General features: G+C 58.5%; 40 protein-coding genes and 1 tRNA gene. 25 read left to right on the forward strand and 16 right to left on the reverse strand.

The annotated features are described in order from the left end of the window. Positions 1-186 precede the first annotated feature (186 nt). The 12 genes from recR (at position 187) to EGI20_RS03500 (ending at position 13,196) form a co-directional block, all read left to right on the forward strand. Positions 187-783, forward strand: coding sequence for a recombination mediator RecR (recR, locus tag EGI20_RS03445; RefSeq protein ID WP_498629647.1), 597 nt, complete (start codon positions 187-189; stop codon positions 781-783). A 209-nt stretch (positions 784-992) separates the two neighbouring features. Next, positions 993-1,172 (forward strand): hypothetical protein, encoded by a 180-nt coding sequence (locus EGI20_RS03450; RefSeq protein ID WP_498629649.1) that lies wholly within the window; start codon positions 993-995, stop codon positions 1,170-1,172. Positions 1,173-1,328: 156 nt separating this feature from the next. Then, a complete protein-coding gene (locus EGI20_RS03455) occupies positions 1,329-4,286 on the forward strand; it encodes a bifunctional diguanylate cyclase/phosphodiesterase (protein ID WP_498629651.1) in 2,958 nt (985 codons plus the stop codon). A gap of 79 nt (positions 4,287-4,365) precedes the next feature. After that, entirely contained in the window at positions 4,366-5,580 is a 1,215-nt protein-coding gene (locus tag EGI20_RS03460; protein WP_498629654.1) for an MFS transporter, read from the forward strand. A gap of 267 nt (positions 5,581-5,847) precedes the next feature. Beyond that, complete coding sequence (gene pheA, locus EGI20_RS03465; RefSeq protein ID WP_124734523.1) at positions 5,848-6,921, forward strand: prephenate dehydratase; 1,074 nt, start codon at positions 5,848-5,850, stop codon at positions 6,919-6,921. Between the two features lie 70 nt (positions 6,922-6,991). Then, positions 6,992-7,582, forward strand: coding sequence for an LOG family protein (locus EGI20_RS03470; RefSeq protein ID WP_498629656.1), 591 nt, complete (start codon positions 6,992-6,994; stop codon positions 7,580-7,582). Positions 7,583-7,631: 49 nt separating this feature from the next. Then, positions 7,632-8,732: a histidinol-phosphate transaminase gene (gene hisC, locus EGI20_RS03475; RefSeq protein WP_498629658.1), complete on the forward strand. Its 1,101-nt coding sequence runs from the start codon at positions 7,632-7,634 to the stop codon at positions 8,730-8,732. Positions 8,733-8,772: 40 nt separating this feature from the next. Then, positions 8,773-9,789, forward strand: a complete 1,017-nt coding sequence (gene aroF / locus EGI20_RS03480; protein ID WP_498629660.1) for a 3-deoxy-7-phosphoheptulonate synthase — start codon at positions 8,773-8,775, stop codon at positions 9,787-9,789. Between the two features lie 12 nt (positions 9,790-9,801). Beyond that, positions 9,802-10,245 carry an OsmC family protein gene (locus EGI20_RS03485; protein ID WP_124734520.1) on the forward strand — a complete coding sequence of 148 codons (444 nt, stop codon included), beginning with the start codon at positions 9,802-9,804 and terminating at the stop codon, positions 10,243-10,245. Positions 10,246-10,442: 197 nt separating this feature from the next. Continuing rightward, complete coding sequence (locus tag EGI20_RS03490) at positions 10,443-11,390, forward strand: DMT family transporter (RefSeq protein WP_498629662.1); 948 nt, start codon at positions 10,443-10,445, stop codon at positions 11,388-11,390. 65 nt (positions 11,391-11,455) lie between these two features. Then, a complete protein-coding gene (locus EGI20_RS03495; protein ID WP_124734518.1) occupies positions 11,456-12,184 on the forward strand; it encodes a pseudouridine synthase in 729 nt (242 codons plus the stop codon). A gap of 19 nt (positions 12,185-12,203) precedes the next feature. Continuing rightward, positions 12,204-13,196, forward strand: a complete 993-nt coding sequence (locus EGI20_RS03500) for a hypothetical protein (RefSeq protein ID WP_498629664.1) — start codon at positions 12,204-12,206, stop codon at positions 13,194-13,196. Here the strand turns inward: EGI20_RS03500 and EGI20_RS03505 are convergent. The 5 genes from EGI20_RS03505 to EGI20_RS03525 form a co-directional block, all read right to left on the reverse strand. Next, positions 13,193-14,380 (reverse strand): alkaline phosphatase family protein, encoded by a 1,188-nt coding sequence (locus EGI20_RS03505; RefSeq protein ID WP_498629666.1) that lies wholly within the window; start codon positions 14,378-14,380, stop codon positions 13,193-13,195. The genes EGI20_RS03500 and EGI20_RS03505 overlap by 4 nt on opposite strands. Positions 14,381-14,471: 91 nt before the next feature. Further along, positions 14,472-15,791 (reverse strand): DEAD/DEAH box helicase, encoded by a 1,320-nt coding sequence (locus EGI20_RS03510; RefSeq protein WP_498629668.1) that lies wholly within the window; start codon positions 15,789-15,791, stop codon positions 14,472-14,474. A gap of 435 nt (positions 15,792-16,226) precedes the next feature. Beyond that, on the reverse strand, positions 16,227-17,387 hold the full coding sequence (locus EGI20_RS03515) for a pyridoxal phosphate-dependent aminotransferase (protein WP_498629669.1): 1,161 nt from the start codon (positions 17,385-17,387) through the stop codon (positions 16,227-16,229). Positions 17,388-17,461: 74 nt separating this feature from the next. Continuing rightward, on the reverse strand, positions 17,462-18,235 hold the full coding sequence (locus EGI20_RS03520) for a hydroxypyruvate isomerase family protein (RefSeq protein ID WP_498629671.1): 774 nt from the start codon (positions 18,233-18,235) through the stop codon (positions 17,462-17,464). Beyond that, entirely contained in the window at positions 18,229-19,101 is an 873-nt protein-coding gene (locus EGI20_RS03525; RefSeq protein ID WP_498629673.1) for an NAD(P)-dependent oxidoreductase, read from the reverse strand. The genes EGI20_RS03520 and EGI20_RS03525 overlap by 7 nt, the downstream gene beginning before the upstream one ends. A 132-nt stretch (positions 19,102-19,233) precedes the next feature. Here EGI20_RS03525 and EGI20_RS03530 point away from each other — a divergent pair, with 132 nt between their 5' ends. Both EGI20_RS03530 and EGI20_RS03535 read left to right on the forward strand, forming a co-directional pair. Continuing rightward, the gene (locus EGI20_RS03530) at positions 19,234-20,067 is read left to right on the forward strand and encodes an AcrVA2 family anti-CRISPR protein (RefSeq protein WP_498629675.1); all 834 of its coding nucleotides are present in this window, start codon (positions 19,234-19,236) and stop codon (positions 20,065-20,067) included. Positions 20,068-20,144: 77 nt separating this feature from the next. Beyond that, a complete protein-coding gene (locus EGI20_RS03535) occupies positions 20,145-22,946 on the forward strand; it encodes a DNA translocase FtsK (protein ID WP_498629677.1) in 2,802 nt (933 codons plus the stop codon). Between the two features lie 41 nt (positions 22,947-22,987). On the opposite strand, the gene EGI20_RS03540 is transcribed toward EGI20_RS03535, so the two are convergent. From EGI20_RS03540 to EGI20_RS03590, 11 genes are all read right to left on the reverse strand, one after another. After that, the gene (locus tag EGI20_RS03540) at positions 22,988-23,113 is read right to left on the reverse strand and encodes a hypothetical protein (protein ID WP_498629679.1); all 126 of its coding nucleotides are present in this window, start codon (positions 23,111-23,113) and stop codon (positions 22,988-22,990) included. 129 nt (positions 23,114-23,242) lie between these two features. After that, positions 23,243-23,383 carry a hypothetical protein gene (locus EGI20_RS03545; protein WP_498629680.1) on the reverse strand — a complete coding sequence of 47 codons (141 nt, stop codon included), beginning with the start codon at positions 23,381-23,383 and terminating at the stop codon, positions 23,243-23,245. Positions 23,384-23,474: 91 nt separating this feature from the next. Then, positions 23,475-24,083: a trimeric intracellular cation channel family protein gene (locus tag EGI20_RS03550; protein WP_124734509.1), complete on the reverse strand. Its 609-nt coding sequence runs from the start codon at positions 24,081-24,083 to the stop codon at positions 23,475-23,477. A gap of 342 nt (positions 24,084-24,425) precedes the next feature. Then, a tRNA-Ser gene (locus tag EGI20_RS03555) sits at positions 24,426-24,513 on the reverse strand. 70 nt (positions 24,514-24,583) lie between these two features. Then, positions 24,584-26,245, reverse strand: coding sequence for a DNA repair protein RecN (gene recN / locus EGI20_RS03560; protein ID WP_498629682.1), 1,662 nt, complete (start codon positions 26,243-26,245; stop codon positions 24,584-24,586). 18 nt (positions 26,246-26,263) lie between these two features. Next, complete coding sequence (locus EGI20_RS03565) at positions 26,264-27,139, reverse strand: NAD kinase (protein ID WP_124734507.1); 876 nt, start codon at positions 27,137-27,139, stop codon at positions 26,264-26,266. A gap of 40 nt (positions 27,140-27,179) precedes the next feature. Further along, positions 27,180-27,815: a response regulator transcription factor gene (locus EGI20_RS03570; RefSeq protein ID WP_498629684.1), complete on the reverse strand. Its 636-nt coding sequence runs from the start codon at positions 27,813-27,815 to the stop codon at positions 27,180-27,182. Then, the gene (locus EGI20_RS03575; RefSeq protein ID WP_498629686.1) at positions 27,781-30,087 is read right to left on the reverse strand and encodes an ATP-binding protein; all 2,307 of its coding nucleotides are present in this window, start codon (positions 30,085-30,087) and stop codon (positions 27,781-27,783) included. Before EGI20_RS03575 ends, EGI20_RS03570 begins: the two co-directional genes overlap by 35 nt. A 118-nt stretch (positions 30,088-30,205) precedes the next feature. Beyond that, positions 30,206-30,739 carry a peptide-methionine (S)-S-oxide reductase MsrA gene (gene msrA, locus EGI20_RS03580; protein ID WP_498629688.1) on the reverse strand — a complete coding sequence of 178 codons (534 nt, stop codon included), beginning with the start codon at positions 30,737-30,739 and terminating at the stop codon, positions 30,206-30,208. A gap of 36 nt (positions 30,740-30,775) precedes the next feature. After that, a complete protein-coding gene (locus EGI20_RS03585; protein WP_498629690.1) occupies positions 30,776-30,997 on the reverse strand; it encodes a DUF1653 domain-containing protein in 222 nt (73 codons plus the stop codon). 5 nt (positions 30,998-31,002) lie between these two features. Further along, entirely contained in the window at positions 31,003-32,040 is a 1,038-nt protein-coding gene (locus EGI20_RS03590; protein ID WP_498629692.1) for an HD-GYP domain-containing protein, read from the reverse strand. Positions 32,041-32,189: 149 nt separating this feature from the next. Here EGI20_RS03590 and EGI20_RS03595 point away from each other — a divergent pair, with 149 nt between their 5' ends. The 11 genes from EGI20_RS03595 to EGI20_RS03645 form a co-directional block, all read left to right on the forward strand. Beyond that, entirely contained in the window at positions 32,190-33,149 is a 960-nt protein-coding gene (locus tag EGI20_RS03595; protein ID WP_498629694.1) for a tRNA dihydrouridine synthase, read from the forward strand. Between the two features lie 285 nt (positions 33,150-33,434). Continuing rightward, a complete protein-coding gene (locus EGI20_RS03600) occupies positions 33,435-34,892 on the forward strand; it encodes an aminoacyl-histidine dipeptidase (RefSeq protein ID WP_498629696.1) in 1,458 nt (485 codons plus the stop codon). A 277-nt stretch (positions 34,893-35,169) separates the two neighbouring features. Then, a complete protein-coding gene (locus tag EGI20_RS03605; protein ID WP_498629698.1) occupies positions 35,170-36,378 on the forward strand; it encodes an aspartate aminotransferase family protein in 1,209 nt (402 codons plus the stop codon). Positions 36,379-36,498: 120 nt separating this feature from the next. Continuing rightward, positions 36,499-37,524: an arginine N-succinyltransferase gene (locus tag EGI20_RS03610; protein WP_498629700.1), complete on the forward strand. Its 1,026-nt coding sequence runs from the start codon at positions 36,499-36,501 to the stop codon at positions 37,522-37,524. A gap of 11 nt (positions 37,525-37,535) precedes the next feature. Beyond that, on the forward strand, positions 37,536-38,573 hold the full coding sequence (gene astA / locus EGI20_RS03615) for an arginine N-succinyltransferase (RefSeq protein ID WP_498629702.1): 1,038 nt from the start codon (positions 37,536-37,538) through the stop codon (positions 38,571-38,573). Then, the gene (astD, locus tag EGI20_RS03620) at positions 38,570-40,033 is read left to right on the forward strand and encodes a succinylglutamate-semialdehyde dehydrogenase (protein ID WP_498629704.1); all 1,464 of its coding nucleotides are present in this window, start codon (positions 38,570-38,572) and stop codon (positions 40,031-40,033) included. Before astA ends, astD begins: the two co-directional genes overlap by 4 nt. A 443-nt stretch (positions 40,034-40,476) precedes the next feature. Then, positions 40,477-41,406, forward strand: coding sequence for a branched-chain amino acid ABC transporter permease (locus tag EGI20_RS03625; protein WP_124734495.1), 930 nt, complete (start codon positions 40,477-40,479; stop codon positions 41,404-41,406). A 16-nt stretch (positions 41,407-41,422) separates the two neighbouring features. Beyond that, positions 41,423-42,511 (forward strand): ABC transporter permease subunit, encoded by a 1,089-nt coding sequence (locus EGI20_RS03630; RefSeq protein WP_498629706.1) that lies wholly within the window; start codon positions 41,423-41,425, stop codon positions 42,509-42,511. A gap of 3 nt (positions 42,512-42,514) precedes the next feature. Continuing rightward, a complete protein-coding gene (locus tag EGI20_RS03635) occupies positions 42,515-43,285 on the forward strand; it encodes an ABC transporter ATP-binding protein (RefSeq protein ID WP_124734493.1) in 771 nt (256 codons plus the stop codon). Continuing rightward, on the forward strand, positions 43,282-43,992 hold the full coding sequence (locus tag EGI20_RS03640) for an ABC transporter ATP-binding protein (RefSeq protein WP_160796589.1): 711 nt from the start codon (positions 43,282-43,284) through the stop codon (positions 43,990-43,992). The genes EGI20_RS03635 and EGI20_RS03640 overlap by 4 nt, the downstream gene beginning before the upstream one ends. A 106-nt stretch (positions 43,993-44,098) precedes the next feature. Further along, a partial coding sequence (locus EGI20_RS03645; RefSeq protein ID WP_498629707.1) for a YdcF family protein occupies positions 44,099-44,648 on the forward strand: 550 nt, incomplete at its 3' end.

Genomic DNA, 44,648 nt, shown 5'->3' on the forward strand with positions numbered 1-44,648 from the left:
CCGGTTTCTCGCAGGGCCTGAACCTGCCTGCCGGCATGAAGCTGCCGTTCTGATCTGAGTAAGGGCGGGCGACGGAGTCGGGGATTCTGTCGCTTGTCCTTTGTTGCCTTGGGCGTCAGCGCAGCATAGCGCGCTGCTTGCCACCGCTTGTACGGATCCCCGAACCCTTATCCCGGATCCTTTCCCATGAAAAACCCGCCCGCCCTCGATCATCTGATTGCCGCCCTTAAAGTTTTGCCCGGCGTCGGCCCCAAATCGGCGCAGCGTATGGCCTACCATTTGCTGCAACGCGATCAGGAGGGAGCCGGAAAGCTTGCGCGCGCCATCGACCGTGCGTTGACCCATCTGACCCACTGCGAGCGCTGCAATACCTTCAGCGAAACCCCTTTGTGCAATCTGTGCAGCGACGAGACGCGGCGTCAGGATTTGCTGTGTGTGGTGGAAATGCCCACCGACCAGTTGATGCTGGAGCAGGCGCAATGCTTTGACGGCCTGTATTTTGTGCTGATGGGGCGGGTGTCGCCGATGGAGGGCTTGGGGCCGCGCGAGGCCAATCTGGACCGACTGCTGGTGCGGGCGCAGGATGGCGTGGTCGAGGAGGTGGTGATTGCCACCAACTTTACCGCTGAAGGCGAGGTCACCGCACATATGATCAGCGAGCTGTTGAAGGCGCGTGGCATCAGGGTCAGCCGTATTGCCCGCGGCATGCCGGTGGGGGGGGAGCTGGAGCATATCGACCTGGGTACGCTGGCGCAGGCGGTGTATGAGCGGCGTAGTGTCTGATTTGCCACACAAGGTAATACCTTTGCAGTTTGCTTGCTTATGGCCTGTTGTTTTGCCCTCACGTATTAATTTTGGGTGACAACAGGCTTTTTCTGTTTTTACACCCTTGTGTCTATGTCTGTTTGTGCGATGATGATGCAACGCCACAAGCGTTATGCATCACTGGAAAGCTGCAGCAATTCATCTTGAATCAGCGTACAGGAGCCAGCATGAACCGAAGCATGTTTCTGATGGAAAGGGATCGTATCAATGCGATGCGGGCCATTCGTAACCGCGCGGTAGGTGGGCCGGTACGCTGCACCGAGCAGGACAGGCTACGCAATGATGCCAGAAAAGAGATCGAGTCCCGGCGCTGGGACAATGAAATGGGCCTCAAACATGACCGCTGATAAAGCGGTCTTTTTTTATGCCGGCATTCAGTGGAAAAGGAAGCATACGTCAGAGGGCACCGAGGCACAGTAATGCTTATTGGTTGCTTATTGTCTAGTATTTAATGATAATTGCATTATTGTAAAACGCCTTGATTGCTCTTGCAGGAGCACCCTATGAGTCATCCTGTCCCGCCCCGGCAGGGTACTGCCTTCCATCACGCGCTGTGGAACTCGCCTTTGCCCGCTTATGGCTGGCCTGCCGGTGCGAAGCTCGCGCTGGCGTTAACGGTTTTGCTGGCCTGTGGTCAGGCTTTGCCGGCGTTAAAATTTTTCCCTCTGCCTCTACATTATTTGCCGCTGCACAGCGGGCTCGAGTTTTTCTCCATGGCGGTTTCCGTTATGGTGTTCTCTCTGGCCTGGAACTTGCGGCACGAGGGAAACAACAGCAACCGGATGCTATTGGGGGTGGGCTTTCTTGCCGTTTGCCTGATCGACTTCGTCCATATGCTTTCTTATGCCGGCATGCCGGAGCTGGTTACACCTGGTGGGGCGGAGAAAGCCATCAATTTCTGGCTGGCCGGGCGCTATGTGGCTGCCATTGTCTTGTTATATGTTGCACTGCGACCAGACAAGCACTGGTCTGAACCCGCTTGTTATGCTGCGCTCGCAGCGGCATGTGCACTGGCGCTTGGTGTCTGGTTTGTCGGCTTGCTGCGTAGCGAATGGTTGCCACGCACTTTTATTGCCGGGCAAGGGCTGACTGATTTCAAGATCGGCAGTGAATATGTGTTGGCGCTGCTATATGGTGGCGCGGCTGCGCTGCTGTTGCGCCGGGGATTGCACACGCGTAAAAAAGGGCCGCAGTTGCTGGCCGCCGCTGCCTGGATACAGGCGTTGGCTGAGTTGTTTTTTACCTTGTATGGCGATGTGACCGATCTGTTCAATCTGTTGGGTCATATCTACAAAGTGCTGGCTTATCTGATGGTGTATCGCGCGATCTACGCCTCGGGCGTAAGTGCGCCTTACCGCCAGCTGGATGTTGAGCGTGCACGCCTGCGTGCATTACTGGCAACCATTCCCGAGCCTGTCTGGCTGAAGGATGCCGACGGCTATTACCTCGCTTGCAATAGCGCATTTGAACGCCTGTTTGGCGCGCGTGAAGCCAATATTGTCGGCAAGACGGATTACGATTTTGTCAGCGCTGAACAGGCCGATTTTTTTCGGCAGCAAGACAGGATTGCGATAGCGGCGGCGGGCTTGAGCCGGAACGAAGAGAGGCTGACGTTTGCCGCTGATGGTTATCAGGGAATGTTTGAAACCAGCAAGACACCGATGTATGCATCCGATGGTGTACTGATAGGCGTGCTTGGCGTGGCACATGACATTACCGAGCGCAAACAGGCAGAAATCCGTTTGCATGATAGTGAAAAACATTTCCGCACCCTGGCCAATGGCGGCAGTGCTCTGATCTGGACGTCGGATCAAACGCAATTACTGAACTATTTCAACGAGCCCTGGTTGCGCTTTACCGGGCGTGGGCTTGAGCAGGAGCTGGGTTTGGGCTGGCTGGCTGGGGTGCACCCCGATGATGTAGCCGCCTGTTCGGAGGCCGGGCGTTCAGCCTTTGTCCAGCGCAGAGACTTTAGCCGGGACTATCGTCTGCGCCATGCCGATGGCAGCTATCGCTGGGTGCGTGACGAGGGCAGCCCGCGTTACGATAGCCAGGATAATTTTCTGGGCTATCTCGGGTTTTGCTGGGATATGACAGAGCATAAGCTGGCGGCGGAGAAAATCGAGCAACTGGCTTTTTACGATGCCCTGACCCAGTTGCCCAATCGGCGTCTGATGCTTGATCGCTTGGCGCAGGTGCTCGCCGCCAGCGCCCGTTATCAGCGTCAAAGCGCTTTACTGGTGATAGACCTGGATAATTTCAAGGCAGTCAATGACAGCATGGGTCATGCTGCCGGCGATCAGTTACTGCTTGAATTCTCCAGTCGCGTGCGTAGCAGCCTGCGGGAGTGCGATACCGTCGCCCGCTTGGGCGGGGACGAGTTTGTCGTGATTTTGCCTGACCTGGAGGGAAGTTTGCCTGCGCGTCAGGCAGCAGAGGCCGTGGCACAGAAATTACTGGATTGTGTGAATAAGCCTTATGTCTTGGCATTGGATGAAGCCGGCAGTACGCGGGTGTACCAGTGTTCAGCCAGCATGGGTATTGTGCTTTTTGCTGATGCTACATTGTCGGTCGACGAGCTTTTAAAGCGCGGTGATGCTGCGCTTTATCATGCCAAATCTTGCGGGCGCAATGCCCTGAGTTTTTTCGATGCCAAGATGCAGCAGGTGATTGCCAGACAGACCCAGCTTGAGCAAGACCTGCGCCGGGCGCTGGAAGAAGGGCAGTTCGAGCTTTTCTACCAGCCGCAGGTGGATATGCAAGACCGTATGCAAGGGGCCGAGGCATTGATCCGTTGGCGGCATCCCGAGCGAGGGCTGGTGTCGCCGGATGACTTTATCCCGTTGGCGGAGCAAAGTGGGCTGATTATTCCCATCGGCTTATGGGTGCTGGAAAGCGCGTGCCTGCAATTGGCACGCTGGGCTGACAATCCGCAACTGTCAGGTTTGTCGTTGTCGGTCAATGTCAGCTCCTGCCAGTTCAGTCACCCCGCTTTTGTCGAACAAGTGCTGGCGCTGATGGACAGATATGAAGTGTGTCCGCAGCGCTTGAAACTTGAGTTGACCGAAAGTCTGGTGTTGGACAATGCCGAAGAGGTGGTCAGCCGCATGCATGTGCTGAAAGAGTACGGCATAGGCCTGTCGCTGGATGACTTCGGTACCGGCTATTCCTCATTGTCTTACTTGAAACATCTACCGCTTGACCAACTCAAGATAGACCGCTCATTTGTGAGCGATCTGTTTACCGATCCGACCGATCTTGTGATTGTGCGCGCCATGCTGGCGCTGGGCCGTAGTCTGGGGATTTGTGTGATTGCGGAAGGCGTGGAAACGGTAGATCAGCGCAACTTGCTGGCCTCTTCTGGCTGCCTGAGCTATCAGGGCTACTTATTCAGCCAGCCGTTGCCCCTGATGCAGTTTGAACAATTGGCGTGCCGGCCGGCCTGTCTTGTTGTGGATTGAAGCGTGTTTCTGAATGTCCGGCCTGACCCTAAGAGAAAGTGTGCGATGCAAGGTAGTGTGAATGTAAGCAGGAGGCAGCATGGGTAGACCCATCGTCCGTTTGCTGCTGGCGTGTGGCGTGATTGTGTCGCTGAGCATGGGTATACGTCACGGTTTCGGTTTTTTTCTGCCGCCATTGACGCAGGAGTTCGGTTGGGGACGTGAGGCTTTTGCGTTTGCCATCGGCTTGCAAAACCTGGTGTGGGGTATGGCGCAGCCTTTTGCCGGGGCACTGGCAGACCGTCATGGCCCGGGCCGGGTGTTGACAGCCGGTGCGCTGCTCTATGCCTTGGGTCTGTCGCTGATGACGCTTTCCGCTACCCCTGGCTTGTTTGCCGGCTCAGCCGGTCTGGTGCTGGGGCTGGCATTGTCCTGCACCACCTATAGCGTGGTATTTGGCGTGGTTGGCCGTATCGTGCCGGCGGCCTACCGTTCACGCGCCATGGGGCTGACGGCGGCGGCCGGCTCTTTCGGCCAGTTTGCCATGGTGCCGGCCACACTCGGCTTGATAGACGGCTTGGGCTGGTTGCCGGCGCTGCTGATTCTGGCGGCCATGAGTTTGCTGATTCTGCCTTTTGTGCGCATACCGGCGGCGATGGATGCCAAACGTCCGCTCAGGGCGAACGGTTCGATACTGGCCGGTATGGTGCGGGTGTTTACGCTGGCATGGCAGGAGAAGGGCTTTCGCCTCTTGATGGTCGGCTACTTTGTCTGTGGTTTTCAGGTGGTGTTTATCGGCGTTCATTTGCCGGCCTATCTTAAAGATCACGGCATGTCCGGTGCCACCGCCAGTCTGGCCTTGGCTTTAATTGGCCTGTTTAATATTTTTGGTACCTTTACCGCCGGCGAACTGGGTTCGCGGCGGAGCAAACCGCATTTGCTGGCCGGCATTTATTTCACCCGCGCCATCGTGATCGGGCTGTTTTTGCTGTTTCCGTTGTCGACCCTGTCGGTCTCGCTATTTGCGGCTGCGATCGGGTTTTTATGGCTGTCCACCGTGCCTTTGACCAATGGCGTGATTGCCACCCAGTTTGGCGTACAGCATCTGGGCATGCTGTCTGGCGCGGTGTTTTTATCACACCAGATCGGCAGTTTTCTCGGTGTATGGCTGGGCGGGCTGGTTTACGACACGAGCGGCAGCTATCTGCCGGTCTGGCTGATTGCCATGGCGCTGGGCGTGGTTGCCGGTCTGGCCAGCCTGCCGATACGTGAACAGCCATCGCATGTGATGCAGCAGGCAGAGGCAGCAGGGTGAAGCCTGTCTTGTGGTTGACGGTGTTTGTGTGGGTGCTTGTCTTGGTATTTCTCGCCTATTTGCAGCCGGTATTTATCATCGATGCCGCCAATGTGATTGCCGCGTGTAGCTGATATCGCCCGGGCGAGGGCTGAGCTTGTCCGGGGATGGCGCAAGGAAATGACGGTCAGGGCCGCGCTTTTATTGCCGTGGCGCTTGCGACAGCCGCCCATCTCGCACACACTTATGCCATCGGTAAACAATAGTTTGTGATTGCGAAAGAGTCATGTGTCAGACCATCTACTAAAACAGCATCGCGACGCGATCGATGCGATCGATGTCGATATCCTTCATTTGCTCAACCAGCGTGCACTGCATGCGCGCGAGATCGGCGAAATCAAGGGCGGGGGCGTGATCTACCGGCCCGAACGCGAAGCGCAGGTATTGCGGCGCATTCAGGACCTGAACCCGGGGCCGCTGCCGGACGAAGCCGTGGCGCGCCTGTTTCGTGAGGTCATGTCCGAGTGTCTGGCGCTGGAAAAGCCTTTGTCCATTGCCTTTCTCGGGCCGGAAGGCACATTCAGTCAACTGGCGGCGACCAAGCATTTCGGTCATGGCGCCCATGTGGTGGCCTGCTCCTCGATAGACGAGGCGTTCCGCATGGTTGAAGCGCGCACGCTCGACTATGTGGTCGCGCCGGTGGAAAACTCGACCGAAGGTGCGGTCGGGCGCACGCTGGACCTGATGGTGACGACGCCGCTAAAGATTTGCGGCGAGGTGGTGCTGCGCATCCACCATCATTTATTGCGTAAAACACCCGGTCTGGCCGGCATACGCCGTGTCTATTCGCATGCCCAGTCGCTGGCCCAGTGTCACGAATGGCTGAACAAAAACCTGCCGTCCGAGGTTGAGCGGGTGTCGGTTGCCAGTAATGCCGAGGCGGCGCGCCTGGCCAGCCTTGACCCGACGGCGGCGGCCATTGCCGGGCAGGCAGCGGCCGAGCGCTTCAATCTGGAGAAGCTGGCGGGCAGCATAGAAGACGAACCCAATAACACCACGCGTTTTCTGGTGCTGGGTTTTCAGGATGTGGGCGCCACCGGCAAGGACAGGACATCCATCGTGGTATCCGCGCCCAACCGGCCCGGTGCGGTGCACCAGCTACTGGCCCCGATTGCTGCCAGTGGCGTATCGATGAGCAAGTTCGAGTCGCGCCCTTCGCGTGCCGGGCTGTGGGATTATGTGTTCTTTATCGATCTGGAAGGGCATTGCAGCGAGCCCCATGTGGCCGAGGCGCTGGAAGCGCTGCGCGCGCGCGCATCCTACGTCAAGTTGCTGGGTTCCTATCCGCAAGCGGTGATCTGAGCGGCTGTGTTCTATCCGGGTTCTTGTGTCCTGCCAGGCGCAAGAACCTGTCAATTTTCAAGTGGTGTACATGAAATCTATCCAATCGATCTGCCTGTTTTGCGGTTCGCGCCACGGCGCCCGTCCAGAGTATGCCGAAGCGGCCCGTGCATTTGGTTCTGAGCTGGCTAAGCGCGGCATTACCCTGGTGTACGGTGGCGGCAATGTCGGGCTGATGGGCGTGGCCGCTGATGCTTGCCTCGCCGCGGGGGGCAAGGTGATCGGGGTGATTCCCGAATTTTTGAAGTCGAAGGAAGTCGCCCATCTGGGGCTGACCGAGCTTTATATCACCGACAGCATGCATGTCCGCAAAGCGAAAATGGCCGAGCTGTCCGATGCCTTTATTGCCTTGCCCGGCGGCTTCGGTACATTTGACGAGCTGTTTGAAATCCTGACCTGGGCGCAACTGGCGGTGCACGACAAGCCGGTCGGCCTGTTGAATGTGGCCGGCTTTTTCGATCCGCTTTTGGCCATGACCCGGCATGCAGTGGATGAAGGTTTCGCCCGGCCGGAAAACCTGTCGCTGTTTGCCGCCGAAAAACATCTGCCCGAGCTATTGCATGCGCTGGAAAACCATCAGCCGCGCCACACCCTCAAATGGGTGGATGCCAAGAACGGTTAAAGCACCTCGCCGTCCGTGCGGGGGCTCACAATAATCAACAAGGAAAACCATGATGAATCTGGCTGAACGCGCGCCCGACTATATCCGTGCCATTGCGCCTTATCAGGCCGGCAAACCCATTTCCGAACTGGCCCGCGAGATGGGGCTGGATGAAGCGGCCATCGTCAAGCTGGCCTCCAATGAAAACCCGCTGGGTTTGCCGCCCAAGGCGCGTGCAGCGCTGGAGGTGGCGCTGTCCGATTTGGCGCGCTATCCGGATGGTAACGGTTTCGCGCTTAAAGCGGCCATTGCCGAACGTTTTGCCGTCACGCAGGATCAGGTACTGCTGGGTAACGGCTCCAACGACATTCTCGAACTGGTTGCGCGTACTTTTTTGCGCCCCGGCGACTCGGTGGTTTTCTCCGAATACGCTTTTGCCGTTTACCCCCTGGTGACGCAGGCGACCGGGGCGCGCGCCATTGAAGTCAAGGCGCGCGACTACGGACATGATCTGGATGCGATGCTTGCGGCGATCGAGCCTTCGACGCGGCTGGTGTTTATCGCCAACCCCAATAACCCGACCGGCACGCTGATCAAGCCCGGTGCCTTGCTTGAGTTTCTTGAAGCCGTACCCGAAGACGTGCTGGTGGTGCTGGACGAGGCATATACCGAGTATCTGGCGCCCGAGCTGCGCGCCGATGTAATCGGCTTTCTCGCCCGTTTCCCCAATTTGCTGGTGTCGCGTACCTTTTCCAAGGCCTATGGCCTGGCCGGGCTGCGCGTCGGTTTTGCGCTGGCCAGTGCCGCTATCGTCGCCATGATCAATCGCGTGCGTCAGCCTTTTAATGTGAATAGCCTGGCGCAGGCTGCGGCGGTGGCCGCGCTGGACGATGCGGATTTTCTGGCGCGTGCGGTGGCGCTTAACCGGCAGGGCATGGCGCAGCTGACCGAGGCGCTGGCGCGGCTGGACTTGCCCTATATCCCGTCGTTTGCCAACTTCGTGACCTTCCATGTCGGCGATGCGGCGGCACTGAATGCCTATTTATTGCGCCATGGCGTGATTGTGCGTCCGCTGGCGTCTTACAACATGAAAAACAGCTTGCGCGTCAGTATCGGGCTGGAAGAAGAAAATGCCCGCTTTATCGAAGTGCTGGAAGCCGCGCTGCGCTAGGCGCAGACTTGGGCTTTATGGATAAAGGGAGGGAGAGCGCATGATTATCGTGATGGCCCGCGGTGCGGGTGAGGCCGCTATTGCCGCCGTGGTTGGCAAGATTCGCGCCCACGGTCTGTCCGAACATGTGTCGCGCGGCACCGAGCGCACCATTATCGGTGCGGTGGGGGACGAGCGGGTGTTGTCGGCCGATATGTTCGAACTGATGGATGGCGTCGAGCGCGCCATGCGCGTGCTCAAGGACTATCGTCTGGTTGCGCGCGAGGTGCATGGTAGCGACAGTGTCGTGCACGTGCGCGGCATTCCCTTCGGTGGTAAGCAGCTGCAGCTGATTGCCGGGCCCTGCTCGGTCGAAACGGCGGCGCAAATGGATGCATCCGCTGCGGCCGTCAAAGTGTCGGGTGCGCGTCTGCTGCGCGGTGGGGCATTCAAGCCGCGCTCCAGCCCGTACAGCTTTCAGGGTCTGGGCGTGGCCGGTCTTGACTTGCTGCTGGAGGCGGGGCGTGCGCATGGTTTGCCGGTGGTGACCGAGCTGATGGATGTGCGCCAGCTGGACACCTTTCTCGAGTACGACGTCGATGTGATACAGATCGGCGCGCGCAATATGCAGAACTTCGACCTGCTCAAAGAGGTCGGGCGCATCAACAAGCCGGTGGTACTCAAACGCGGCATGGCCGCGACGGTCAATGAGTGGCTGATGGCGGCCGAATACATTGCCGCCGGCGGCAACCACAATATTATTTTCTGCGAACGCGGCATCAGAAGCTTCGAGACGGCCTACCGCAATATGCTGGATGTGTCTGCCATTGCGCTACTCAAGCGTGAAACCCATCTGCCGGTGATCGCCGACCCAAGCCACGCCGGCGGCAAGGCGTGGATGGTGCCGGCACTCTCTATGGCGGCGCTGGCTGCCGGTGCCGATGGCCTGATGATAGAAGTGCATCCGCAGCCGGCCGAAGCCTTGTGTGATGCCGATCAGGCACTGGATCCGCAAGCGTTTGCCCAGCTGATGCAGCAACTGGCTGTGCTGGCCCCGGCCTTGGGGCGTGAACTGTAAAGGGGAGTCGAGATGGCAGGAGAGTTGCATGTGTCGCTGCAGCAAGTCGAGCATTACCGCTTTGCCAACGAGTTTGGCCATGGCGCGCCGGTATTGCTGACTGACGAGCCACCACCTCTGGGGGAGGATAGCGGTCCTTCGCCATCGCAGTTGCTGGTGGCTGCGGCGGCCAATTGCCTGTGCGCCAGCCTGCTGTTTGCCTTTGGCAAGTTCAAGCAGGATGTTGCGCCTTTGAGCGCCGAGGCCAGTTGCGTGCTGGGGCGTAATGCACAGAAGCGTTTGCGCGTCGAATCGATAGCCGTCACGCTTAAGCTGGGCAAGCCGGCGGCCACACTTGCCCAGGTAGAACGGGTATTGGCCAGCTTCGAGGACTATTGCACCGTCACCCAGAGCATACGGCAGGGCATCACGGTGGACGTGGTGGTGCTGGATGTGGATGGCTCCCGGCTGAAATAGCGATGCGGTCGATGAAGCAGGGCTTGGCGTAGCGAGTGGCTTTGGTGATTAATTTTACGAAATTAACAAATTAAGCAACTTATACCTAAGCTCTTCTTTGTTCTGGCAATAAAATTAATGTTTTTGGCATTATTTTGGTTAAGGCGAAATCGGCTGGCAGTTAAAATGCAGCTACCGCTTTATTCGATAATGATGCCATGCCCACTAGCCCTTGCGTATTGTCCCGCCTGACTTACCCCATGCTGGTGCTGTCCATTTTGATGTGGTCGAGCAACTTCATTGTCGGGCGCGCATTGGGCGGCAGTATCGGGCCGTTTACGCTGGCTTTTGCCCGCTGGATGCTGGCGCTTTTGTGTCTGCTGCCTTTTGCCTTGCCCCGTTTTCGTCAGAGTTGGCCGCTTGTCCGCGCGCAGTGGCGGGTGTTGTTGATGCTGGGTCTGACCGGCATTGCCTTGACCAATACGCTGCTGTACATCGCCTTGCGCCATACTACGGCCACCAATGCGGTGGTGCTTAATAGTCTGACACCGGTACTGGTGCTGGTGCTGGGGGCCGTGCTCAGTCGCCAGGGGCTGACACGCAAGCAGGTAGCCGGCATGTTGCTGGCTTTGGGCGGGGCGCTGGTGATTGTGCTGCGCGGAGACTGGCATGCGCTGTTGCGCTTTCACTTGGGTATCGGGGATGTGGGGGTGCTGGCTGCCGGCCTGTGCTGGGCTTGTTACACCGTAGGCTTGCGCAAGCTTAAGCCCGGCATTCCCGCCGTGCTGCAGATGACGATCCTGTTTGCCATTGGTGTGGTGCTGTTGCTGCCTTTTGCCGGGTATGAATGGTATCGCGGCCAGAGCCTGCCCACGGCCGGCACGGGCACGGTATTGGCGCTGATTTATCTTGGCGTTTTCCCGTCCATTCTGGCTTTTCTGATGTACAACCGGGCCATTGCCGTGATCGGCAGTACACGCGCAGCCAGCTTTCTTTATCTGATGCCGGCATTCGGTGCCTTATTGTCCATTCTGCTGCTGGGGGAGGCCGTCTATGCCTACCATGCCGTGGGTCTGGCGACCATTTTCGCCGGTATTGCTATCAGCTCGCTGCCGGATGGGGTTTATCGCCGTTTCCTGTTTGAAGTCGGGCGCAAAGCGGCGTGATGCCTTACAATAAGCTACTTTGTAACGGGCGGCCTTGAGCTGCCCTTTTCAGTTGGAGTGGTTTCATGGAATCTGTCCGTATATCCAAGCGCCTTGCCGAACTCGGGCTGTGTTCGCGCCGCGAGGCAGACAGCTATATAGAGCAGGGCTGGGTCAAGGTGGACGGGCAAGTCGCCGTGCTTGGGCAAAAAGTCGTTGCCGGTCAGCGCATCGAGCTGGATAAGCGCGCCAGTCAGGCGCAGGCGCGCCGGGTGACTGTGCTGCTGAACAAGCCCATCGGTTATGTGTCCGGTCAGGCAGAAGACGGCTACGAGCCGGCCTCGGTCCTGATTACGCCGGACAATCAGTGGAAGGGTGACCAGAGCGGTATCCGCTTTGCCCGCGAGCATCTGAAAGGACTGGCACCGGCTGGGCGTCTGGATATCGACTCCATCGGCTTGTTGGTGCTGACGCAAGATGGTGTGGTGGCCAAGCATCTGATCGGGGAAAATTCTTCGGTCGATAAAGAGTATCTGGTGCGCGTGTCCGGTGCCTTGTCGGCACAAGGCCTGGCGCTGTTGAATCACGGTCTGGAGCTCGATGGCAAGAAATTGCTGCCGGCGCAGGTTGCCTGGCAAAATGAAGACCAGCTGCGTTTTGTGTTGCGCGAAGGCAAGAAGCGCCAGATTCGCCGCATGTGCGAGCTGGTGGGCTTGCGGGTTATCGGCTTGAAGCGGGTGCGTATCGGCAAGGTCATGCTGGGCGATTTGCCGGTAGGCAAATGGCGCTATCTGGCCGCCGGCGAGAAGTTCTGATTGAGATGGGGTAGATCAAATGAGCAAGCTGTGGCAATGGATCATGAATATCCTGGGTTTGGGGCACGAGCAGCGCGAGCTGGAGGTGTACTACCAGACGCTGGTGCAGGTCGCCGAACCCAAAATAGAATTATTGCCCGGCTGGCGCGATCGCCTGAAAACGGGCGTTGTGCGTTCGCGCGCCTACGCCGAAACCTTGGCGGGCAGTCTTGCCCCGGCGCTGGACTTGTCGCCGCAAGGCTATAACGTCGATCGCCGGGTCGGTCTGCTATTCGCTACCCCGGATGTTCTGCTTGGCGTGCTGGATGGCAGCAAAGCCTTGCGCGAGTATTTTCTGCATGCAAGCCATGGCGATGAAGCTTATGCCTTGCTGGTGATGCAGTGTTACCAGAAGCGTCATTTCGGTAGTGCCTTGCGTAATGGCCAGTTGCTGGATGATGTTGCGCAGACGGTGGTCAGCTTTGGCGGGCACAGGCTGGTAGGTATCTGCAATAGCGAACAAGGTTTGCGTCAGGAGGCGGTGCAGCGTGCGTTTCATGCCCTCGCCGCCGTGGCGGCACGGCGTATCGCCTTGCAGGCAGGGCGTTTGCAGAGCCTGAATACGGAAAAAACCCAGGTGGAACTTAAGCTGGCGACCCTGTCGGGCAAGGCGGTGGTGGTGGATGCCACGCCTGGAAGCGAGCGCCTGCCTGACTCGCGGGCCGAGTTGCTGGCGTATCTTGCCGAGATTGATCAGGAGTTGACCGAACTGGCACCGATAGCGACGCTGGAAGGCAAACTGGAGACAGTGAAGCGGGTCAGCAATGCGCCTGAGCAGTATCTGGCTGTACGCAACGAGCAGTTGCTGCTTGACCGCATGGGGATCGTGCGCTCGCCTGGTGATGGCGAAGATGGTATTGCGCTGAGTATGGAAACGGTGACCTTTGGCCGTATCGAACCTATGGAGCGGGTAGTGGTGCCGGTGCGTATCACCCGGCAGGCCTTGAAGGCCTGGAGCGAACGCCTGGCTTAAAGATCGATACGGATCAGCGGAACCCGCATTTCTTCGCGGCTGACCCCGCCATGGGCGCCTTGCAGGCTGACTGTCTTTTCTCCGGGCAGGGTGTCGCGCAAGGTATAGCCCGGTTTCATCAGCAGTACCGCATCGCCGATGCGGCTCGCCAGTGCCGGATGGTAGGGCGCAGGGCCGAATACGCCGGCTTCTATCAATTCCCTGCCACTTAGTACCCAAGCCTTATCGCCCAATTCTTCGCGTGCCAGTTCGATAAATGCCCCGGCTTCTGCGTCGTGGGTGTGGCAAAACCGCACCCGCCCTTCGCCGGATAGTGGCCGGCGCAACTTGCCGCGCAGATTGGCGGACAGCTGTTCCCACTGCAGGCGCTGGGCTTTGGGCGTGCTGGTAAAACCATGGTCGGCGGTGATAATCAGCGTCATCGGCCGGGTGCGCTTGCGCTGGCAAAAGCGTTCTACCTCTTCGTCCAGCAGATTGAAGCTGCGGCTGATGGCCCAGTCGTTAGGCCCGACATCATGCATTTCATGATCCAGTTGGGCGGTATAGGCATAGATAAAGCCTGGTTTTTCTTGCTGAGTGCCCAGTTCATGCAGTTGTTCGAATAGCTGGCCCCAATGGGTGTGGCCGATGCGCTTGGCTCGCCCGGTCTGGTGGATGCTATACGGAGAGTGGATCAGGCGTTGCGGCAGCAAAGCGTAGGCCGGGCGCTGGATCTGGTCGAACCATGAGTGCGCCTGAAACAGGTTTTTTGCCAGTGTCTGCGGGGTTTGCCGGGAGTTTTCGCTATAGCGGGTCGTCAGCGGCAGCGGCAGGATGATGGACTGGCTGTCTGTATCCCACATTTCCCAGCCGGTGAGTCCGTGCTGTGCCGGCGCGGCACCCGTTTGCAAAGTCGTAATAGCACTGGCCGTGGTCGAAGGGAAGACCGAGGTCAGCGTGCCTTGCTGGTGGGCGCGCAAAAACGAGTGCGGGCCGTGACGTGCCAGCTGGTTGTCACCCATGCCGTCTACGACTAAGAGTGCAATATCGCGCCCATCAGCCTGCAGGTCGGCAAGAGCCGTGCCGGACAAAGGCGGATGCAAGGCAGGTGCACCCAATGCATGGGCCAGTGAAGCTACCAGATTGGTCAGGCAGTGGCCGGCATAGTCGGGCCAGTGGCATTCGTCGGACAGCAGGCGAATCATAAGCGACAGAGCTTTAGAAGAAGGTTGTTGCCGTATTGGCTGGCATTCAGGCAAAAAAACGGCATCCGAAGATGCCGTTTTTTATGCTCTATCAGTCGTTGTAGGAACGACGTTCGCTGCCGCCGCTACCTGGGCGACGGTCGCCTTCGCGACGCGGGCCACCACGGCTGGCGCCGTTGCCGCTACCTGGGCGACGATCGCCGTAGCTATTGCCGGCACCCGGGCCGCCACGACGTTGCTGCGTGTGACGCTTAGGGCCACCTTTTGGCGGACGGCGGGTCGGCTCCATGCCTTCGATCACGCCTTCAGTAATCTGGCGCTTCAGGTACTGCTCGATGCGGCGTACGCGATGGAACTCTTTCGACTCGGCGATGGTGATGGCTACGCCGTCACGACCGGCACGACCGGTACGGCCGATACGGTGCACATAGTCTTCCGCCTGCTTTGGCAGATCGTAGTTGATGACGTGGGTGATGGTCGGTACATCGATACCACGCGCCGCTACGTCGGTAGCAACCAGAACCTTGATGCGGCCGCGACGCAGGTCGTTCAAGGTGCGGTTACGCCAGCTTTGCGGCATGTCGCCGTGCAGGCAGGCAGCCTGGTAGCCCTTGTCGGACAGCTTGTCGGCCAGTTCTTCCGAACCGATCTTGGTTGCGGTGAAAATCACCAGCTGGTCAAAGCCGGCTTCTTTCATGATGTGGTCGAGCAGACGTTCCTTGTGACGGTTGTCGTCTGCGTACAGCAGGTGTTCTTCGATATTGCCGCCAGTTTCGGTGCGGGCAACTTCGATGCGCTGCGGGTCGCGGGTCAGCTTGCGGGCCAGGTTGCCCACGGTGCCATCCAGCGTGGCCGAGAACAGAACGGTCTGGCGTTCGGCCGGGGTCGCGGCCACGATGGTCTCGATATCTTCGATAAAGCCCATGTCCAGCATGCGGTCGGCTTCGTCCAGTACCAGCATTTCCAGTCGCGAGAAGTCGATACGGCCCGAGCGCATATGATCCATCAGACGGCCTGGGGTGGCTACCATCAGGTCGATAGGACGGGTCATGGCGCGGATCTGGAAGCCGAATGGCGAGCCGCCAACCAGGCAGACCGTGCGCAACCAGCGCAGGTTCTTGCCGTATTCCAGTGCATTTTTTTCAACCTGCTGAGCCAGTTCGCGGGTCGGGGTCAGTACCAGTACACGCGGGCCATTGCTCTTGACGTCGGTGCGCTGGGTCATCTTGGTCAGGGCAGGCAGCAAGAAGGCTGCGGTCTTGCCCGAGCCGGTCTGCGCGGAAACCAGCAGGTCCTTGCCAGCGATAGCGGCAGGGATAGCTTCAAGCTGAACCTGAGTCGGATCGGTGTAACCCGCGTCGTCAAGTGCGCTCAGAATGGAGGGGTCAATACCCAGTTCGGAAAACTTCATATTATCCTTTCGTGCCGGATGTCCGGCGTGCAGTGCCTGTAGGTTGGCGCTTATTCGGCCCGATGCGAAATCACAACTCTGGGGGCCGTACATCATCGGCACTAACCAGGCAAAGCGGCGAACAGCGGTCCGTACGAAAGGACATGGCAAGGTCGAAGCTTAATAACGGTCAGGGACGATGAAACTATGCATCCGGAGCCGGCAATGGAGCGGCAGGCCCGGCGGTGATGTGAGGGGCGCAAGATACGCGAAAATACTTGATCTTGCAAGTGTGTTTTGCAAATAAGGGTGGCTAAGTAGTTGATTTTCTATCAGCCATTGACCGGGGTGAGAAAAATTTCTAAGCGCTGGTTTGTGCTGGGCAGGCTGGCGCGCATGGCGCAAAAAAGGGCGACCAAGTCGCCCAAGGGAGGAGAAAATCAGCCAAGTCGCCGTTCAGGCCAGGTTTTGCTGGCGCAGTGTCTTGAGTGCCTTGACGAAGGCTTGCATTTCAGCCGGTGTGCCCAGCGTCAGGCGGTTCCAGCCATCGGTATGGTCGAATGGGCGGCCCACCATAATATGCATTTTTTTCATATTCTCGCGATAGGCAGCGCTGCTGCTGTTAACGCGGTGGAAGATGAAGTTGGCGTGTGATGGCAGATAGGCCAGCTTCAATTCGTCCAGTGCCTGGGTCACAATCTTGCGCGACTGAGCGGTGGTGCTCAGGCTCTGGCGGATAAAGGCCGTATCTTGCAGCGAAGCATTGGCGGCGATGGCGGCGGGCAGGTTGGTGTTGTCGATGGAGGCCCAGGTATCCAGACGGGCAATGGTTTCCGGCGCAGCCAGACCGTAACCGATGCGCAGTCCCGCCAGCGCATAGATTTTGGAGAAGGTGCGGGCCACGACCAGGTTTTTCTTGCCAGCCTGTACCAGACGGGCGGCCGAAGCATAACGTGGATCGGTGACATACTCGTGGTAAGCCTCGTCCACGATAAAGAAGACGCGCTCTGGCGCGGAGTTGATCCAGGCTTCGATATCGGCGGCCGGAGTGATGGTCGCTGTCGGGTTGTTCGGGTTGCACAGGTAGACCACGCTGACACCGGCAAACTTCTCGGTGGCTGCGCGCATGGCTTTCAGATCGATTGCCAGCGTATCTTTTTGCAGTTTCACCTTGGTAATGGTGGTGCCCATAGGCTCGGCATAAAGTTCGGCGTAGTTGAATGTCGGGTCCGGGCACACCAGTTGGGTGCCTTTGCCGCAATAGGCATGAATGGCCATCTGGATGACTTCGGAGGAGCCGTTGCCCATCGTGACGTGCTTGTCGCTCAGGCCGTTGCCCTTGGCCAGGGTGCTGATCAGTGCTGCGCGGGCATCATCGGGGTAGCGAAAGGCTGCAGGCAGTTCGTTGATGATGGCAGCCTGTGCCTTGGGTGACATCCCCAGCGAGTTTTCGTTGAAGTTGAGTAGCAAAGGGGTCTTGGCGGAAGGGATGAAGGCTGCGCTGCCCTGTGTGGCGCTCTGAACAGGTGCTGCGATGGCGGCGCGGGAGGCCAGCGTGGAGAGCCCGAGTGCGCCCATAAACAGGCCGGATGATTTAAGCAGTGTGCGGCGATCCATGTTTATCCCCTAATTTCTCAGAAATGGTGTGCGCTTATTCTGAACGGGAATTTATTGGTAGATATTGATACCCATCAAATATTTGATAAAAAGTTCTTCCAAATGAAAGTGTCGCCTTGCATGCGGTACTCCGCACCACACCAGAAGGGGTAGGGCAGCTTTTGCAATAGGGGGAACAGGGTATCAAAGGGCAGCTTTCCGCTACCGGGTGCACCACGCCCCGGGACGTCGGCAAACTGGATGTGGCCGATGCGCGGCCATAAGGCCATCAGTTCGTCCGCCAGTTCCGAACCCATGCGTGCCATATGATAGAGGTCGTATTGCAGCCACAAATTGGGATGATTTACCCTATCCTGCATGCTCAGCATGGCGTGGCTGCTGTCTATCAGGAAGCCAGGCATATCGAAGCGGTTGATCGCCTCGAAGGTGCAGCGTACGCCGATGTCAGCCAGACGACTGGCGGCCAGTTCAAGATTGCCTGCCAGTGTGTCCAGTGCGGCCTCCTGCGTGGTGGCCGCAGCCAGTCGTCCCGGCAGTATATTGACCGCCTCGACGTTCAGTGCTTGTGCCCAGTCGCAAGCCTGTTGCAGTGCGCGGGCAAATTCGGCCTCGCGCCCCGGTGCACCGGCCAGTCCTGCGCCGCCTTGCATCAGGTCACCGGCCGGCGCATTAATCAGTACGCAGCGCAAGTGATGCCGGGCCAGCAGTTGCTGCCATTGTGTCTGCTGCTCGCTGTAGGGAAATTGCACTTCTATCGCATCAAAGCCTGCCTGCGCCACGCGTGCCAGTCGCTCGGCTAAGGGATACTCATTTAGAAGCATGGAAACATTGGCCGAAAGCTTCAGCATGATATCGCGCCATAGCTATTGATCAGTGAGGACAGGTCGGCATCGGCAAAGCCGCTGGCAGCATGGCGCGCCATCAATTCACGCGCGCGCTGTGCCAGCGGCAAGGCTGCATCGCAGCCCTCTGCCAGTGCCAGGGCATTGTCCAGATCCTTAAGCAGGGTCGAGACTTTCCATTGCACCGGCTCGAAGCGACCCTCAGCCATACGCGGCGCCAGAATCTGCAAAGGGAGCGAGTCGGCAAAACCGCCAGCCAGCGCCGGTGCCAGCGCGCGGGCATCAACACCGCTGCGTGTGGCCAGATGGACGGCTTCGGCAGTCAGCAAGGCATTGCTGGCGACAATCAGCTGGTTGCACAGTTTGCTGGTTTGTCCGGCGCCTACCTCGCCCATATGGGTCAGCTTTTGCGCCAGCGGCAAAGTCAGCGGGCGTAGTCGTGCCATATCCTCTTCGCGCCCCCCTGCCATGATAATAAGCCGTCCTTGTTCGGCACCTTGGGTGCCGCCGGAGACCGGGGCATCAACCCAGTGCATGCCGCTTGTCTGGTACAGTTGTCGCGCCATTTCGCGGGTCAGGATGGGCGAGATGCTGGAAAAATCGACCAGCAATTGGTCGCGGCGGCCCGCGCTGGCGATGCCTTGTTCACCGAACACGATGTCTTGCATGGCTGCGCCATCCGATACGCAACACATGATGATGTCTGCGCGGCATGCCGCCGCCGGTGTCGCCACCCACTGTGCATGCGCGGGCAGTGCTAGCTCGGGGCGCGGCGTGCGGTTCCATAACAAGAGTTGATGGCCTGCGGCAGCCAGGCGCCGGCTCATGCGTGAACCCATCAGGCCGAGGCCGAGAAATGCAATGGTCGCCATAGGAAAGTCTGTGATGCGATAGTTGATGTGGGTTATGTTAATCAGGATGGCTGCCAATGTCATTACTTGGCGGATGGCTTCTGTTGTAGCGCTGCTTTCGCTAGAATGCGCTCTTTTTTCGGAGGTCGAGCCATGGCTATGCAGTACGCCGTCCAGCGTTATGCCGCAACCCGCCCATGGGCCAAGCGTGCGGGACAAATCTTCAGCCAGACGCTGAAAATGGAGCAGGCCAGTGAAGAGCTGGCCGAAGTGGCCCGCCGCGAACTGGATCGTGCCGCCCAGGTTTTTCCGGTGCCGGATGCTGCGCGTCATAGCGAGGGTTTGTTGGCCTTGGCGTATGGCTGCTTTGTGCGTGAAGGGCGGGTGATTGTCCATTTTGAGCCGGCGCTGACCGCTGCGCTGGCGTATACCCGCTTGCCATCTAATCTGCCGGATACCTTGGCCTTGCCGGCTCGCGCCTGTTTTGTGCATGTCGAAGGTCTGGGCGGTGCCTGCCTGTATCATGACGAAGCCGATGCCGCGCTGGATCTGGTGTTGATGGGTGACACACTGGGGCTGGATTCCACCTCATGGCTGGTCGAGGCCGAGGCGATTGCATCGCTGCGCATCAGTTATCCGGGTGAATTGGCCGAGCAAATTGCGGCAGTAGATGAGGCCTGGCAGCCTTTGCTGGCGGCGGTAATCAATGGCCTTGCGCTGATGACTCAGCCGCGCGCCAGTCTGGTGCGAACATGGGAAAGTGCCGCGCCGCTAGAGATGGTGGTACAGGCTAATGATGAAACTAGCCACAAAGCCAGACAAAAGGCGCGCAGCACGCTGTTGAAAGAGGGATTTTCCGAAGTGTCGTATTGCCGCGTCGAGGATTTGCCTGCTCTGGACACACCGCAAACCCAGGGTTACTGGCGGCGTCAGGCTTTTGGTGAGGGCAAGGCGCATTCGCGTCTGGTCTGGGTGCTGCCGCGCTAAGGCATGGCGGCTGACGTAAAGGCCGCTGCTCGCGTACAATCATTTCTCCTGTATTGATTCTTTTCCGGGTTTTGTTGATGCTGTTGGCCTTTATTGCGGTGGTGGTGCTAGGCGGTGCGGCGGGTGCCTTCTGGCTGGTGAAAAGCGGACGCCTGCGCCTTGCCAGGCTGCGGGCGCTGAAGCTGCGTGTGTTTGGTTTTATCTATGCGTCGGAAGCGCGTGATCAGCCAGATGACTGGAGTCCGAGGCAGACGCTGCCGCATCCGGTCTCCGGCGCACGGGTCGAGCCGGAGGTCGCACAGGCCGAGGCTTTGCCTGTGCGCGCTGCCGGACAAGCCCCGCTTAACGCCAAGCCTGTGCTGCAGGGCGGGGCAGAGGCTGCCGGAGCTGGCGCAAGGCGCGACTTGCCGGCGGCGGAAATCATTACCACCTTGCCGCGTCATTTGCGCAAGACGCCAGCGCCGGTGCAGGCCAAGCCACGGCGTAGCGATATTCCGGTGATCGGTCTGCAAGACGTGCAGCAAAATATGGCTGAGAGTGCGCGCCGTCAGCGTCTGGCGGCCAGGAACGAGCGCCGGCTTGTCCCTGACGAGACGTTGCCGCTGATTGATCCTGTCAGCGTGCGCGAGAATATCAAGGAGTTGCACCCGCCACGGGCGGTGGTGAAAAAATCATCCTTGCCCTTGGTCGATGTGGTACGGCCGGCTAAAACAGCACCGCCCATCGCGCAGCCTGGGCTCAAGTTAAGCGGCAAGGTGCTGGATGCACCGTTCCGTCCGGCTGCTGAAGTGGTGTCACGGCCGCCCGTTGCCCCAGCGTCCCCGGCGCCAGTCTTTCCTGCGCGCGCACGCGTTGACGTGCCACCAGCGGATGAGACGCCGCTGATGCCGGCCGATGCGCCAGCTTCTTCGCCGTTTGCACCTGTGCCGGTTGCCGAGCCATTTCCAGAGATTGTGCCGGCCGACGCTCCAGTGCAGCTTGAGGGGGTGCCGCCCGTGCAAGAGGCTGTGGCGATTCCGCCAGCGTATCAAGCTGCTGCGCCTGCTGCGCCTGCTGCGGTGTTTGAGCCTGCGGCCATTACGCCGCCAGCCCCTGTCTGCGAGGCGCTCCAAGCGGGCGTCGGAGCCGGGCCTGCCCCTGTTGTGCCTCCTTCTGTCCCGTTGTCTGTTACCCCTTCGGCCCCTGTGCAACAAGCCGATGTGGTGTGGCACCTGATCGAAGATGTATCAGAGCCAGAGTCAATTCCGGCGTCTGCGCCTGCCACGCTGGTGTGGCAGATGCTGGATGAACCGGCTCAGCCGGTAAGTTCTGCGGCTTCGCCTGCCGAAGGCAGTGTCGCACTTGTGCCTGCGGCTCCCGTCCAGAGTACCGCAGTGCGCATGCCTGCTTATCATGCGATTCCCTTGCCTTCTTTGGGTTTGCTGCGTCCGGCCGAAGAAAAGAGCACGGTGTGCAACGAAGAGATGCTGCTGGAACGTGGCATCGTGATCGAGGAGCGCCTGGCCGAATTCAAGGTCAAGGTTTCGGTGGTCGATGCTTATGCAGGCCCAGTGATTACCCGTTATGAAGTCGAACCGGCAGTCGGGGTGCGCGGTAATCAGGTCGTCAACCTGATGAAGGATTTGTCGCGTGCGCTGGGGTTGGCCTCCATTCGCGTGGTGGAAACCATACCCGGCAAGACCTGCATGGGGCTGGAGCTGCCCAACCCGACGCGGCAGATGATACGGCTGTCCGAGATTCTCTCCGCCGATGTTTTTCAGGATTCGCGCTCCAAGCTGACCCTGTGTCTGGGGCAGGATATTACCGGTGCGCCGGTAGTGATGGATCTGGCCAAAGCGCCGCACCTATTGGTGGCAGGTACCACGGGCTCGGGCAAGTCGGTCGGCGTGAACGCCATGATTGCGTCCGTCCTGTATAAAGCGACGCCGGAGGAGGTGCGCTTCATCATGATCGATCCCAAGATGCTGGAGCTGTCGGTTTACAACGATATTCCGCATCTGCTGGCGCCGGTGGTCACCGATATGAAGCTGGCGGCCAATGCGCTGAACTGGTGTGTCGGCGAAATGGACAAGCGCTACCGCCTGATGAGTGCATTGGGTGTGCGTAACCTCGCCGGTTACAACCAGAAAGTGCGCGAGGCCGAGGCGCGTGGCCAGCGTCTGACCAATCCGTTTACCGTGACCCCGGACGACCCGGAACCGCTGGAGCACCTGCCCTTTATCGTGGTTGTGGTGGACGAATTTGCCGACCTGATGATGGTGGCCGGCAAAAAGATCGAAGAGCTGATTGCGCGTCTGGCACAAAAGGCGCGCGCGGCCGGCATCCACCTGATTCTGGCCACCCAGCGCCCGTCGGTGGACGTGATCACCGGCCTGATCAAGGCCAATATTCCGACCCGTATTGCGTTCCAGGTGTCGAGCAAGATAGACAGTCGCACCATCCTCGACCAGATGGGTGCCGAGAGCCTGCTGGGGCAGGGTGATATGCTGTTCCTGCCCCCAGGTACCGGTTACCCGCAGCGCGTGCATGGCGCCTTCGTCACTGACGACGAAGTGCATGCAGTTGTCGAGCATCTCAAGCAATATGGCGAGCCGGACTATATCGACGGTATTTTGACCGGTGAAGCGGTGGCGGATGACGAGTCGCAGGCTGCGGGCGCATCGGCTCAGCGCGCCAGCGAAACCGATCCGCTGTACGACGAGGCGGTCGAGATTGTGCTGCGTACGCGCAAAGCGTCGATCTCGTCGGTGCAGCGCCAGTTGCGTATAGGCTATAACCGGGCGGCGCGCCTGATTGAGGAGATGGAGGCGTCCGGTATTGTGAGTGCGATGGAAAACAACGGCAACCGCACGGTGTTGGTGCCGCAGCGAGAGTTTTAAGCGTACATAAAGAAGCCGGCGGATGCCGGCTTCTTTAGTTTTCAGGTGTGGCGTCCGATGCGGTGGCGTACCGGTAGCGGGCTGATGCGGGGCGGCGAGGATTTGGCTTTGCCCTGACGCGTAAACAACAGGCCGGGCAGGGGACTGCTTGGCGGCTGGTTTTTCATCGCTGAACTCCTGTGTACGATGCGAAGCAGGGGCTTCGCCTTCTTGTTCTGGCACATGCAAGCAGGCAGGGCAAGGCGGACACAAAAAACGCGACACAAGGTCGCGTTAATTGGCTGTACCGATGGCGTTTAGCGCATGGGGCGGCGGCGCGTTTGTTCGCGCTCGCGGATGCGTATCGGGATCAGTTTGGGTGCCGGCTTGCGTGGCAGAGTGAAAAAAAGCACCAAGGCGATGGCCAGTGCCAAGAAAGCTGGAGTCAGCATGTCCATATGGAAGTCCCCTCTATTGGCCTCAGGGCAGTTGCCCTGACTATCTGAGTGTGGGTGCACAATGTGCGCTGTACAAGGGCAAGGCTTGAGTTTATTTGGCTTCCCAGGAGAATACCGGCAGACTCAAGTGCCAGCGCAGCGCCAGCATGCGCAGTGTCACGCCCACTACAAAGCCGGTTGTTATGGTGATGCCCTCCGGAATGCCCAGCTTGCTCATTAACAAATAAGCCAGCGCCACAATAAACGACACGCTGGCATACAGTTCCTGACGGAAGACCACGGGTACACGGTTGCACAGTACGTCACGGATCACGCCGCCGGCGATGCCGGTAATCATGCCGGCCATGATGATGACCGGTTCTGCATACTTCATTTCTAATGCCACGCTACAGCCTATCAGGGTGAAGGCAACCAGTCCCAGTGCATCCAGAAACAGGAAAACTGGTGACAGGCGGTGGATGGTGCGTGCCAGCGGAATCGCGGCCATACCGGCGAACAGTACCAGATAAATGTATTCGGGGTGCTGCGTCCAGCCTATGGGAAAGCGGCCCAGTACGATATCGCGCACGGTGCCGCCACCTAACGCGGTCAAAAAGGCAATGACGGCGACGCCGAAGATATCCATATTGCGCCGGCCTGCCGCCAGGGCGCCGGTCATGGCTTCGGCCGTAATGGCTATCAGGTAGATAATGGTCAGCATGGATGGTGTTCTTGCTTAAATCGCGTGAAATATTTAGAGCCCCAGTCAGGGGGGAGTCGATGGTAGTGTTCGCTTATGGGCAAGTCAACTGCGGAGGCGCGTAATAGTAAGACGCACCGCGACATGGTCAGGAGTCTTGCGAAGAATGCGTGCGCGTCCTCCGTCTGGCGGGTATGTCGTGTTTGCCGGATTTGCAGTTGCGCCTGTTTGGGACAGGTTTGGGGCAGAATAATCCATCTTAATCTGCGTTACCTTGGCCGTCGGACAAAAAAAAACCCACCGTAAACCTTTGTCAATCAAGCCTTGCGGCTGATTTTACTGGGTTTCGGCGGGCTTGAATTTTGGCGGAGGCTGTGAGATTCGAACTCACGGACGGTTTCCCGTCGGCAGTTTTCAAGACTGCTGGTTTAAACCACTCACCCAAACCTCCTAAAGCGTGCTCGATGCATTGCTGATCGAGTTGCGCATAATACCGGATTATCCTGGTATTTGCTAGTGCCTTATGCGTTGGCCGCCAGCATTTCTGCAGCATGTTGGCGGGTTGTTTCGGTGATTTCCTCGCCCCCCAGCATGCGGGCAAGTTCGTTGACCCGCTGGGTTTCGTCAAGCGGGATGATGCGGCTGACGGTGTGGCCAGCGGTCTCTTCCTTAGCCACTTGCCAGTGCGCGTCACCACAGGAGGCGACTTGGGGTAGGTGGGTGATGGCCAGTACCTGATAGTGGCTGCCCAGCTCTTTTAGCAGTTTGCCGACTACCTCGGCCACGCGCCCGCCGATGCCGACATCGACTTCATCGAAAATCAGTGTTGGCACTGCAGCCACCTGACTGATCACGACCTGCATGGACAGGCTGATGCGCGACAATTCTCCGCCGGAGGCGACCTTCGCAAGTGGCCTGAGTGTGCTGCCGGCGTTAGCTGCTACTAGATATTCGATCGACTCCAGTCCGTGGGCGGTTGGTTCGGCCAGCGCGGCCAGTTCGATGGCAAAGCGGGCACCGCCCATGGCCAGACGCTGCATTTCGCCGGCGATGCGGGTAGACAGCTCGCCGGCTGCCTGGCGGCGCTTGGCGGACAGGGCTTCAGCTTGCGTACGATAGCGTGCCAGCGCGCTTGCTTCGGCGAGTGTCAGCGCCTCCTGATCGGTGCTGGCTTCCAGTGCGGCCAGTTGGCGCTGCCAGTCGGCCAGCTTTTCCGCCAGATCCTGCGGCTGGCTACGGTATTTGCGTGCCACGCTGATCAGGGTGTCGATGCGGCTTTCGATGCGCGCCAGCTCTGCCGGGTCTTCGTCCAAGTCCGAGGCGTAGTCGCGCAGGCTGTAGACGACTTCCCTGAGTTCGGCGTCGACCGAATCCAGCAGGGCCAGCGTTTCGGCCAGGCGCGGGTCGACGCCGGCCAGTCTGGATAGCCGGCTTTGTACTTGGGTCAGGATGGACAGGCAGTTGCCGTCAATCTCGGACAGGGCGTCCACCGCGTGCTGGGCGCTTTGTGCCAGTTCGACCGCATTGGCCAGGCGCGAGTGTTGCTGGTTGAGCGGGTGCCACTCGTCGGGCTGCAGGTTCAGCTCACTTAATTCGCCTATCTGCCACGTCAGCCGCTCGCGTTCGACTTCCGATTCGCGACTCATGCGCTCGGCCTCTTCGCGGGCGCGGCGCGCGCTTTGCCAGTCCTGCCATGCTGCCTGAACGTCGCGTGCGAGTGAGGTCGAACCGGCATAGGCGTCGAGCAGGCCACGTTGCATATCGGGGCGCACCAGCGATTGGTGTGCATGCTGGCCATGAATATCAACCAGATAGTCACCGATTTCCCTAAGTTGGGCGAGGGTGGCAATCTGACCGTTGATAAAGCTTTTGGAGCGGCCGTTTTTATCCAGGCTGCGGCGTAGCTGCAGTTCGCCCTCGTCACCGGCCAGATCGTTGCTGGTCAGCCAGAGTCCCAGTTCGGGCAGGCGTGAAATGTCGAAGACGGCCGACAATTCGGCCCGGTCGGCACCGCTACGCACTTGTGCGCCTTCGGCTCGGTCGCCCAGTAACAGGCCCAAGGCATCGAGGATAATGGATTTGCCTGCACCGGTTTCACCAGTGAGTACGGTAAAGCCGTGGTCGAATTCCAGCGTTAAGGCATCGACAATGACAAAGTCGCGGACGGAGAGCGATAGCAGCATGTTGTCTTCTGTATAGGGTTAGAGCAGGCGTTCGCCCCAGTGCAGCTTGTGGCGCAGCATGTCGTAGTAGTTGTATCCGGCCGGATGCAGGATGCGCAGCGGGTTGCGGTAGCGGCGCACAATGACGCGATCCATTTCCATCAGGTCGCAGTGCGACTGGCCGTCAAAGTGCGCACGGGCATCCAGGCCGCGGGTTAGCATGAATTCGACTTCGCAGCTGTCGGAGACCGCAATCGGGCGGTTGCTCATCGATTGCGGGCAGATGGGCACCAGTGCGATGGCTTGCAGCGTCGGGTGCAGGATAGGGCCGCCCGAGGCTAGCGAGTAGGCCGTCGAACCGGTGGGGGTGCTAATGATCAGACCATCCGAGCGCTGGCTGTAGACGAACTGGTTATCGATAAAGACTTCAAACTCTATCATCGAGCCCAGACCGCCACGGCTGATCACAATATCGTTCAGTGCCAGCGCACTGACTACTTCGGCATCTTCGCGCAGTACTGAGGCAGTCAGTAAAATACGGTCTTCGGGGATAAAGTCGCCGGCGAGGATGGCATCGACGGCCCCCAGCATTTCATGCAAGGGGATGTCGGCCATAAAGCCCAGCCGCCCCTGATTGATACCGACCAGTGGTACGCGATAGGGCGCGAGCAGGCGCGCGACTGCCAGCATGGTTCCATCGCCGCCCAGCACAATGGCGATATCGGCCAGTTTGCCGATATCGCTGCGCTCAACGATCTGGTGCGGGCCGGCCTCGTCAGCATTGGCGCTGTCACTGTCTATTAAGACCCCTATGCCTTGGGCGGCCAGATGATCGGCCAGCAGGCGCAGCGAGGTGACAATTTGCGGTTTGCTGTGACGGGCAAACAGCCCGACCTTCTTGAATAGGCAAGTCATGACTGAATCTTACCGTGTTGTGGGCTATCTGCCAAAACGCTTATGGAATAGTTTGCGCACGAGAAGCCTCCAGTGCGCATAGATAAAAGCGGATCAGCTCGGCCAGTGTACTGACGCCCAGCTTGGAAAACAGGCTGGATCTATGGGTTTCCACCGTGCGTGGCGAGACATCGAGCAGCTTGCCTATCTCTTTGCTGGACAAACCTTCCGCCACCATGTCGAGCACTGCGCGCTCGCGTTCGCTGATGCGGGCGAGACGATTCGCTACCTCCTGTGTGGCGGCTTTCTTTTCCTGCCTCTGTATGCTTTGACGGATGGCGCGGCGTACGCTGTCCATGAGCTGGCGTTTGTCTATCGGCTTGCTGATAAAATCGATGGCACCACGCCTGAAGGCGCGGGCGCATTGCTCGACATCGCCGTGGCCGGTGATAAAGATGAGCGGTAGCTGGCTATCCAGTTGCTTGAGTTTTTCCTGCAAGGCCAGGCCGGACAGATGAGGCATGCGGATGTCGAGTATCAGGCAGCCGATGTCGTTCTTGGTGGGTGCTTGCAAAAAGGCAAGGGCATCTGCATAAGCTTCGACATGACTGCCATGGCTCTCTAGCAGTAATGCGAGCGAGTCGCGAATGGCCGGGTCGTCATCAACCAGGTAGATCGTAGGTGTAATCTTGCTCATGTGCGGCTTTTCTTTGGGGCTCGGCATGGGGGATAACGGGTAGTTCGAAGCAAAATAGCGCGCCACCATCGGGATGGTTGCTGGCATATATATTGCCATCAAACGATTCGATCAGCGATTGGCTGATGGTCAGCCCCAGACCTATGCCTTGGTGTTTGAGACTGAAAAACGGGGTGAAAATATTGGGTAGTTCTTCGGCGGGAATACCCGGGCCGTTGTCTTGTACCTGCACACAGATGCGCGCGTTCAGTACATGGCTACGGATGTTTAAATGGCCCTGTGTGGCCGGCATGGCTTCGATGGCGTTGCGTACCAGATTGAATAGCACTTGTTCGAGCTGGATGCTGTCGGCGATAACGTGCGGCAGTGCCGGCTCCAGATGGGTGCTTAAACGGATGTGCTTGCCGGCAAGCTCGCCGGACGCCAGTAGCAGTGTATTGCGTATCACTTGATTGATATCGACCGGGGAGAGCGCGGTGCGCTGGCGGGTCGCCAGATTGCGCAGGCCGCGTATGATGTGGCCGGCTCTTTGTGCTTGCTGGACACTGCCTTGCAAGGCGCGCTGCAGCAAAGCCAGATCCGGTTCTTCATCTTCGAGCAGGGTCAGCGCGGCCTCGTTGTAGCTGGCTATCGCCGATAGTGGCTGGTTGATTTCATGGGCCATGCCGGATGCCATTTCACCCATATTGGTGATCCGCGCTGCCTTTGCATACTCGTTGGCATGTTGTTTGAGCCGCTCTTCGCGGTGCAGGATGGACGCGGCTAGCCGGGCCCTTAAGGGCGCCATGTCGCGGATCGCCAGTACCACGCCCAGTTTTTCACCATGTTTTCCTGTCAGTGGCGACAGAGTTCCCTCGATATACTGGTGCTGGTTGTTGTTGCCGATCAGGTGGCAGTGCTGGGGCAGGTTGATATCCTGTTGCAGCTCCAGGCACAACTCGACCGGGTCAAGCATCGCTTCGGTTTCAAGCTCGTAATGTAGTTGCAGTGCATGAGACAGGCGGTGATCGCGCACCTCATCCAGCGTTTTGCGGGTGAGAGCGGCCGCCTTGGGGTTCATGTATTTGATGGTCTGGTGCTGATCGATCACGATCACTGCATCGTTGATGGCTTGCAAGGTAACGATAGCCTGTTCTCGCTCCTTGCTCAGGTCGCGTGACATTTCATCGTGAAGGTGTTGTTTGCGCCGCTGGGTGGCGGCCACAAGCAGTAGCAGATAGCACAGTAGTGCTGATATGGCAGGCAGCAGCAGGAAAATAGTGGCGTTGAGATTGCCCAGCCTGAGCGTCTCGCTTACCTCCAGTTCATAGGGGAAGTAGGCGTGATGGATGCGCAAGCGGGTATGGAACTGTGGCAAGAACCAGTTGCTTAGCTTGTTGTGATCAACAGGATTTTGCCTGCTGTCGATATCGTCACTTTGATCGCGGCTGCCTATCCGGCGCAGGCGGATATTGAGGTAGGTGGTGTTTTGCAGCTGCTCGTGCCGCAATAACTGGTCTGCGGTGATAGCGAGCAGGACAATGCCGGTAACTTCTTGTTGTGCCGGCGCAGGCGTTTCTTTGCTTTTTGCCGCGTAAACGGCCTGGATATAGGCCAGACCCATGTGGCCATTACTTAAGGTGAATGGCGGTGAGACTTCTATTTTTCCGCTGTGGATGGCTTGACGGATGGTGGAGCCGAGCAGAGGCGAATTTAACAGATCCAGACCTATCATATAGCGCGCCATATAGTTGTCATAAGGCTCGGCCATGGTCAGGGGAAGATACATCTCGCGGGTTGCTGCTTTACTCCAGTATGGCCACTGCCGCCAGTAATCGGGGTGGCCGGGTGCCGGGTTTGCCGGATTGCTGAAGTCCCGTATGGTGACGGTTTTGCCGTAAAGCAGGCTTTGTGTCGCTTCGTAGCGGCTGCGTTGCCCGGTTTTTATGATAGGTTGGTAACCCATCATGTAGACAAAGGGGTAATGTGCCTGCATGTAACTGGCGTAGCGTGAGATGGCGGTTCGGCCAAAGTCACCGCGAGCGCGGGCACCTTCTCCCAGATTGAAAATCATGCTTTCACTGGTTTTAAGCCGTTCCTCCATGGTCTGTTTGAGATGGAGGGCGCTGGCTTGAAACCATTCATGATGGCGTTTGATGCCTAAATAAACGGCAATGCCCAGCAGTGTCAGTGTCAGCAAGAGCCAGACGGCGATATAACTCAGGCGCAAACGCAAAGGTAGGGCGGCGATGAGTTGGTGCTGGGTTTTCAGTAAAGACAAGAGGCTGGACATAGGTAAGGGGCTGGGGGTGTGTCTTTGCCTGGGGTCGGATGGAAAGGGCGGTGCGAAAACCATTTGGCTTGCACGGCTGTAAGGTGGCTGCGCCAAGAGCGCAGCTTAGTATCCGGTTTTAATCCTGAGCCAGTTTATCGGCGTACAGGTGAAAAATTTTGGCCAATTTGGGCTGGATAACGGCTTGGCAATAAGGTGTATCGCCATGGCGGGCGTAATAGGCGTGGTGCGCGGTTTCTGCCGGCCAGAATTCTTGGGCCGGCTCTACCTGGGTGACGATAGGCGTGCCAGCGTAGTACGCCTGCTGTGCGTGGCGAATGCATTCGTGGGCACTTGTCGTCTGCGCAGCGTCTTGCGTGAAAATGGCTGAGCGGTATTGACTGCCGATATCGTTGCCTTGACGGTTAAGCTGGGTAGGGTCGTGGCTGGCAAAAAAGATATCGAGCAAAACGGGAAAAGGCAGGATGTTTTCATCAAAATGGATGCGTACCGCTTCCGCGTGGCCGGTCTGGCCAGTGCAGACCTGCGCATAGTCCGGCTTGGGTGTATGGCCGCCGCTATAGCCCGGTTCTACCTGGCTTACCCCCTTGAGGCGGCTAAATACGGCTTCGGTGCACCAGAAGCACCCACCTGCCAGAATGGCGATCGCCATGGTTTTTTCCTCGGTTTTTGATCGGTTCATGTCGTGTTAACACAAACGGGCAAAGCGCGGGATGCTGACCCCGTCAATGATGACATCTTCGAAAAACATGGTGTAAGGGCGGACCCATAGGCCGCCTTCGCCATACAGTGGCCGGTATAAAACCAGCCATTCTTCGGTCTCCGAGTGGCATACGAGATCAATGACCTCGTAGTCATGGCCTTTGTAGTGGCGGTAACGGCCGGGCGTGAGTTCGGGTTTGGCAAGCATCGGGTTTAACTCCAGAAGCGGGAGAGCAGGTGTATATGTCGAGCGCTGATTTGTGGCACCGTGGGGCGCTTGATCCGGTACGGGGTCTTATCGGTTTGAATCCGCTGTTTGGGGTGTGCAGGCAGCGCCACGCGCGGCGCTTGCAGATTATCGGTGCGCTCGACCACGATGGCAATCGTGCCGTTATCCAGTTCGACAAATTCGCCGGGCGGAAAGATGCCCAAGGTGCGTATCAGCAGGGTCATCAGGTTCGGGTCGATTTGCTGGTTCTTATTCTGGTACAGCATGGATAGTGCCTGTTGTGCCGGCATCGGGTTGCGGTAGCTTCTGGGCATGAGCTTGGAGCAGGTCATGTCGACGATGTGCAGCAGATGTGCATGTCCGGCAATATCTGCCGTCTGCAGACGGAAAGGGTAGCCACTGCCATTCCATTGCTCGTGATGCATCAATATCGTTTCATGCCAGAGCGGGTCGGTAATGCCCATCTCCCGTATCAGGGCGGAACTTAGCAGCGGATGGAGTTTGATCAGTTGCTGCTGTGCCGTGGTGGGTGGGGCGGCCTGCCGTGCCATTTGATCCTGAGTCGCTGCGATGCCGATATTCATGGTGAGCGCCGCGCAGACTAAGGACTGGAGAGTACTTTCGTCCAGCGATTGCGCTTTGCCGAGTAAATGAGCCAAGGTGGCCGCGTTGATGGCATGGCGCGGGGTGTAATGCTCATAAGGTGAAAGCAGGATGCTGGCGATACAGGCATCGGCTTGCAGGTCTATTAACTGGCCTAATTCGCTGGCAATGGCGCGCAACTCCACATTAGGGGTGTGGCAATCAAGTGGTGTATACAGCAATGGCAGCAAGCGCCCTTCCAGTCGGGACAGTACGGCAAAAGCCGAGCCGGTCTGGTTGTGATCGCTCTGGGTGCATGCCGGCAGGACGAGCGCGGCGTACTCGTCGCGCTGTCGGGGGCTCAGGCGAAAAATATTATCGCCATCTTCGCATAGGCGGTTGCGGGCAAAGAGTGAGTCCGGCAGTGTCAGGGCTGGCATCAGGCAAACCACATGGTGGGGATGGGGTGATTATACCGTGGGGCTTTTGTATTCGTACGGATAGTGTAATCGTATACGGTTAAACCCGCCTTGAACGGGGACATTTGTTGCATGCTTCGTTAGAATTGTGGCTTTTATCAGGGGGTGCCATGGCTATTGTACTGGCTCCGATGGAAGGCATCGTTGACGAAGTGATGCGCGATGTCCTGACCGGCATCGGCGGTATCGACTTGTGCGTGTCCGAGTTTATCCGCGTCACCGATACGCTGCTTCCGCTTAAAACCTTCCAGCGCCATGCACCTGAGCTGTTTCAGAGTGGTCATACGCGTTCCGGTGTGCCTTTGCGTGTGCAATTGCTGGGGTCGGAGCCGCAGGCGCTGGCGCATAATGCCCTGCGCCTGGTCGAGTATGGTGCCAAGGTCGTAGACCTGAATTTCGGCTGCCCGGCGCCGACGGTCAACCGCCACGGTGGCGGTGCGGCCTTGCTGAAACAGCCGGATCTGATGCATGAAATTGTCAGCACCGTGCGTGCGGCCTTGCCTGAAACCGTGTTGTTGACAGCCAAGATGCGGCTGGGCTTCGAGGATACCTCGTTGACGCTCGCGTGTGCCGAGGCGCTGGCCAGTGGCGGTGTGAGCGAATTGACGGTGCATGCCCGTACCAAGGTTGAGGGTTATCGGCCGCCGGCACACTGGGAATGGCTGGCGCGCATTCGTGAACATGTATCGGTGCCGGTGGTGGCCAATGGCGAAGTCTGGACACTGGACGATTATCTGGCGATACGCGAAGTCAGTGGCTGCAACACCGTGATGATAGGTCGCGGCTTGTTGGCAGCACCCGATCTGGCACGGCGCATCGCGCATTACCACGCAACCGGTGAAAAATGTCCGCCCGCGTCTTGGGCGCAGGCGATGGTCTGGGTGCTGGATTTTTATGCCCAGTGTCGCGCGAGGGGAGAAGGTACGCCTTACCCTGTCAGCCGTATCAAGCAGTGGCTGCCGCAAATGAAGCGCAGCTATCCCGAAGCCGAAGTCTTGTTTGCCGCCATCCGCAAGCTGACCCTGGCGGCAGATATTCAGGCTGTTTTGGATGCAGAAGTACGTCGCTGACTCAGTATTTCTACGGATAGATATTGATTGGTCGGTGCATTATTATAGCAACGCATTCAGATTATTCTAGTTTGGATGGGCCGGTGCCCTCAGCGTCGGTCGTTGCACCTCCTCAATAGCAAATGGCCCCCTTCATGTTTGAAGGGGGATTTTTTTGCCCTGCATCAAGCCAGCCGGAAGCGGCCATGGCGTCGCCGCCGATTACCGTGATAAAGTAAATACTTATTTACCAAACCGGTGTGTCGCCTTCCACCGGTGTCCAGTCAATCAGGAAGGAAATGCCGCGTGACCAAGATTGCAGAACTTGCGCCGACCGAAGTCTGGGAGCACTTCCAGACACTATGTGAAATCCCGCGACCGTCCAAGCATGAAGAAGCCTTGCGCGACTATCTTAAAGGCTGGGCCGAGTTGCGCGGTCTGGCGACCCGGCTTGACAGTGCCGGTAACCTGATTATCCGCAAGCCGGCCACGGCGGGCTTTGAAAACCGTCAGGGTGTGGTGCTGCAAAGCCATCTGGATATGGTGTGCCAGGCGAATGCCGATACGGTGCACGACTTTTTCAAAGATCCTATCCGCCCGGTACTGAAGGATGGCTGGCTGGTGGCCGAAAATACTACGCTGGGCGCGGATAATGGCATCGGTGTGGCGCTGGCGCTGGCTGTGCTGCAAAGTGACGATATCGCACACGGCCCGGTCGAGGCGCTGTTGACGGTCGATGAAGAGGCTGGCATGGGCGGCGCGCTGGGGCTGGAGCCCGGTTTGCTGCAGGGCGAATTGCTGATCAATATCGACACCGAAGAGTGGGGTGATTTTTATCTGGGCTGTGCCGGTGGCGAGGATGTGAATGTCCGTGCTGCTTATGCCATCGAAGCCATGCCGGCCAATCACCGTGTATTACGTCTGGGTATCAAGGGCTTGAAGGGTGGCCATTCCGGCTGTGACATCCATCTGGGTCGTGGCAATGCGATCAAGAGCCTGCTGCGCCTGATTAAAGCGCTGGAGGCCGAGTTTGAATTGCGGCTGGTGTCGTTTGATGGCGGTACCGCACGCAATGCGCTGGCGCGTGAAGCTGCTGCCGTCGTGGCGCTGCCGGCTGACAAGCAGGCACAACTGGAACAGCGTCTGGCCGAGTTCGAGAGCCTGCTGCAGTTCGAGCTTTATGGTGTGGACGAGGGCGTGCGCGTCGTGTACGAAACCGCTAGCGCGGAGGGTGTGATGGCCGCCGCCGATCAGGCGCGCTTGTTGTCGGCATTGCATGCGGCTCCACACGGGGTCAAGCGTATGAGTCAGCGCGTGACTGGCGTAGTGGAAACCTCGAATAATCTGGGTGTAGTGCAGATCAAAGATGGCGTGCTGTTTGCCAACTTGATGGTGCGCTCCTTGCTCGAGTCGGGCACCCAGATGCTGGCCGATGAAATCGTCAGCCTGTTTAGCTTGGCAAAATGCGACATCCAGCGCGAAGGCAAGTATCCGGGCTGGGCACCTAATCCGGATTCGGCCCTGCTGGCACTGTTCCGTCAGGTGTATGCACGCGAGTTTGGTGGGGAGAGCGGGGTCAAGGTGATCCATGCCGGGCTGGAGTGCGGCCTGATCGGCTCCAAGTACCCGCAGATGGATATGGTGTCCTTCGGTCCTGATATCCAGGGCGCGCATGCGCCGGGAGAACGGGTGAATGTTGAGTCGGTTGCCAAGGTCTGGGATTTGCTCAAGGCCGTCTTGCAGGCGGTGCCTGTTAAAAACTGATATAGCCTGATTTTTGGCTATCAATGCCCCGCCTTGTGCGGGGCATTTTGCATGCTGCGCACGCATTGGCAGGGCGTTATGGCAGGCTGGTGATGTGTGTTTGCATTAGTCAAAGCTGTTATATGGGCGTTTTTTGTGCAAAAAGGCGGTGGCTTTGATCTGGGTCAAGTAAATCTGTAAACCTGCGTCGCATAGGTGAAGTGGGTATTTTGACAAGGCAATGTAGAATCGCTCAAAACCACTAAAACAACTCCGCTACAGCAAGCAAGGAAAGCAGATGATGAATACGGTCAGTCGCGCCACTTTTGATCAGGTGATGGTGCCTAATTACGGTCCTGCCGCGTTTATTCCGGTGCGTGGATCGGGTTCGCGGGTGTGGGACCAGTCGGGCCGCGAATACGTGGACTTTGCCGGCGGGATTGCCGTCAATGCGCTGGGACATTGCCATCCGGAGTTGGTGGCAACGCTGACCGAGCAAGCCGGCAAGCTGTGGCATGTGTCCAATGTGTTCACCAACGAACCGGCACTGGAACTGGCCAGCTTGCTGACCGAACTGACCTTTGCCGAGCGTGTATTCTTCTGCAACTCGGGTGCCGAGGCTAACGAGGCTGCTTTCAAACTGGCGCGCAAGTATGCTGCCGATCATTTCAGTTCCGACAAGAACCAAATCCTGTCGTGCAAGAACTCCTTCCATGGCCGCACGCTGTTTACCGTCAGCGTCGGTGGTCAGCCCAAATACACCGAAGGCTTTGCACCGGTACCGGCCGGCATTGATCATTTCGAATTCAATAATATTGATTCGCTCAAAGCGGCTATCTCGGACAAGACCTGTGCGGTGGTGATCGAACCGGTGCAGGGCGAGGGCGGGGTATTGCCAGCCGATCCGGCCTTCCTTGCCGCCGCGCGCGAACTGTGCGACCAGCATGGCGCACTGCTGATTTTTGACGAAGTCCAGACCGGTGCCGGCCGCTCCGGTTCGCTGTTTGCCTATATGGAATATGGCGTGACGCCGGATATTCTGTCCTCTGCCAAGTCACTGGGCGGCGGTTTCCCAATCGGCGCGATGCTGACCACGGAAAAAGTGGCGCAAAGCTTCGGTATCGGCACCCACGGTTCGACCTATGGCGGCAATCCGCTGGCCTGTGCCGTGGCCAGAAAAGTCATCGAAATCGTCTCTTCGCCCGAAGTGCTGGCGGGGGTACGGGCCAAACATGCGCGCTTCGTTGCCGGCATCGAGGCAATCAATGCCAAATATCCGCTCTTCAAGGAAGTGCGCGGCATGGGCTTGTTGCTCGGTTGCGTGCTGAACGATGCGTATGCCGGCCGCGCCAAGGATGTGCTCAAAGCCGCAGAAGCCCAAGGCCTGATGTTGCTGGTGGCCGGGCTGAGCGTGGTGCGTCTGGCACCGAGTCTGGTCATTGATGACGCCGATATCGAAGAGGGCCTGAAGCGCTTCGAGGCCGCATTGGCGACGCTCACCGCTTAAATCGAATGAACGGGGTGTTGCCCACCCCGTTTTCTTCCCCTCACGACAGAATTTGATGCCCGTCGCCAGACAGGCAGGCCGGTGTACGCCTGTTGCACCGGTTTTACCCGGGAGAAGTGGATGTTGATCGTACGCCCCGTCAGGATTTCCGACCTGCCCGCCATTGAGCGCCTGGCTCTTGCCAGCGGCGTTGGTGTGACCAGCTTGCCTGCCAACCGGGAAAAGCTGTTTGAAAAACTGCAACGCTCCATCTCGTCATTCGAGAGCGAAGCCATCGCCGATATCGATGCCGGTAATGATTACTACATGCTGGTGCTGGAGGAGGATGGCGTCGTCTTGGGTGCCGCCGCGATTGCGAGTACCGCCGGTTTTGACGAGCCGTTTTATACCTATCGCAACGAAACGCTGGTGCACGCTTCGCGGGCGCTCAAGGTAAACAACCGCATCCATGCGCTGACCATGTGCCATGACCTGACCGGCATGGTGCAGCTGTGTGGTTTCTTTTGCGAGCATCCGTCGCAGCCCTATGCCGCCGAGTTGTTGTCACGGGCGCGTCTGATGTTTCTGGCCGGGCAGCGACAGCATTTCGGCCGGCGCATCATTGCCGAAATGCTGGGTGTGCATGATGTCGCCGGCCAGTCTCCGTTCTGGGATGCCATCGGCCGGCGCTTCTTTAATATGGACTTCCCGCAGGTCGAACAGGCATTTGCCGAGCATAGCAAGACCTTTGTCGCGGAATTGATGCCTCCCTACCCGATCTATGTGCCTTTGCTGCCGGATGCGGCACAGCATGCCATCGGTCAGGTGCATCCTGCCTTCGAACAGCCTTGCCGCATTCTGACGCGCGAAGGGTTCGAGGCCGATCAGTATCTGGATATTTTTGATGGCGGCGCGGTGCTGACCGCCGAGATCGACCGTCTGTTTACCCTGAACAATAGCGATTGCATGCCGGTAGAGATCAGTGCCAGCCTGCCGGATAGCGCAGAGGACATGCTGCTATCCAATACGCTGTGCAGCGAGTTCCGTAGTGCCGTGGGTAAAGTGGCTGTGGTCGATGGTGTGGCCTGGCTGAACCCTGATGTCGCGCGAGCGCTCGATCTGGCCTGCGGCCAGAGCGTACGTATCAGCCCCTTGCAAGGCGAATAAGGAGAATTGCCATGATGTTCATTCGCCCCATACGTTTTCAGGATCTGGATGGCCTGATGGAGCTGGCGCGTAGCGCCGGCGTTGGCCTGACTTCGCTGCCGGTCAATGAAGAGCGCCTGACCCGGCGCATTAGCCGTTCCATGCTGAGCTTTGCCGGTGATCTGGAACGTGCCGACCAAGGCTATGTTTTCGTGCTGGAAGATGGCAAGACCGGTCGCATTGGCGGTATCTGTGCGCTGGAAGCCGCCGTTGGCCTGAAAGAGCCATGGTACAACTATCGTGTTGGCACCATGGTGCATGCTTCAGAAGAGCTGGGGGTCTATACCCGGCACGATACCTTGTTCCTGTCGCATGACCATACCGGTTACAGCGAACTATGCACCTTGTTCCTGCATCCGGATTACCGCGTCAATCGTAATGGCAGTCTGCTGTCCAAGAGTCGCTTCCTGTTTCTTGCCCAGTTTGCCCATTTGTTCGGCAAAATTACCGTCGCCGAAATGCGTGGCGTATCCGATGCCGAGGGACGTTCGCCGTTCTGGGAGGCGCTGGGCCGGCACTTTTTCTCTATCGACTTTGCCAAGGCCGACTATCTGACCGGTATCGGGCAGAAGGCTTTTGTTGCTGAACTGATGCCCAAGCATCCGGTTTATATCGACTTCCTTACGCCGGAAGCGCAGGCCGTGGTCGGCAAAACACATGAAAACACCCGTCCGGCGGTGGCCATGCTGGAAGCCGAAGGTTTCCGCTATGAGGGCTATGTCGATATTTTCGATGCCGGTCCGACCGTGCAGGCTTACACCCAGGATATTCGTGCGGTGAAAGAGAGTCAGCTTCTGAGTGTGGTGCTGGCTGACCCGCTACCCGAGGGCGAACATCCGCATGTCTTGGTTGCCAATACCAGCCTTTCCGGCTTCCGTGTGGTGATGGGGCAATTCCCTCAGGATGGGACGTCGGTACTGTTGACGCCGCAAGCCGTGCAGGCGCTGGAAGTGAGCGAGGGAGATTTCGTGCGCTGCGTTCCTGTTAATCCAACCGAGAAAATCGTATGAGCACCTTGTGTATTGCGGGTCAATGGCTATCTGGCGCCGGCGAAAACATGAGCAAGACCGATCCTGCCTGTGGCGAAATGCTGTGGCAGGGGCGCTCAGCCAGTGCAGGGCAGGTGGATGCGGCTGTTGCCGCTGCGCGTACGGCCTTTGTGCCATGGGCACGTTTGTCGCTGGATGCCCGCCTTGCCGTGGTGCGCCGTTTTGGCGAATGCCTGCTGGCGAAGCGTGATGTGCTGGCCAGCGTGATTGCGCGCGAAACCGGCAAGCCGCGTTGGGAAGCATTGACCGAAGTGACCACCATGGCCAACAAGGTGGAGATCTCGGTCAAATCCTATCTGGAGCGCACCGGCGAGCGCGCCGCCGCCATGGGCGATGCGCAAGCGGTGTTGCGCCACAAGCCACATGGCGTGGTGGCCGTGTTCGGTCCCTATAATTTCCCTGGCCACTTGCCCAATGGCCATATCGTGCCGGCACTGATTGCCGGCAACACGGTGGTGTTCAAACCGTCCGAGCTGACCCCGTGGACGGCTGAAGTCACCGTCCAGCTGGGGCTGGAGGCGGGCTTGCCGGCAGGCGTACTTAATCTGGTGCAGGGCGCGCGGGAAACCGGTATTGCGCTGGCCGGGCACGCCGGCATTGATGGCCTGTTCTTTACCGGCAGTTCTGCGACCGGTGGCGTGCTGCATCGCCAGTTTGCCGGCCATCCCGACAAGATCCTGGCGCTGGAGATGGGTGGCAATAATCCGCTGATCGTGACCGAAGTCGCCGAGCGCGATGCGGCCGTTCATCATGTGATCCAGTCTGCCTTTATCTCTGCCGGTCAGCGTTGCACCTGTGCGCGACGCCTGCTGGTGCCGGTCGGGGCATGGGGCGATGCTTTTGTTTCACGCCTGGTCGATGTCAGCCGCGACATCGTGGTCGGACGCTGGGACGCTGAGCCGCAGCCATTTATGGGGGCGCTGGTGTCTAATGCGGCGGCCGATGCGCTGTTGCTGGCACAAGACGCATTGCAGTCTATGGGCGGCAAGGTCTTGCTTGCCATGCGCCGTCTGGAAGAGGGTGCTGCCCTGTTGACCCCTGGCATTATCGATGTCAGTGGTGTCAGCAACCGGCCGGATGAAGAGTATTTTGGCCCCCTGCTGCAAATCATCCGCTATCGCGATTTTGACGAAGCGATTGCGGTGGCCAACGATACCCGCTTTGGTCTGGCTGGCGGGGTGCTGTCCGATGACAGGGCGAGCTACGAGCGTTATCTGCTGGAGAGCCGCGCCGGGGTGGTGAACTGGAACAAGCCGCTGACCGGGGCTTCCAGTGCCGCACCATTTGGGGGCGTCGGCGCATCGGGCAACCATAGGGCCAGTGCCTATTATGCGGCGGATTACTGCGCCTGGCCGGTGGCGTCGCTGGAGTGCGAGTCTTTGCTGTTGCCGGCGCAAATCTCCCCGGGTCTGCATTTTTAACCCTGATCATCTGTGGCACATTTTTTGCAAACCCGGTTCGTCCGGGTTTTTTGCAAGATAGGGCCTGGTTTGGAGAGTGCTTGTTAATTAATAGGCATGAGTTTTTGCGCTGACCTGTGATGGATGGCAGGGCAAGGGCCGCTTGGGCGGGGGTGTCAGGCATGGAAAGGGTGCAGCTTTGCTGCGTGTGGCTAAATGCGTAGTGTATGTGCGATAAAAAACGCCGTGTTTTCAATGGCTTGTGCGCTGTTTTTTCTGTTGAAAAAATAGCCTTTACGAACATGTATTCTGCATTGACAGTCGATTGTAGACAAACGCATAATCCAGCCGTGTTTGACACATTTTGAACATAAAGTTGTGCTAAGGCACGATACGTGGGTGGAATATAAGAGGCTATAGCCCAATCCGCCGACTGGTAGCTCAATCAAAGGGGAGTCCTCATCGTGGACATTTTTCTGCAACAAATCCTTAACGGCCTGGTGCTGGGCAGTATTTATGCCCTGATCGCACTGGGTTACACCATGGTGTACGGCATCATGGGGCTGATCAACTTTGCGCACGGGGAAGTGGTGATGGTCGGCGGCATGGTCACGGTGACCGTGGTGTCCGCCCTCTTGGGCATGGGTATCAACTTGCCTGCCCTGGCTCTGATCCTGATCGGGGTGATGGTGGCGATTCCGGCCTGCATGTTGCTGGGCTTTACCATCGAGCGCGTCGCCTACCGGCCTTTGCGCAATGCGCCGCGTCTGGCACCGCTGATTACCGCAATCGGTGTTTCCATCGTATTGCAGCAGCTGGCCATTCTGGTCTGGGGCCGCAACTACATCCCGTTCCCGCCCATCCTCGATCATGACGTGGTCGAGATCTTCGGCGCCAGCATTACCAAGCTGCAAGTGAGCATTGTGGTGCTGTGCTTTGTCATCATGACGGCGCTGCTGGTGGTGGTGGAAAAGACCAAGCTGGGTCGCGCCATGCGTGCCACCAGCCAGAATCCGGCGGTCGCGGGCTTGATGGGGGTGAATGTGAATACCATCATCTCGACCACCTTTGTCATCGGTTCGGCGCTGGGTGCGATTGCCGGCCTCATGGTGGCCACCAACTATGAGCAGGTCCATTACTACATGGGCTTTATGATCGGCCTGAAGGCCTTTACCGCTGCGGTGCTGGGCGGGATCGGCAATCTGGGCGGTGCTGTCGCTGGCGGCATCTTGCTGGGCATTATCGAAAGTCTGGGTGCCGGTTATATCGGGGACCTGACCGGTGGCTTCCTTGGCTCGCATTATCAGGACATCTTTGCCTTTATGGTGCTGATTGCGGTACTGATTTTCCGTCCGTCCGGCCTGATGGGCGAAAAAATGGCCGATCGCGCCTGATACAAGGGGAAGCATAATGACTGTTTCAGTTACAACAACGCCTCCGGCCAACGGCAAGAAAGTCTTGGGCTTTCTGGCCTCGGCCATCATTCTGGCCATTCTGCCTTTTGTTGTCGGCAATGCCTTCGGCAACTCGTGGGTACGTACGCTGGACTTTGCCCTGCTGTATGTGATGCTGGCACTGGGTCTGAATATCGTCGTGGGTTTTGCCGGGCTGCTGGACTTGGGCTTTATCGCGTTTTACGCGGTGGGGGCCTATACCTTCGCCTTGCTGGGCTCGCCCCATTTCGGCATCCATCTGCCGTTTTACATCACGCTGCCTCTGGGGGCGCTGATCGCCGCCTGCTTTGGCTTGTTGCTGGGTGCGCCGGTGCTCAAGCTCAAGGGTGATTATCTGGCCAGTGTCACGCTGGGTTTTGGCGAGATTATTCGTATCTTCATGAATAACCTGAATGCGCCTTACAACCTGACTAACGGCCCGCAAGGGGTGAACCTGATTGATCCGGTGTCGGTCGGCGGTTTTTCGCTGGGCAAGACGCACGAGTTTTTCGGCATCTCCTTCAATAGCGTCTACATGTATTACTACTTTTTTCTGGCGCTGACCGTGCTGGTGGTAATCATGGCGTGGCGTTTGCAGCACTCGCGCATCGGTCGCGCCTGGGTGGCCATGCGTGAGGACGATATTGCCGCCGCTGCGATGGGGATCAATATCCGCAATATCAAGCTGCTGGCGTTTGCGCTGGGTGCCTTGTCCGGCGGCGTGGCCGGTGGTCTGTTTGCCTCGTTCCAGGGCTTTATCTCGCCCGAGTCTTTCGGCTTGCTGGAATCGATCATGATTCTGGCCATGGTGGTGCTGGGCGGCATGGGGCATATCCCGGGTGTGATTCTGGGGGCGGTCGTGCTGACGATTGCGCCGGAAATCCTGCGTGATGTGATCGGCCCGTTGCAGATGGCGACTTTCGGCAAGATGATCGTCGACCCGGAAAACGCCCGCATGCTGCTGTTTGGTCTGGCACTGGTGGTGATGATGCTGGTGCGTCCGGAAGGAATGTGGCCATCCAAGCGGCGCAAGGCCGAGTTTGACGATGCGAAAAAGGGGCACTGATTTATGGCTGAAGTCCTGCTGAAAATAGACGGTATCGTCAAACGCTTCGGGGGTCTGGTCGCGCTGAACCAAGTCGGCCTGACCATTAACAAGGGCGAGATCTATGGCTTGATCGGGCCTAACGGCGCTGGCAAGACGACCTTGTTTAATGTGCTGACCGGGCTGTATATGCCGGACGAGGGCAGCTTTACCTTCGATGGTAAAAATCTGTTCCGCGCCCAGCCGCATGTGGTGGTCGGCACCGGTATCGCGCGTACCTTCCAGAATATCCGTCTCTTTAAGGAAATGACGGCGCTGGAAAACGTGATGGTCGGCCGCCATATCCGCTCCAAGGCGGGAGCCTTGGGCGCCGTGCTGCGCGACAAGGGCACTCGGGCCGAGGAGGCTGCGATTCGCGCCAAGGCTCAGGAGTTGCTGGCCTATGTCGGGATTAGCGATGTGGCCGACGAGTTTGCCAAGAACCTGAGCTATGGCCATCAGCGCCGCCTGGAAATTGCCCGCGCGCTGGCGACCGAACCCAAGTTGCTGGCACTGGACGAGCCGGCCGCCGGTATGAACCCGCGCGAAACCGAAGAGCTTAAGGCGCTGATGGAGAAAATCCGCGCCTCCGGTGTCACCGTGCTGCTGATCGAGCATGACGTGAAATTGATGATGGGCCTATGCGACCGCATTGCGGTGCTCGACTACGGCAAAAAAATCGCCGAAGGCGTGCCTGAAGTCGTGCGCAAGGACCCGAAAGTGATCGAGGCATACCTTGGGGTGGCACATTCATGAGCATTCTTGACATCAAGAACCTGCAGGTTTCCTACGGCGGCATTCAGGCGGTCAAGGGCATAGACCTGCATATCGAAAAGGGCGAACTGGTCACGCTGATCGGTGCCAATGGTGCCGGCAAGACGTCGACCTTGCGTACCCTGGTCGGTATGGAAAAGAAGTCCGGTGGCAGCATCAGCTTTGACGGCAAGGATACGGCGGGTACCCCGGTGTACAACTTTGTGCGTCAGGGTCTGGTGATGGTGCCGGAAGGACGCGGTGTCTTTTCCAAGCTGACCGTGGCCGAGAACCTGCGCATGGGCGGTTACCACCGCAATGACGAAGACGGCATCAAGGCTGACATCGAGCATGTGTTCGAGCTGTTCCCGCGCCTGAAAGAGCGCGAGAAGCAGTTAGCCGGCACCCTGTCCGGTGGCGAGCAGCAGATGGTTGCCATGGGGCGCGCCATTGTGTCCAAGCCCAAGCTCTTGCTGCTGGATGAACCATCCATGGGTCTGGCTCCCTTGATCGTGGCCAAGATCTTCGAAATCATCCGCATGGTGGCGGAGCAGGGCGTGACCATGCTCCTGGTCGAGCAAAATGCGCGCTTGGCACTGGAAGTGTCACAGCGCGGCTATGTGATGGAGAGCGGGCGCATTACCATGAGTGGCAATGCGCAAGATCTGCTTAACGATGACAGGGTTCGCAACGCTTATCTTGGCGAGTAAACTATCGCCTCTCGGCCCTGCCCCCGCATGGGAGCAGGGCCGTTTTACGTTTAAACAGGCGCCGGGCTTTGCCGCCGGCGCTTTGCCTTTTTCTGGAGAGATGCGCGTGACGACTGCGCCGGGTGTGTTGTTCAATCAGGTTTTCGGGGCCTTGTTGCTGCCGCCGGTCAACTTTCTGCTGTTGGCCGGGCTGGGCTTTTGGCTGCTCAAACGAAAAAAGCAGGTCGGCGTGGCGCTGATTGTGCTCTCCCTATTGCTGCTGTATGCCTTTTCTACACCGCGCATGGCGCTATTTCTTAATGCCACACTGGAAAACCAGGCCGTAGCCCGGCTTGCCGATGTACGTCAGAGCGGCGCCATTGTGGTGCTGGGGGGCGGCAAGAAGCCGGCGCCCGAATATGGCGAGAACGTGCCTAATGGCGACACGGCGGCGCGCTTGCGCTACGCCGTGCACTTGCACAAGGCAAGCGCGGTGCCCTTATTACTGACCGGAGGTGCGCCCTTGGGCGGCGAGGCGGAAGCGTGGGTGATGCAGCGCATGCTGTGGCGCGATTATGGGGTCAAGCCTTACTGGGTGGAATCCGAGTCGGTCAATACCGAAGCGAATGCGCGATTGTCGGCAGCCATGCTGAAAAATGCCGGCGTAAAGCGCATCA

The sequence above is a fragment of the Aquitalea sp. S1-19 genome, from assembly GCF_024343515.1.

Excerpts from the sequence above, each read along its gene's own strand:
- EGI20_RS03460 (WP_498629654.1), top strand. The coding sequence starts at position 4,366 with ATGGGTAGACCCATCGTCCGTTTGCTGCTGGCGTGTGGCGTGATTGTG.
- EGI20_RS03525 (WP_498629673.1), bottom strand. The coding sequence starts at position 19,101 with ATGGCGACCATTGCATTTCTCGGCCTCGGCCTGATGGGTTCACGCATG.
- EGI20_RS03605 (WP_498629698.1), top strand. The coding sequence starts at position 35,170 with ATGATGAATACGGTCAGTCGCGCCACTTTTGATCAGGTGATGGTGCCT.
- EGI20_RS03585 (WP_498629690.1), bottom strand. The coding sequence starts at position 30,997 with ATGCTTGCCAAACCCGAACTCACGCCCGGCCGTTACCGCCACTACAAA.
- EGI20_RS03515 (WP_498629669.1), bottom strand. The coding sequence starts at position 17,387 with ATGGATCGCCGCACACTGCTTAAATCATCCGGCCTGTTTATGGGCGCA.
- EGI20_RS03535 (WP_498629677.1), top strand. The coding sequence starts at position 20,145 with ATGCTGTTGGCCTTTATTGCGGTGGTGGTGCTAGGCGGTGCGGCGGGT.
- EGI20_RS03575 (WP_498629686.1), bottom strand. The coding sequence starts at position 30,087 with ATGTCCAGCCTCTTGTCTTTACTGAAAACCCAGCACCAACTCATCGCC.
- EGI20_RS03640 (WP_160796589.1), top strand. The coding sequence starts at position 43,282 with ATGAGCATTCTTGACATCAAGAACCTGCAGGTTTCCTACGGCGGCATT.
- EGI20_RS03470 (WP_498629656.1), top strand. The coding sequence starts at position 6,992 with ATGAAATCTATCCAATCGATCTGCCTGTTTTGCGGTTCGCGCCACGGC.
- EGI20_RS03455 (WP_498629651.1), top strand. The coding sequence starts at position 1,329 with ATGAGTCATCCTGTCCCGCCCCGGCAGGGTACTGCCTTCCATCACGCG.
- EGI20_RS03490 (WP_498629662.1), top strand. The coding sequence starts at position 10,443 with ATGCCCACTAGCCCTTGCGTATTGTCCCGCCTGACTTACCCCATGCTG.
- EGI20_RS03590 (WP_498629692.1), bottom strand. The coding sequence starts at position 32,040 with ATGCCAGCCCTGACACTGCCGGACTCACTCTTTGCCCGCAACCGCCTA.
- EGI20_RS03635 (WP_124734493.1), top strand. The coding sequence starts at position 42,515 with ATGGCTGAAGTCCTGCTGAAAATAGACGGTATCGTCAAACGCTTCGGG.
- EGI20_RS03610 (WP_498629700.1), top strand. The coding sequence starts at position 36,499 with ATGTTGATCGTACGCCCCGTCAGGATTTCCGACCTGCCCGCCATTGAG.
- EGI20_RS03495 (WP_124734518.1), top strand. The coding sequence starts at position 11,456 with ATGGAATCTGTCCGTATATCCAAGCGCCTTGCCGAACTCGGGCTGTGT.
- EGI20_RS03595 (WP_498629694.1), top strand. The coding sequence starts at position 32,190 with ATGGCTATTGTACTGGCTCCGATGGAAGGCATCGTTGACGAAGTGATG.
- EGI20_RS03565 (WP_124734507.1), bottom strand. The coding sequence starts at position 27,139 with ATGACTTGCCTATTCAAGAAGGTCGGGCTGTTTGCCCGTCACAGCAAA.
- EGI20_RS03500 (WP_498629664.1), top strand. The coding sequence starts at position 12,204 with ATGAGCAAGCTGTGGCAATGGATCATGAATATCCTGGGTTTGGGGCAC.
- EGI20_RS03510 (WP_498629668.1), bottom strand. The coding sequence starts at position 15,791 with ATGAAGTTTTCCGAACTGGGTATTGACCCCTCCATTCTGAGCGCACTT.
- msrA (WP_498629688.1), bottom strand. The coding sequence starts at position 30,739 with ATGGCGATCGCCATTCTGGCAGGTGGGTGCTTCTGGTGCACCGAAGCC.
- recR (WP_498629647.1), top strand. The coding sequence starts at position 187 with ATGAAAAACCCGCCCGCCCTCGATCATCTGATTGCCGCCCTTAAAGTT.
- EGI20_RS03505 (WP_498629666.1), bottom strand. The coding sequence starts at position 14,380 with ATGATTCGCCTGCTGTCCGACGAATGCCACTGGCCCGACTATGCCGGC.
- recN (WP_498629682.1), bottom strand. The coding sequence starts at position 26,245 with ATGCTGCTATCGCTCTCCGTCCGCGACTTTGTCATTGTCGATGCCTTA.
- EGI20_RS03530 (WP_498629675.1), top strand. The coding sequence starts at position 19,234 with ATGGCTATGCAGTACGCCGTCCAGCGTTATGCCGCAACCCGCCCATGG.
- astD (WP_498629704.1), top strand. The coding sequence starts at position 38,570 with ATGAGCACCTTGTGTATTGCGGGTCAATGGCTATCTGGCGCCGGCGAA.
- EGI20_RS03485 (WP_124734520.1), top strand. The coding sequence starts at position 9,802 with ATGGCAGGAGAGTTGCATGTGTCGCTGCAGCAAGTCGAGCATTACCGC.
- EGI20_RS03540 (WP_498629679.1), bottom strand. The coding sequence starts at position 23,113 with ATGAAAAACCAGCCGCCAAGCAGTCCCCTGCCCGGCCTGTTGTTTACG.
- EGI20_RS03630 (WP_498629706.1), top strand. The coding sequence starts at position 41,423 with ATGACTGTTTCAGTTACAACAACGCCTCCGGCCAACGGCAAGAAAGTC.
- EGI20_RS03570 (WP_498629684.1), bottom strand. The coding sequence starts at position 27,815 with ATGAGCAAGATTACACCTACGATCTACCTGGTTGATGACGACCCGGCC.
- EGI20_RS03450 (WP_498629649.1), top strand. The coding sequence starts at position 993 with ATGAACCGAAGCATGTTTCTGATGGAAAGGGATCGTATCAATGCGATG.
- hisC (WP_498629658.1), top strand. The coding sequence starts at position 7,632 with ATGATGAATCTGGCTGAACGCGCGCCCGACTATATCCGTGCCATTGCG.
- EGI20_RS03545 (WP_498629680.1), bottom strand. The coding sequence starts at position 23,383 with ATGGACATGCTGACTCCAGCTTTCTTGGCACTGGCCATCGCCTTGGTG.
- EGI20_RS03550 (WP_124734509.1), bottom strand. The coding sequence starts at position 24,083 with ATGCTGACCATTATCTACCTGATAGCCATTACGGCCGAAGCCATGACC.
- aroF (WP_498629660.1), top strand. The coding sequence starts at position 8,773 with ATGATTATCGTGATGGCCCGCGGTGCGGGTGAGGCCGCTATTGCCGCC.
- EGI20_RS03520 (WP_498629671.1), bottom strand. The coding sequence starts at position 18,235 with ATGCTGAAGCTTTCGGCCAATGTTTCCATGCTTCTAAATGAGTATCCC.
- astA (WP_498629702.1), top strand. The coding sequence starts at position 37,536 with ATGATGTTCATTCGCCCCATACGTTTTCAGGATCTGGATGGCCTGATG.